This window comes from Streptomyces griseiscabiei, from assembly GCF_020010925.1.
Lineage (GTDB): Bacteria > Actinomycetota > Actinomycetes > Streptomycetales > Streptomycetaceae > Streptomyces > Streptomyces griseiscabiei.
The window spans coordinates 910,983-965,727 of sequence record NZ_JAGJBZ010000003.1 but is presented as its reverse complement, the minus strand read 5'-3'; the positions used below and the strand labels follow the sequence as shown (position 1 = coordinate 965,727).

56 protein-coding genes, 3 tRNA genes and 2 pseudogenes (2 of these 61 only partly in view) are annotated in these 54,745 nt (G+C 68.7%); 9 read left to right on the top strand and 52 right to left on the bottom strand.

The window, feature by feature from the left end; translation table 11 throughout:
* From map to J8M51_RS38165, 26 genes are all read right to left on the bottom strand, one after another.
* On the bottom strand, positions 1-393 hold the 5' portion of the coding sequence (gene map / locus J8M51_RS38290) for a type I methionyl aminopeptidase (RefSeq protein ID WP_086752871.1). The gene continues 444 nt to the left of window position 1, outside the view; the window shows 393 of its 837 coding nt (coding positions 1-393); its start codon is at positions 391-393; its stop codon lies off the left edge, out of view.
* Positions 394-506: 113 nt separating this feature from the next.
* Complete coding sequence (locus J8M51_RS38285) at positions 507-1,169, bottom strand: adenylate kinase (protein ID WP_086752869.1); 663 nt, start codon at positions 1,167-1,169, stop codon at positions 507-509.
* Positions 1,169-2,482 (bottom strand): preprotein translocase subunit SecY, encoded by a 1,314-nt coding sequence (gene secY / locus J8M51_RS38280; RefSeq protein ID WP_086752867.1) that lies wholly within the window; start codon positions 2,480-2,482, stop codon positions 1,169-1,171. The genes J8M51_RS38285 and secY overlap by 1 nt, the downstream gene beginning before the upstream one ends.
* Before the next feature lie 242 nt (positions 2,483-2,724).
* Entirely contained in the window at positions 2,725-3,180 is a 456-nt protein-coding gene (gene rplO, locus J8M51_RS38275) for a 50S ribosomal protein L15 (RefSeq protein WP_005481206.1), read from the bottom strand.
* 2 nt (positions 3,181-3,182) lie between these two features.
* Positions 3,183-3,365, bottom strand: a complete 183-nt coding sequence (gene rpmD / locus J8M51_RS38270; RefSeq protein WP_005481207.1) for a 50S ribosomal protein L30 — start codon at positions 3,363-3,365, stop codon at positions 3,183-3,185.
* Positions 3,365-3,973, bottom strand: a complete 609-nt coding sequence (gene rpsE / locus J8M51_RS38265; protein WP_013001409.1) for a 30S ribosomal protein S5 — start codon at positions 3,971-3,973, stop codon at positions 3,365-3,367. The genes rpmD and rpsE overlap by 1 nt, the downstream gene beginning before the upstream one ends.
* A gap of 39 nt (positions 3,974-4,012) precedes the next feature.
* Positions 4,013-4,396: a 50S ribosomal protein L18 gene (gene rplR, locus J8M51_RS38260; RefSeq protein ID WP_005481210.1), complete on the bottom strand. Its 384-nt coding sequence runs from the start codon at positions 4,394-4,396 to the stop codon at positions 4,013-4,015.
* 3 nt (positions 4,397-4,399) lie between these two features.
* A complete protein-coding gene (gene rplF / locus J8M51_RS38255; protein WP_086752865.1) occupies positions 4,400-4,939 on the bottom strand; it encodes a 50S ribosomal protein L6 in 540 nt (179 codons plus the stop codon).
* A gap of 25 nt (positions 4,940-4,964) precedes the next feature.
* Positions 4,965-5,363 carry a 30S ribosomal protein S8 gene (rpsH, locus tag J8M51_RS38250; protein WP_013001411.1) on the bottom strand — a complete coding sequence of 133 codons (399 nt, stop codon included), beginning with the start codon at positions 5,361-5,363 and terminating at the stop codon, positions 4,965-4,967.
* 216 nt (positions 5,364-5,579) lie between these two features.
* Positions 5,580-5,765, bottom strand: a complete 186-nt coding sequence (locus tag J8M51_RS38245) for a type Z 30S ribosomal protein S14 (protein WP_003948630.1) — start codon at positions 5,763-5,765, stop codon at positions 5,580-5,582.
* Positions 5,766-5,770: 5 nt separating this feature from the next.
* Positions 5,771-6,328 (bottom strand): 50S ribosomal protein L5, encoded by a 558-nt coding sequence (rplE, locus tag J8M51_RS38240; protein ID WP_005481216.1) that lies wholly within the window; start codon positions 6,326-6,328, stop codon positions 5,771-5,773.
* A complete protein-coding gene (rplX, locus tag J8M51_RS38235; RefSeq protein ID WP_086752863.1) occupies positions 6,328-6,651 on the bottom strand; it encodes a 50S ribosomal protein L24 in 324 nt (107 codons plus the stop codon). Before rplX ends, rplE begins: the two co-directional genes overlap by 1 nt.
* Before the next feature lie 2 nt (positions 6,652-6,653).
* Positions 6,654-7,022 carry a 50S ribosomal protein L14 gene (gene rplN, locus J8M51_RS38230; RefSeq protein ID WP_003992364.1) on the bottom strand — a complete coding sequence of 123 codons (369 nt, stop codon included), beginning with the start codon at positions 7,020-7,022 and terminating at the stop codon, positions 6,654-6,656.
* Positions 7,023-7,121: 99 nt separating this feature from the next.
* A complete protein-coding gene (gene rpsQ, locus J8M51_RS38225; RefSeq protein WP_086752861.1) occupies positions 7,122-7,409 on the bottom strand; it encodes a 30S ribosomal protein S17 in 288 nt (95 codons plus the stop codon).
* Positions 7,409-7,633: a 50S ribosomal protein L29 gene (gene rpmC, locus J8M51_RS38220; RefSeq protein ID WP_086752859.1), complete on the bottom strand. Its 225-nt coding sequence runs from the start codon at positions 7,631-7,633 to the stop codon at positions 7,409-7,411. Before rpmC ends, rpsQ begins: the two co-directional genes overlap by 1 nt.
* Positions 7,633-8,052, bottom strand: a complete 420-nt coding sequence (gene rplP, locus J8M51_RS38215; protein WP_004927269.1) for a 50S ribosomal protein L16 — start codon at positions 8,050-8,052, stop codon at positions 7,633-7,635. Before rplP ends, rpmC begins: the two co-directional genes overlap by 1 nt.
* A 5-nt stretch (positions 8,053-8,057) precedes the next feature.
* Positions 8,058-8,891 carry a 30S ribosomal protein S3 gene (gene rpsC, locus J8M51_RS38210; protein ID WP_005481221.1) on the bottom strand — a complete coding sequence of 278 codons (834 nt, stop codon included), beginning with the start codon at positions 8,889-8,891 and terminating at the stop codon, positions 8,058-8,060.
* Positions 8,891-9,238: a 50S ribosomal protein L22 gene (gene rplV / locus J8M51_RS38205; RefSeq protein ID WP_004571827.1), complete on the bottom strand. Its 348-nt coding sequence runs from the start codon at positions 9,236-9,238 to the stop codon at positions 8,891-8,893. Before rplV ends, rpsC begins: the two co-directional genes overlap by 1 nt.
* 42 nt (positions 9,239-9,280) lie before the next feature.
* Positions 9,281-9,562, bottom strand: a complete 282-nt coding sequence (gene rpsS, locus J8M51_RS38200) for a 30S ribosomal protein S19 (protein WP_013001415.1) — start codon at positions 9,560-9,562, stop codon at positions 9,281-9,283.
* Positions 9,563-9,574: 12 nt separating this feature from the next.
* Complete coding sequence (gene rplB, locus J8M51_RS38195) at positions 9,575-10,411, bottom strand: 50S ribosomal protein L2 (protein WP_060883629.1); 837 nt, start codon at positions 10,409-10,411, stop codon at positions 9,575-9,577.
* A 38-nt stretch (positions 10,412-10,449) separates the two neighbouring features.
* On the bottom strand, positions 10,450-10,869 hold the full coding sequence (rplW, locus tag J8M51_RS38190) for a 50S ribosomal protein L23 (RefSeq protein WP_086752857.1): 420 nt from the start codon (positions 10,867-10,869) through the stop codon (positions 10,450-10,452).
* A complete protein-coding gene (gene rplD / locus J8M51_RS38185) occupies positions 10,869-11,528 on the bottom strand; it encodes a 50S ribosomal protein L4 (protein WP_086752855.1) in 660 nt (219 codons plus the stop codon). Before rplD ends, rplW begins: the two co-directional genes overlap by 1 nt.
* A 7-nt stretch (positions 11,529-11,535) precedes the next feature.
* Positions 11,536-12,180, bottom strand: coding sequence for a 50S ribosomal protein L3 (gene rplC / locus J8M51_RS38180; RefSeq protein WP_020118531.1), 645 nt, complete (start codon positions 12,178-12,180; stop codon positions 11,536-11,538).
* A 17-nt stretch (positions 12,181-12,197) separates the two neighbouring features.
* The gene (rpsJ, locus tag J8M51_RS38175; protein WP_003948644.1) at positions 12,198-12,506 is read right to left on the bottom strand and encodes a 30S ribosomal protein S10; all 309 of its coding nucleotides are present in this window, start codon (positions 12,504-12,506) and stop codon (positions 12,198-12,200) included.
* A gap of 410 nt (positions 12,507-12,916) precedes the next feature.
* Positions 12,917-13,156, bottom strand: a complete 240-nt coding sequence (locus J8M51_RS38170; protein ID WP_143673084.1) for a hypothetical protein — start codon at positions 13,154-13,156, stop codon at positions 12,917-12,919.
* Between the two features lie 40 nt (positions 13,157-13,196).
* The gene (locus J8M51_RS38165) at positions 13,197-13,925 is read right to left on the bottom strand and encodes a YoaK family protein (protein ID WP_086752851.1); all 729 of its coding nucleotides are present in this window, start codon (positions 13,923-13,925) and stop codon (positions 13,197-13,199) included.
* A 104-nt stretch (positions 13,926-14,029) separates the two neighbouring features.
* Here J8M51_RS38165 and J8M51_RS38160 point away from each other — a divergent pair, with 104 nt between their 5' ends.
* Positions 14,030-15,703: an RNA ligase family protein gene (locus J8M51_RS38160; RefSeq protein ID WP_086752848.1), complete on the top strand. Its 1,674-nt coding sequence runs from the start codon at positions 14,030-14,032 to the stop codon at positions 15,701-15,703.
* Positions 15,704-15,722: 19 nt separating this feature from the next.
* Positions 15,723-18,503 (top strand): poly(A) polymerase, encoded by a 2,781-nt coding sequence (locus tag J8M51_RS38155; RefSeq protein WP_267299859.1) that lies wholly within the window; start codon positions 15,723-15,725, stop codon positions 18,501-18,503.
* Between the two features lie 17 nt (positions 18,504-18,520).
* Here the strand turns inward: J8M51_RS38155 and J8M51_RS38150 are convergent, their stop codons facing one another.
* Complete coding sequence (locus J8M51_RS38150; RefSeq protein WP_216589670.1) at positions 18,521-19,348, bottom strand: hypothetical protein; 828 nt, start codon at positions 19,346-19,348, stop codon at positions 18,521-18,523.
* A gap of 145 nt (positions 19,349-19,493) precedes the next feature.
* Here J8M51_RS38150 and J8M51_RS38145 point away from each other — a divergent pair, with 145 nt between their 5' ends.
* A complete protein-coding gene (locus J8M51_RS38145) occupies positions 19,494-21,518 on the top strand; it encodes an ATP-binding protein (RefSeq protein ID WP_086761502.1) in 2,025 nt (674 codons plus the stop codon).
* Here the strand turns inward: J8M51_RS38145 and J8M51_RS38140 are convergent.
* Positions 21,458-21,643 (bottom strand): annotated as a pseudogene (locus tag J8M51_RS38140) (hypothetical protein); the annotation flags it as partial. The gene J8M51_RS38145 and the pseudogene J8M51_RS38140 sit on opposite strands and share 61 nt — an antisense overlap.
* Here J8M51_RS38140 and J8M51_RS38135 point away from each other — a divergent pair.
* The 3 genes and pseudogenes from J8M51_RS38135 to J8M51_RS38125 all read left to right on the top strand — a co-directional run.
* A pseudogene (locus J8M51_RS38135) lies at positions 21,633-21,926 on the top strand (ATP-binding protein); the annotation flags it as partial. The pseudogenes J8M51_RS38140 and J8M51_RS38135 overlap by 11 nt on opposite strands.
* 203 nt (positions 21,927-22,129) lie before the next feature.
* Entirely contained in the window at positions 22,130-23,023 is an 894-nt protein-coding gene (locus J8M51_RS38130) for a helix-turn-helix domain-containing protein (protein ID WP_267299858.1), read from the top strand.
* A 117-nt stretch (positions 23,024-23,140) separates the two neighbouring features.
* Entirely contained in the window at positions 23,141-23,872 is a 732-nt protein-coding gene (locus J8M51_RS38125) for a hypothetical protein (RefSeq protein WP_267299857.1), read from the top strand.
* Positions 23,873-23,898: 26 nt separating this feature from the next.
* On the opposite strand, the gene J8M51_RS38120 is transcribed toward J8M51_RS38125, so the two are convergent.
* The 18 genes from J8M51_RS38120 to J8M51_RS38035 form a co-directional block, all read right to left on the bottom strand.
* Entirely contained in the window at positions 23,899-24,951 is a 1,053-nt protein-coding gene (locus J8M51_RS38120; RefSeq protein ID WP_267299856.1) for an endo-1,4-beta-xylanase, read from the bottom strand.
* A gap of 50 nt (positions 24,952-25,001) precedes the next feature.
* Positions 25,002-28,157 carry a glycosyl hydrolase 115 family protein gene (locus tag J8M51_RS38115; protein ID WP_398857699.1) on the bottom strand — a complete coding sequence of 1,052 codons (3,156 nt, stop codon included), beginning with the start codon at positions 28,155-28,157 and terminating at the stop codon, positions 25,002-25,004.
* 133 nt (positions 28,158-28,290) lie between these two features.
* Positions 28,291-28,884 carry a hypothetical protein gene (locus tag J8M51_RS38110; RefSeq protein ID WP_216589287.1) on the bottom strand — a complete coding sequence of 198 codons (594 nt, stop codon included), beginning with the start codon at positions 28,882-28,884 and terminating at the stop codon, positions 28,291-28,293.
* Complete coding sequence (locus tag J8M51_RS38105; RefSeq protein ID WP_086755354.1) at positions 28,881-29,435, bottom strand: RNA polymerase sigma factor; 555 nt, start codon at positions 29,433-29,435, stop codon at positions 28,881-28,883. The genes J8M51_RS38110 and J8M51_RS38105 overlap by 4 nt, the downstream gene beginning before the upstream one ends.
* Positions 29,436-29,668: 233 nt before the next feature.
* Positions 29,669-30,862, bottom strand: a complete 1,194-nt coding sequence (gene tuf, locus J8M51_RS38100) for an elongation factor Tu (RefSeq protein ID WP_086755353.1) — start codon at positions 30,860-30,862, stop codon at positions 29,669-29,671.
* Positions 30,863-31,044: 182 nt separating this feature from the next.
* Positions 31,045-33,174 carry an elongation factor G gene (gene fusA / locus J8M51_RS38095; RefSeq protein WP_013001431.1) on the bottom strand — a complete coding sequence of 710 codons (2,130 nt, stop codon included), beginning with the start codon at positions 33,172-33,174 and terminating at the stop codon, positions 31,045-31,047.
* 39 nt (positions 33,175-33,213) lie between these two features.
* Complete coding sequence (gene rpsG, locus J8M51_RS38090) at positions 33,214-33,684, bottom strand: 30S ribosomal protein S7 (RefSeq protein WP_005481264.1); 471 nt, start codon at positions 33,682-33,684, stop codon at positions 33,214-33,216.
* A gap of 2 nt (positions 33,685-33,686) precedes the next feature.
* Positions 33,687-34,058, bottom strand: a complete 372-nt coding sequence (gene rpsL / locus J8M51_RS38085; RefSeq protein WP_003948652.1) for a 30S ribosomal protein S12 — start codon at positions 34,056-34,058, stop codon at positions 33,687-33,689.
* A 439-nt stretch (positions 34,059-34,497) separates the two neighbouring features.
* Positions 34,498-34,983: a DUF1707 and DUF4190 domain-containing protein gene (locus J8M51_RS38080; protein ID WP_086755356.1), complete on the bottom strand. Its 486-nt coding sequence runs from the start codon at positions 34,981-34,983 to the stop codon at positions 34,498-34,500.
* A gap of 223 nt (positions 34,984-35,206) precedes the next feature.
* Entirely contained in the window at positions 35,207-39,106 is a 3,900-nt protein-coding gene (locus J8M51_RS38075; protein WP_086755352.1) for a DNA-directed RNA polymerase subunit beta', read from the bottom strand.
* 97 nt (positions 39,107-39,203) lie between these two features.
* Positions 39,204-42,689, bottom strand: coding sequence for a DNA-directed RNA polymerase subunit beta (gene rpoB, locus J8M51_RS38070; protein WP_086755351.1), 3,486 nt, complete (start codon positions 42,687-42,689; stop codon positions 39,204-39,206).
* Between the two features lie 637 nt (positions 42,690-43,326).
* On the bottom strand, positions 43,327-43,710 hold the full coding sequence (gene rplL, locus J8M51_RS38065) for a 50S ribosomal protein L7/L12 (RefSeq protein ID WP_086755350.1): 384 nt from the start codon (positions 43,708-43,710) through the stop codon (positions 43,327-43,329).
* 119 nt (positions 43,711-43,829) lie between these two features.
* Positions 43,830-44,360: a 50S ribosomal protein L10 gene (gene rplJ, locus J8M51_RS38060; protein WP_086755349.1), complete on the bottom strand. Its 531-nt coding sequence runs from the start codon at positions 44,358-44,360 to the stop codon at positions 43,830-43,832.
* Positions 44,361-45,295: 935 nt separating this feature from the next.
* The gene (gene rplA / locus J8M51_RS38055) at positions 45,296-46,021 is read right to left on the bottom strand and encodes a 50S ribosomal protein L1 (protein WP_059079076.1); all 726 of its coding nucleotides are present in this window, start codon (positions 46,019-46,021) and stop codon (positions 45,296-45,298) included.
* Between the two features lie 99 nt (positions 46,022-46,120).
* On the bottom strand, positions 46,121-46,555 hold the full coding sequence (gene rplK, locus J8M51_RS38050) for a 50S ribosomal protein L11 (protein WP_033528316.1): 435 nt from the start codon (positions 46,553-46,555) through the stop codon (positions 46,121-46,123).
* 175 nt (positions 46,556-46,730) lie between these two features.
* A complete protein-coding gene (gene nusG / locus J8M51_RS38045) occupies positions 46,731-47,594 on the bottom strand; it encodes a transcription termination/antitermination protein NusG (protein WP_086755348.1) in 864 nt (287 codons plus the stop codon).
* Between the two features lie 78 nt (positions 47,595-47,672).
* Positions 47,673-47,960, bottom strand: coding sequence for a preprotein translocase subunit SecE (gene secE / locus J8M51_RS38040; protein ID WP_086755347.1), 288 nt, complete (start codon positions 47,958-47,960; stop codon positions 47,673-47,675).
* Between the two features lie 114 nt (positions 47,961-48,074).
* Positions 48,075-48,147 (bottom strand) — tRNA-Trp (locus tag J8M51_RS38035).
* 263 nt (positions 48,148-48,410) lie between these two features.
* On the opposite strand from J8M51_RS38035, the gene J8M51_RS38030 reads away from it, so the two are divergent.
* Both J8M51_RS38030 and J8M51_RS38025 read left to right on the top strand, forming a co-directional pair.
* Positions 48,411-49,637, top strand: a complete 1,227-nt coding sequence (locus J8M51_RS38030; protein WP_179203059.1) for a pyridoxal phosphate-dependent aminotransferase — start codon at positions 48,411-48,413, stop codon at positions 49,635-49,637.
* Between the two features lie 135 nt (positions 49,638-49,772).
* On the top strand, positions 49,773-50,813 hold the full coding sequence (locus J8M51_RS38025; protein ID WP_086755345.1) for an adenosine deaminase: 1,041 nt from the start codon (positions 49,773-49,775) through the stop codon (positions 50,811-50,813).
* On the opposite strand, the gene J8M51_RS38020 is transcribed toward J8M51_RS38025, so the two are convergent.
* From J8M51_RS38020 to J8M51_RS37995, 6 genes are all read right to left on the bottom strand, one after another.
* The gene (locus J8M51_RS38020) at positions 50,810-51,922 is read right to left on the bottom strand and encodes a UDP-N-acetylmuramate dehydrogenase (protein WP_264761016.1); all 1,113 of its coding nucleotides are present in this window, start codon (positions 51,920-51,922) and stop codon (positions 50,810-50,812) included. The two genes, J8M51_RS38025 and J8M51_RS38020, sit on opposite strands and share 4 nt — an antisense overlap.
* Positions 51,919-52,347, bottom strand: a complete 429-nt coding sequence (locus J8M51_RS38015) for a MaoC family dehydratase (protein ID WP_086755343.1) — start codon at positions 52,345-52,347, stop codon at positions 51,919-51,921. The genes J8M51_RS38020 and J8M51_RS38015 overlap by 4 nt, the downstream gene beginning before the upstream one ends.
* Positions 52,348-52,362: 15 nt before the next feature.
* Positions 52,363-52,815, bottom strand: coding sequence for a MaoC family dehydratase N-terminal domain-containing protein (locus tag J8M51_RS38010; protein WP_086755342.1), 453 nt, complete (start codon positions 52,813-52,815; stop codon positions 52,363-52,365).
* Positions 52,816-52,940: 125 nt separating this feature from the next.
* Positions 52,941-53,105 carry a 50S ribosomal protein L33 gene (gene rpmG / locus J8M51_RS38005; protein ID WP_006347275.1) on the bottom strand — a complete coding sequence of 55 codons (165 nt, stop codon included), beginning with the start codon at positions 53,103-53,105 and terminating at the stop codon, positions 52,941-52,943.
* Positions 53,106-53,196: 91 nt separating this feature from the next.
* Positions 53,197-53,269: transfer RNA gene (locus J8M51_RS38000), tRNA-Met, on the bottom strand.
* Positions 53,270-53,314: 45 nt separating this feature from the next.
* A tRNA-Thr gene (locus J8M51_RS37995) sits at positions 53,315-53,387 on the bottom strand.
* 294 nt (positions 53,388-53,681) lie between these two features.
* On the opposite strand from J8M51_RS37995, the gene J8M51_RS37990 reads away from it, so the two are divergent.
* Positions 53,682-54,745 carry the 5' portion of an amidohydrolase family protein gene (locus J8M51_RS37990; RefSeq protein WP_267299855.1) on the top strand. The gene runs 205 nt beyond the window's last position, so the window shows 1,064 of its 1,269 coding nt (coding positions 1-1,064); it begins with the start codon at positions 53,682-53,684; the stop codon falls past the right edge of the window.

Sequence of the window (54,745 nt, the reverse complement as noted above, 5' to 3'; positions counted from 1 at the left end):
GGACTCCTCGGTCACCCGGGAGAGCTCGATCAGCTCCGGGGCGTGACCGGAACCCACGAAGGCGGTGTAGGCGGCGTCCCCGTGCCAGCCGTCGACGATCGCGCCGCAGTCGATCGAGATGATGTCGCCGTCCTTCAGGACGACCTCGTCGCTCGGGATGCCGTGCACGACGACCTCGTTCACCGACGTGCAGATCGTCGCCGGGAAGCCGCCGTACCCGAGGAAGTTCGACTTCGCCCCGTGCTCCGCGAGCACCTTGCGGGCGACCTCGTCGAGGTCCTTCGTGGAGGCGCCCGGCACGGCGGCCTCCCGGGTGGCCGCGTGGATCGCGGCGACGACCAGCCCCGCCTCGCGCATCTTGGCGATCTGCTCGGGGCTCTTGATCTGCACCATGGGGGCCTGCGCTCTCCGTCTTCCGTGACTGCGTACCGATGAAAACTGCCTACACAACAGTACGGCCGCGGCACCCTTCCCGGGCACCGCGGCCTATGTACCGACCGACGACCTTACTGGCCGCCGTCCTCGCGCTTGAGCGCCTCCATGGCGCGCGTGGTGACTTCCTCCACCGGGCCGAGCGCCGAGATCGTCACCACGAGGCCCTGGGCCTTGTAGTAGTCGATGATCGGCTCGGTCTGGGTGTGGTAGACCTCCAGGCGCTTGCGGACGGTCTCCTCGGAGTCGTCGTCACGCTGGTACAGCTCGCCGCCGCAGACGTCGCAGACGCCTTCCTGCTTCGGCTTCTTGTACGTGACGTGGAAGACGTGGGCGGAGTCGTTGCGGCAGATGCGCCGGCCGGCGATCCGCTTGACGACCTCCTCCTCGGGGACCTCCAGGTCCAGCACCGCGTCCAGGTTCATGGACTCTTCCTGGAGCGTCACGTCCAGCGCCTCGGCCTGCGAGACGTTGCGCGGGAAGCCGTCGAGCAGGAAGCCGTGCTCGGCGTCCGGCTGCTCCATGCGGTCCTTGGCCATCGCGATGGTGACCTCGTCCGGCACCAGCTCGCCCTTGTCCATGTAGGACTTCGCGAGTTTGCCGAGCTCCGTCTGCTTGCTGATGTTGGCCCGGAACAGGTCGCCCGTGGAGATGTGCGGGATCGACAGGTTCTGGGCGAGGAACGCGGCCTGCGTTCCCTTACCGGCACCAGGCGGCCCGACGAGGACGATACGCATCAGCGGAGGAACCCTTCGTAATTGCGCTGCTGGAGCTGGCTCTCGATCTGCTTCACCGTCTCCAGACCCACACCCACGATGATCAGGATGCTGGTACCGCCGAACGGGAAGTTCTGGTTTGCCCCGAGCGGCGCCAACGCCATTGTCGGCACGAGAGCGATCAGACCCAAGTACAGCGAACCCGGCCAGGTGATCCGGTTGAGTACGTAACTCAGGTACTCAGCGGTCGGTCGGCCAGCCCGGATGCCCGGGATGAAGCCACCATACTTCTTCATGTTGTCCGCGACTTCCTCGGGGTTGAACGAGATGGCCACGTAGAAGAAGGCGAAGAAGATGATGAGGAAGAAGTAGATCGTGATGTGCGCCGGAGCTGCGGTGTCCGCGAGATTCTTCTGGACCCAAGTCGCCCAGCCCGCCGTGGAGTTCGAGAACTGCACGATGAGCGCCGGAATATAGAGCAGCGACGAGGCGAAAATCACAGGGATGATGCCCGCCTGGTTGACCTTCAACGGAATGTAGGTCGATGTACCGCCGTAGGAACGGCGGCCGATCATGCGCTTCGCGTACTGGACCGGGACACGGCGCTGGGCCTGCTCGACGAAGACGACGAGCGCGACCATGACGAGGCCGACGGCGATGACGATGCCGAACTCGATCCAGCCGCCCGCCAGGTCGCCCTGCTCCTTGATGGCCCACAGGGCGGACGGGAAGGTGGCGGCGATCGAGATGAACATCAGGATCGACATGCCGTTGCCGATGCCGCGGTCGGTGATCAGCTCACCGAGCCACATGACGACGGCCGTACCGGCGGTCATGGTGATCACCATGACCATGGTGGTGAAGATCGAAGGGTCGGGTACGATCCCGCTGGCCTGCGCACAGCCGCTGAACAGCGAGCCACTGCGGGCGGTGGCGACGAGGCCGGTGCCCTGGAGGACCGCCAGGGCCACCGTCAGATAACGCGTGTACTGCGTGATCTTCGCGGTACCGGCCTGCCCCTCCTTCTTCAGGGCTTCCAGACGCGGGATCACCACGGTCAGCAGCTGCAGAATGATGCTCGCCGTGATGTACGGCATGATGCCGAGCGCGAAGATCGTGATCTGCAGCAGCGCGCCACCGCTGAACATGTTCACCAGACCGAACAGACCCGAGTTGGTCTGGGCCTGGTCGATGCAGAACTGGACGGCGCGGTAGTCGACACCCGGGATCGGGATGTGCGTGCCGATCCGGTAGATCACGATGATGCCGAGCGTGAAGAGCAGCTTCTTGCGCAGGTCGGGCGTCTTGAACGCCCGGGCGAACGCGGTGAGCACGGTGCCTCCTGCGACCCCCGCGCTACTGCGTCAAGGGTGACTGTTTTGAGATTCTGATGAGGACGACTTACGTAACGTTTAACTGCCGCGGCGAGTGCCCGGTGAGGGGTCCCCTGTGAAAACGCACAGTGCAGGCCACCTTACCGGCGGGACCGCCTCCCTAGGAACGACCAACCGGGGATACCCCATTTGTGGGGTATCCCCGGTCGGGATCGCTCAAGTCATCGAGACGCCTGTTGTGTTCAGACGAGCTCGGTGACGGTACCGCCGGCGGCGGTGATCTTCTCCTTGGCGGAGCCGGAGACGGCGTCGACCGTCACCTGCAGCGCCACGGAGATCTCGCCCTGTCCGAGGACCTTGACGAGGCTGTTCTTGCGGACGGCACCCTTGTCGACCAGGTCGGCAACGGTGACCTCCCCACCCTCGGGGTAGAGGGCGGCGAGCTTGTCCAGGTTCACGACCTGGAACTCCGTCTTGAACGGGTTCTTGAAGCCCTTCAGCTTCGGGAGACGCATGTGGAGGGGCATCTGGCCACCCTCGAAGCGCTCCGGAACCTGGTAACGGGCCTTCGTGCCCTTGGTACCACGACCGGCCGTCTTACCCTTCGACGCCTCACCACGACCGACACGGGTCTTGGCGGTCTTGGCGCCGGGGGCGGGACGGAGGTTGTGGATCTTGAGCGGGTTGTTCTCCGCCATGATCAGTCGACCTCCTCGACCGTCACGAGGTGGCGGACGGTGTGCACCATGCCGCGGAACTCGGGGCGGTCCTCCTTGACGACCTGCGTGTTGATGCCCTTGAGACCAAGGGAACGCAGGGTGTCACGGTGGTTCTGCTTGCTGCCGATGTACGACTTCGTCTGCGTGATCTTGAGCTGTGCCATCACGCAGCACCGGCCCCGGCACGCGCACGCAGCAGGGCCGCGGGAGCGACGTCCTCGAGGGGCAGACCGCGGCGGGCCGCGATCTCCTCGGGACGCTGCAGACCCTTCAGGGCCTCCACGGTCGCGTGCACGATGTTGATCGCGTTCGACGAACCGAGCGACTTCGACAGGATGTCGTGCACACCGGCGCACTCGAGCACGGCACGCACCGGGCCACCGGCGATGACGCCGGTACCGGGGGAAGCAGGCTTGAGCAGGACGACGCCCGCGGCCTTCTCGCCCGTGATCGGGTGCGGGATGGTGCCCTGGATACGGGGGACCTTGAAGAAGTGCTTCTTGGCCTCCTCAACACCCTTGGCGATGGCGGCCGGCACCTCCTTGGCCTTGCCGTAACCGACACCCACGGTGCCGTCACCGTCGCCCACTACGACGAGCGCAGTGAAGCTGAAGCGACGACCACCCTTCACAACCTTGGCGACGCGGTTGATCGCGACAACGCGCTCAACGTACGCGGTCTTCTCGGCGGCAGCTGCGCCGCCGTCACGGCCCTTCCGGTCCCGCCGCTCGCCGCCACCGGCACCGCCACCGCGGCGCTGGGGTCCAGCCATTGGATTTACCTCTCTCTTTCCGCTAGCTACGCAGCGAGCTCAGAACTTGAGCCCGGCCTCGCGGGCGGCGTCGGCCAGGGCCGCGATGCGACCCGCATACCGGTTACCACCTCGGTCGAACACAACGGCCTCGACACCGGCGGCCTTGGCACGCTCGGCGACCAGGGCGCCGACCTTGCCGGCCTGCGCCGACTTGTCCTCGGACGCACCGCGGATCGACGAGTCCAGGGTGGACGCCGACGCAAGGGTGTGACCCTTGAGGTCGTCGATCACCTGGGCCACGATGTGGCGGTTCGAGCGGGTCACGACCAGGCGGGGACGCTCAGCCGTACCGTTGACCTTCTTACGGATCCGGATGTGGCGCCGCTTGATGGCTGCACGCTTGTAAGCGTCGCCCTTAGCGATCTTCGTACCGTATGCCATGGCTTACTTACCCGCCTTTCCGACCTTGCGGCGGATGACTTCGCCCTCGTACTTGACGCCCTTGGCCTTGTACGGGTCGGGCTTGCGCAGCTTGCGGATGTTGGCCGCAACCTCGCCGACCTTCTGCTTGTCGATGCCCTCGACCGAGAACCGGGTGGGGTTCTCCACCTTGAAGGTGATGCCCTCGGGCGCCTCGACGGTGATCGGGTGGCTGTAGCCGAGCGCGAACTCGAGGTTCGAACCCTTGGCCTGCACTCGGTAACCGACACCGCTGATTTCGAGCTTCTTCACGTAACCCGTGGTCACGCCGGTGATCATGTTCGCCACCAGCGTGCGGGACAGGCCGTGCAGGGCCTTGTTCTGACGCTCGTCGTTGGGGCGGGTGACGTTGAGAACGCCGTCCTCACCCTTGGCGATGTCGATCGGCGAAGCGACGGTGTGGGTCAGCGAGCCCTTGGGGCCCTTGACCGAGACCGTACGGCCGTCGATGGTGACGTCCACGCCGGCGGGAACCGTGATGGGGAGCTTGCCAATACGCGACATAGCTTTTTCCTCCGATTCCTTTCCGCTACCAGACGTAGGCGAGAACTTCTCCGCCTACGCCCTTCTTGCCGGCCTGCTTGTCGGTGAGGAGCCCGTGCGACGTGGAGATGATCGCCACGCCGAGGCCGCCCAGCACCTTGGGCAGGGAGGTGGACTTCGCGTAAACCCGGAGACCGGGCTTGGAGATCCGCTTGATGCCCGCGATGGAGCGCTCACGGTTGGGGCCGAACTTCAGCTCCAGGACGAGGTTCTTGCCGACCTCGGCGTCCTCGACCTTCCAGCCCGTGATGAAGCCCTCCTGCTGGAGGATCTCCGCGATGTGAGACTTGATCTTCGATGCCGGCATCGTCACGGAGTCGTGGTATGCCGAGTTCGCGTTCCGCAGACGCGTAAGCATGTCTGCGATCGGATCAGTCATGGTCATGAATTGGCCTTCGGCCTCTCTCGCCGGGGTTTCCTGTATGCGCCATCCCTCTCCCCACTCGGTGGCGGGACGGGTGCGGTGCGGGGACCTACGGCGTAGTAAGTCGTATCGGGCGACCGTCAGGCGCCCAACCCTCCAAGCCTAAGCCATGGAAGGGAGGGCGCCTGACACGCCCAGTGCTTACCGAGAGCTTCGGGAATCCCTGAAAAGCAGGGACTACCAGGAGCTCTTGGTCACGCCCGGCAGCTCGCCACGGTGAGCCATCTCACGGAGGCACACGCGGCACAGGCCGAACTTGCGGTACACGGAGTGGGGACGGCCGCAGCGCTGGCAGCGCGTGTAGCCACGCACGCCGAACTTGGGCTTGCGAGCAGCCTTCGCGATCAGAGCCTTCTTCGCCATCTCGCTCACGCCTCCTTGAAGGGGAAGCCGAGGTGACGAAGGAGGGCGCGGCCCTCAGCGTCGTTGGTCGCCGTGGTCACCACGGTGATGTCCATACCCCGGGTACGGTCGATCTTGTCCTGGTCGATCTCGTGGAACATGACCTGCTCGGTGAGACCGAAGGTGTAGTTGCCACGGCCGTCGAACTGCTTGGGGGACAGACCACGGAAGTCGCGGATGCGCGGGAGCGCGAGCGACAGGGTGCGGTCCAGGAACTCCCACATGCGGTCGCCACGGAGCGTGACGTGGGCACCGATCGGCTGGCCCTCACGCAGCTTGAACTGCGCGATGGACTTGCGGGCCTTGGTGACGGCCGGCTTCTGCCCGGTGATCGTGGTGAGGTCGCGGATGGCGCCCTCGATCAGCTTGGAGTCGCGGGCGGCGTCGCCCACACCCATGTTGACCACGATCTTGACGAGGCCCGGGGTCTGCATGACGTTCTCGTAGGAGAACTCTTCCTGCAGCTTGCCCGCGATCTCCTCGCGGTACTTCGTCTTGAGACGCGGAGTGGTGGTGGTAGCCATCAGATGTCCTCACCCGTCCGCTTGGCAACGCGAACCTTGTTGCCCTCGTCGTCGAAGCGGTAACCGACACGCGTGACGACCTTCTTGCCGTCCTTCTCCACGACCAGCTGGACGTTGGAGACGTGGATCGACGCCTCGACCGTGACGATGCCGCCGGCCTGCGAACCCTTGGCGGTGGGGCCGGCCTTGGTGTGCTTCTTGACCCGGTTGACACCCTCGACCAGGACGCGGTCCTCGCGGGGGAAGGCCGCGATGACCTTGCCCTGCTTGCCCTTGTCCTTACCGGTGATGACCTGGACCAGGTCGCCCTTCTTGATCTTCATGCTTACAGCACCTCCGGCGCGAGCGAGATGATCTTCATGAACTTCTTCTCGCGCAGCTCCCGGCCGACCGGGCCGAAGATACGGGTGCCACGAGGGTCGCCGTCGTTCTTGAGAATGACAGCGGCGTTCTCGTCGAAGCGGATGTACGAGCCGTCCGGACGGCGGCGCTCCTTGACGGTGCGAACGATGACCGCCTTGATGACGTCACCCTTCTTCACGTTGCCGCCGGGGATCGCGTCCTTGACGGTGGCGACGATGACGTCACCGATGCCCGCGTAGCGGCGACCGGAGCCACCGAGCACACGGATGCAAAGGATCTCCTTCGCACCAGTGTTGTCGGCGACACGCAGTCGCGACTCCTGCTGGATCACGTCTATCTCCTGATTGTCTGCCGGTTCCCGGCAGGGGCCTCAGTCACGAGGACCCCTGCCGAGCCTGGCGGAACTGACCTGCGGGGTTGGCCGCAGGAATTACTTGGCCTTCTCGAGGATCTCGACGACACGCCAGTGCTTCGTGGCGGACAGCGGCCGGGTCTCCATGAGGAGGACACGGTCGCCGACGCCGGCGGCGTTCTGCTCGTCGTGCGCCTTGAGCTTGCTCGTGCTGCGGATGACCTTGCCGTACAGGGCGTGCTTCTTGCGGTCCTCGACAGCGACGACGACGGTCTTGTCCATCTTGTCGCTGACGACGATGCCCTCACGGGTCTTGCGGAATCCGCGCGACTCGGTGTTCGTCTCAGTCACATTGCTCTCGCTCATCAGGCGCTCTCCACCGTCTCGATGCCCAGCTCGCGCTCACGCATCAGGGTGTAGATCCGCGCGATGTCCTTGCGGACGGCCTTGAGCCGACCGTGGTTCTCGAGCTGACCGGTCGCCGCCTGGAAGCGGAGGTTGAACAGCTCTTCCTTGGCTTCGCGGAGCTTGCCCAGAAGCTCCTCGTCACCCAGTTCGCGCAGCTCGGACGCCTTGGTACCGGCCGACATCACGCTTCACCTGCCTCGCGCTTGACGATCCGGCACTTCATCGGCAGCTTGTGGGCTGCGCGAGTCAGGGCCTCACGGGCGATCTTCTCGTTGGGGTAGGACAGCTCGAACATGACCCGGCCCGGGTGCACGTTCGCGATCCACCACTCCGGCGAACCCTTACCGGAACCCATGCGGGTCTCGGCAGGCTTCTTCGTGAGCGGGCGGTCCGGGTAGATGTTGATCCAGACCTTGCCACCACGCTTGATGTGGCGGGTCATGGCGATACGGGCCGCCTCGATCTGGCGGTTGGTCACGTACGCCGGCGTGAGGGCCTGAATGCCGTACTCGCCGAACGCGACCGTCGTACCGCCCTTGGCCTGGCCACGGCGCTTCGGGTGGTGCTGCTTGCGGTGCTTGACCCTACGGGGGATCAGCATGTCCCTCAGGCCTCCGTTCCGGTGCTCTCAGCCGGAGCGGCGGCGGCGGGAGCCTCGGCCTTGGGGGCCTCGGCGCCGGCAGCCTGCTGCGGCTTACGACCGCGACCGCCACGCTCGCCACCGCGGCCACCACGGCCGGCGGGGCGGTCAGCGCCGCCACGGGCCGGGCGGTTGCCGGCGCGGGCAGCGGCGTTCTCGGCGCGGACCTCGGCGATGTTCTTGACGTCGCCCTTGTAGATCCAGACCTTCACACCGATGCGGCCGAAGGTCGTCTTGGCCTCGAAGAAGCCGTAGTCCACGTTCGCGCGGAGCGTGTGCAGGGGCACACGGCCCTCGCGGTAGAACTCCGAGCGGGACATCTCGGCGCCACCGAGGCGGCCACCGCACTGGATCTTGATGCCCTTGGCGCCGGCCTTCATCGTGCCCTGCATGCTCTTACGCATGGCGCGACGGAAGGAGACGCGGGAGGACAGCTGCTCGGCGACGGCCTGGGCCACCAGCTGAGCGTCCGTCTCCGGGCTCTTGACCTCGAGGATGTTCAGCTGGACCTGCTTGCCGGTCAGCTTCTCGAGGTCGCCGCGGATACGGTCGGCCTCGGCGCCGCGGCGGCCGATGACGATGCCCGGACGCGCGGTGTGGATGTCGACGCGGACGCGGTCACGGGTGCGCTCGATCTCCACCTTCGAGATGCCGGCGCGCTCCATGCCGGACGTCATCATCCGACGGATGGCGACGTCTTCCTTGACGTAGTCCTTGTACAGCTTGTCGGCGTACCAACGCGACTTGAAGTCGGTCGTGACACCGAGCCGGAACCCATGCGGGTTTACCTTCTGGCCCATTACCGGGTTCCTTCCTTGCTGCTGACGACCACGGTGATGTGGCTGGTCCGCTTGCGGATCCGGTAGGCACGGCCCTGGGCACGCGGACGGAACCGCTTCAGGGTCGGGCCCTCGTCCACGTACGCCTCGCTGATGACCAGCGAAGAGGCGTCCGTGTGGTCGTAGTTGTGTGCGGCGTTGGCAATGGCGCTGTCCAGCACCTTGCCGACCGGCACGCTCGCGGCCTGCGGGGCGAAACGCAGGACCGCCTGAGCCTCCGTGGCGTCCATGCCACGGATGAGGTCCACCACGCGGCGGGCCTTCATGGGCGTGACGCGGATGTACCGCGCCTGGGCCCTGGCTTCCATGGTTGTCCTTCCAGTGTCTGTCATGGTCGATTCCACCCCGCGTTAGCGGCGCTTCGACTTCCGGTCGTCCTTGACGTGACCCCGGAAGGTGCGCGTCGGCGAGAACTCGCCGAGCTTGTGGCCGACCATCGACTCGGTGACGAACACCGGAATGTGGGTCTTGCCGTTGTGCACCGCGATCGTGTGGCCGAGCATGGCCGGGATGATCATCGAGCGACGGGACCAGGTCTTGATGACGTTCTTGGTGCCGGCTTCGTTCTGTACGTCCACCTTCTTGATGAGGTGTCCGTCGACGAAGGGCCCCTTCTTGAGACTGCGCGGCATCTAAACCCGCTCCTAGCGCTTCTTGTTCGTCTTGCGGCGGCGGACGATGTACTTGCTCGAAGCCTTCTTCGGCGAGCGAGTACGACCCTCCTTCTGACCCCAGGGGCTGACCGGGTGGCGACCACCGGAGGTCTTGCCCTCACCACCACCGTGGGGGTGGTCAACCGGGTTCATCGCCACACCGCGAACGGTCGGGCGGACGCCCAGCCAGCGCTTGCGGCCGGCCTTGCCCCAGTTGATGTTGCTCTGCTCGGCGTTGCCGACCTCGCCGACGGTGGCGCGGCAGCGCACGTCGACCAGGCGGATCTCACCGGACGGCATGCGGAGGTGGGCGTAGGCGCCCTCCTTCGCGAGCAGCTGCACGGAGGTACCGGCGGAGCGGGCGAACTTGGCGCCGCCACCGGGACGGAGCTCGATCGCGTGGATCGTGGTACCGACCGGGATGTTGCGGAGCGCCAGGTTGTTGCCCGGCTTGATGTCGGCCCCGGGACCGTTCTCGACGCGGTCGCCCTGCGACAGGTTGCGGGGGGCGAGGATGTAGCGCTTCTCGCCGTCCGCGTAGTGCAGCAGCGCGATGCGCGCGGTGCGGTTGGGGTCGTACTCGATGTGCGCGACCTTCGCCGGCACGCCGTCCTTGTCGTGCCGACGGAAGTCGATGACACGGTAGGCGCGCTTGTGTCCGCCACCCTGGTGACGAACGGTCACACGACCGGCGTTGTTACGGCCGCCCTTGCTGTGCAGGGGGCGGACCAGCGACTTCTCCGGCGTGGACCGCGTGATCTCGACGAAGTCGGCGACGCTGGAGCCGCGACGGCCCGGCGTAGTCGGCTTGTACTTGCGGATTCCCATTTCTCAGTCCTCGTCCGATATCGGACGATCCGACCCGCTTAAGCGGTCGGACCGCCGAAGATGTCGATACGGTCGCCCTCGGCAAGGGTCACGATCGCGCGCTTGCTGCCCGCACGCTGACCGAAACCGGTCTTCGTGCGCTTGCGCTTGCCCTGGCGGTTGAGCGTGTTCACGCCGGTGACCTTGACCGAGAAGACCGCCTGGACGGCCTGCTTGATCTGGGTCTTGTTGGCGTTGGGGGCCACGATGAACGTGTACTTGCCCTCGTCGAGGAGCGCGTAGCTCTTCTCCGACACGACCGGCTTCAGCAGCACGTCACGGTGGTCCGTGAACGCCTTGCTGGGCGCGGTGACGACGGTGTTCTTGCCCTCGGTGGCGTGGCGCTTCGCCTTGGCGACGCGAGCGACCTTGGCGGCCTTGGCCGCCTTGGAGGCGATAGAGGGGTGACGGATAGCCATCAGACCTCAGTCCCTTCGGTGTCGTTGGCCTTGTTCGGGCCGGACACGAAGGACTCCAGGGCACCCTGGGTGAAGACCACATCGTCGGAGACGATCACGTCGTACGTGTTCAGCTGGCCCGGCTCCAGGATGTGCACCTGGGGCAGGTTGCGGGCGGAGAGCCACGCGGCCTCGTCGGCGCGCTCGACGACCAGGAGCAGGTTCTTGCGCTCCGAGATCTTGCCGAACAGCGACTTGGCGGCCTTCGTGGAGGGGTTCTCGCCCTCGATCACGCCGGAGACGACGTGGATGCGGTTGTGGCGGGCCCGGTCGGTGAGGGCGTGGCGCAGGGCCGCGGCCTTCATCTTCTTGGGCGTCCGCTGCGAGTAGTCACGCGGCTGCGGGCCGTGGACGACGCCACCACCGGCGAACTGCGGCGCGCGGGTCGAGCCCTGACGGGCGCGGCCGGTGCCCTTCTGGCGGTACGGCTTCTTGCCGCCACCACGGACCTCGCCACGGGTCTTCGTCTTGTGCGTGCCCTGACGGGCAGCCGCGTTCTGCGCGACGACGACCTGGTGGATCAGCGGGATGCTGACCTTCTCCACGCCGAAGATCTCCGCGGGGAGTTCGACGCTTCCGGTCTTCTCGCCGGCAGGCGAAAGGATGTCAACAGTGCTCATCGGTACCTCAGGCCCCCTTGGCCGCGGTGCGGACCAGGACGAGGCCGCCGTTCGGACCGGGAACCGCGCCCTTGATGAGCAGCAGACCCTTCTCCGCGTCAACGGCGTGGACGGTCAGGTTCTGGGTGGTGACCCGCTCGTTGCCCATGCGACCCGCCATGCGGAGGCCCTTGAACACACGGCCCGGGGTGGCGCAGCCACCGATGGAGCCGGGAGAGCGGTGCTTGCGCTGGGTGCCGTGACCGGCGCCGAGGCCCTTGAAGTTGTGACGCTTCATGACACCGGCGAAGCCCTTGCCCTTGCTCTTGCCGGTCACGTCCACCTTGACGCCGGCCTCGAAGACCTCGGCGGAGATCTCCTGGCCCAGCGTGTACTCGGAGGCGTCCGCGGTGCGGATCTCGACGAGGTGACGGCGGGGGGTGACGTCGGCCTTGGCGAAGTGACCCTTGAGGGGCTTGTTCACCTTGCGCGGGTCGATCTCGCCGAAGGCGATCTGGACCGACTCGTAGCCGTCGACATCGTTCGTACGGACCTGGGTCACGACGTTGGGGCTGGCCTTGACGACGGTGACCGGAACAACACGGTTGTTCTCGTCCCACACCTGCGTCATGCCGAGCTTCTCGCCCAGGATTCCCTTGATCTGCTTAGCCATTCTCAGATCACCGATCCCTAGAGCTTGATCTCGATGTCGACACCGGCCGGAAGGTCGAGTCGCATCAGAGAGTCAACGGTCTTGGGCGTCGGGTCGAGGATGTCGATCAGGCGCTTGTGCGTGCGCATCTCGAAGTGCTCGCGCGAGTCCTTGTACTTGTGCGGCGACTTGATGACGCAGTACACGTTCTTCTCAGTGGGCAGCGGCACCGGGCCCGCGACCGACGCACCAGTGCGGGTCACCGTCTCGACGATCTTCTTCGCCGAGGAGTCGATGACCTCGTGGTCGTAGGCCTTGAGCCGGATGCGGATCTTCTGTCCCGCCATGGCTACTCAGTAGTCCTTTGTCTCGTTTAACGCTCTGGAACCCGGTGTTCCGTTCACCCGCCCCTCCGACCCACGCGGTCGGGCGTGTCGCGCTTCCGCTGACACAGATGCCCCTTGTTCGAGCATCCCCTGTCCGGGAAACACGGCCCCACCTTCAGCCGCGGGCCGGGGGCAGAAGCCCACCGGGTGCCTGGCCGGCGCCGCACTGACACTTCCCGAAAGATTCCCGTACGTCCGCTCCAGCGCTGCCGTAAGGCAGTTGGGGCGACGAGTACTGTGGGACTCGCTTCCGGTCCTCCCGGCGGGAGGCGCGCAGCATCAACACTCGACCGAGCAACCCCGCTAGTCTGCCATACGGCCCACCGGCTCCGCCAATCGAGCCGGAGAGATTACCCCGAGAGTGACGGACGTCAAACCCGGGTGCCGTCGACACGGTCCGGGGCGTCGTCCGGGGCGTCCGCCGCGCGATCGGGATATATGAGGCGGGCCGCCAGGCCGATCGCCCCCAAGGACGTCAGCGCCAGCACGGTCCGCATCCACCGCATCCCCCCGGTCCAGTCCTGGGGTACGCCGAGGGCCGCCCAGAGGGCGCCGCTGATTCCGGCGAGTACGAGAACGGCGCCGATGAGGCGGCTCACTGGAAGACTCATGCGTCCATGATCCACAGCGACTTCGCGGGGGCGCCCCGATTCAGCCGGACTCCGACGGCTCCGGCGCACGCCCCCGCCGCATCGCCCAGTAGCCCGCGCCCAGGGCGAGGACCAGCGCGGCGGGGATCAGCAGGACCAGCGCCGGATGCACTTCTACTCGCAGCAGCAGCCACGCGCCCAGCAGGCCGCCGCCGAACATCGCGGCGACCGAGGCGAGACGGCGGCCCTCGTTCCTGGCGCCCGCCCCGACGTGGCTGTCGGGGTGCGGCGGCAGACCGCTGAGGAGCGCGGTCAGGGCGCGGGTGGAGACCGTGGTGGGGACGTCCGCGACCCGCGCCCGCAGGGTGGTGACGTTGCGGACACCCATGGCCACGGCAACCAGGGCGACGACGGTGTAGTGGGGGTCCTGCGCCGGACCGCCCGTCACATCGAGGCCGGTGCGCCAGGCGACCAGTCCACCCAGTCCCAGCAGCACGGCCTCGACGACCAGCGCGGGCCCGAACCAGCGTCGGCCGTGCGCGTCCACACCGGACTCGAACCGGGAACCGAGCACCGCGCCGACCACGAACCCGGCGAACGAGACGCCCGAGGCGGCCGGGGACAGCCCGGCGGCACCGGTGAGCGCGAAGGAGAGGAAGAGCAGGTTCCCGGTCTGCACGGCCGTGAACACCGGTCCGAGCACGAGAAAGCTGACGGCCTCGATCATGCCGGTCGTCACCGTGAGCGCCACCATGGCCGATGTGAGCCCGACGCCCGCACTGGGCTTCATACCCGGACCCTAGGGCCCGCATAATCCGCTCGCCCGCCCACGAGCCGCGCTCCTACGCTGATCAGGTAAGTCGGCCGGCACGGGGGAACCGGGGAACATCCATCATGCGCACGCACTATCCACGGACCCGGCATCTGCCCTGGTCCCCCGGCGCCACCGCCGACGATCTGCGGGTCGCCGACCTGTCCGGGCTGCGCGGCCACGAGGTCGTGGTGACGGAGAAGCTCGACGGCGAGAACACGACGCTGTACCGCGACGGCGTGCACGCCCGCTCACTCGACTCCGCTCACCACCCCTCCCGTACCTGGGTCAAGGCGCTCCAGGCCCGGATCGGCCACGCCGTCCCGGCGGGCTGGCGGGTGTGCGGCGAGAACATGTTCGCCCGGCATTCGCTCGCCTACGACGACCTGGACAGCTGGTTCTACGGCTTCTCGGTGTGGGACGGGGACGGGCGCTGCCTGGACTGGGACCGGACGGTGGCCTTCCTGCACGGCCTCGGGGTGCCCGTGCCGCGCGTGCTGTGGCGGGGCGTGTTCGACGAGCGGGCGCTGCGCGCGCTGCGGCTGGACCTCGGACGGCAGGAGGGGTACGTCGTCCGGGTCGTGGACGGCTTCGGCGCGGAGGAGTTCGGCGCGCGGGTCGCGAAGTGGGTGCGGGCCGGGCACGTACGGACGGACACGCACTGGATGCACGCGGCGGTCGTGGAGAACGGACTGGGCGCGCGGGCGCCGCTGTGGGCCGTGCGCTCCGGCGCGCCCGCCGACGCGGAGGCGCTGGCGGAGGCGGTGGGGCTGCCCGGGGAGGGGGACCAGGAGGCCGCCGCCCGCTTCGAACCGGCGGAGGCGACCGGGGACGACCGGCTCGCCGGCGTCCTGGCCGCCGTGCTGAACCGCCAGGGAGGGGGCGGCCGGCGGGCCCGGGTCGCGGCGCGGCTCGCCGGGGTCGTGGGCATGCCGCTCGCGCGCCGGGTCGCGGACCTGGTGGGGCTGCACCCCGCGCTGCACCGGCCGTATCCCGACGAGGACCGCCGCACCGGCCTGGCCCGGCTGTCCCTGGCCGCCGGCCTCGGGCCGCTGCACGCGGTCGCGCGGGCCACGGCGGTGACGGACGAGGCGCGGGAGCAGGTGGAGTGGTCGGCGCTGCACGCGGAAGAGGTGGCGCCCCTGGACGAGGCCGCCCTGCGGGACGCGTTCGCCGGGCTGCCGCCCGAGGCGGCTCTGCGCTGCCGGGCCGAGGCGCGGGAGGCGTACGCGCGGGGGCGCGTCGGCGATGTCGAGGGAGCCGTCGCCGCGACCTGGCGATGGCGGTCGGGGGCCTTCCCGGGGCTGGTCCAGCTGGTCGGGCCGGCGGGCAGCGGCAAGAGCACGTTCGCGAGAGCTCTCGGGGGCGTCGACACGTACATATCGCTGGACGATCTGCGCGAGGCGCGCGGCGCGCGCGCCGATCAGCGCGCCAACGCGGACGTCCTGCGCGCCGGGCTCGACCGGCTGGACGAGGCACTGGCCGGCGGCGGGACGACGGTGTGGGACGCCACCTCGCTCACCCATCAGCAGCGCTCGCTGGTGCACACGGTCGCGCACCGCCGCGACGCGCTGATCACGCACGCCGTGGTGCTGGTCGACGAGGACGAACTCGTACGACGCGACACCCGGCGCCGGCATCCGGTGCCGCCCGGGGTGCTCACCGGCCAGCTGCGCCGCTTCGCCCCGCCCTATCCGGGCGACGCGCACCGCACCTGGTACGTCGGGGCGAGCGGGACCATAGAGGACGAGATCTGAGAAAGAGGTCTGAGGAACCGTGCGGACGAGCGAGGAGATCTATCACCGGGTGCGCTGGGACGCGCGCTTCGACCCGGCCCGTTTCGTGCTCGGCGTGCTGCAGCGCAACGCCGCGCCCAAGCGGGTCCCGCTGCCCGCGTTCGTGCCCGGCGGGGAGATCCCGTGGCACCGGGTGCTGTTCTTCGAGGCGGACGGCGAGGTGGTCTGGGACCGGGCCACGGGTGTGGACCGGATGGACGCGACGGACGCGGGGCGCGTACGGGAGGCGCGGCTGCTCCGGGCGCCGTTCTTCACGGCGCGCACACCGCACGCGTGGGACGGCGAGCGCTGGGCGCCCGCGACCGGCTCACCGCGAGAGGCTGCCGCCTCCTCCGTCCGGGTGCTGACCTGGAACACCCTCTGGGACCGCTACGACGCCGATCTCATCGACACCGCCCGGCGCAGACCGCTGCTGCTGCGGGCCCTGCGGGACGCGGACGCGGACGTGATCGCGTTGCAGGAGGTCGAGGCGGAGCTGTTGGCCCTGCTGCTGCGCGAGCCCTGGCTGCGGGAGGGCTGGACCCTGGGCACGGCCCCGTCCGGGCGGGACGTGGCGGAGTGCGGGCTGCTGTTGCTGAGCCGGCTGCCGGTGCGCGAGGCCGCGTTCCACGCGCTGGGCCCGCACAAGGCGGTGACGGCCGTGGTGGTGGAGACGGGCGCGCACCCCCTGGTCGTGGCGGCGACGCATCTGAGCAGCGACCACTCGGCCGACGGCGCCGGTCGCCGTACCGCCGAACTGGCCCGTCTCGCCGAGGGGTTGGCGGGCCTGGACGCCGATCTGCTGCTCCTCGGCGACTTCAACGACGGCGGCGACACCCCGCAGTCGGCCCTGGGCATGCGGGACGCGTGGAGCGAGACGCACGGCCGGGCGGACACGACACCGACCTTCGACCCGACCGCCAACCCGCTGGCCGCGGTCTCGTCGCTGTCCGGACGGGCGTCCCGGCTGGACCGGGTCCTGCTGCGCGGCGCGGGCCTGGGGGTGCGCTCGGCCGAGCTGTACGGGGACACGCCCACGGCGGAGGGGCTGTTCGTCTCGGACCACTACGGGGTCCGGGCGGAGGTGGCGCCCGAGGCCCCGCACAGCGGCCTCGCCCGTCTCGACCTCCGGCCGACGGCCCGCACGGCGCTGGCGTGGCTGCCTCCCGAGGAGCTGTGGCCGCCGCTCCAGGAGATCCGCCGGAGGAACGACCCGCAGATCCACCGCTGGCCCCCGCATGTGAACGTCCTCTTCGGCTTCGTACCGGAACACGCCTTCGAGGAGGCGGCCTCGGTCCTCGCGACGGCCACGACCTCGCCGTTCGACGCCCGGCTGGAGGGCGTGCACTGGTTCGGGCACCGGGACGACGCGACGGTGTGGCTGGACCCGGCGGCGGCGGGCGCGGAGCCCTGGGCCGAGCTGCACAGCACCCTCGTACGCCACTTCCCGCGCTGCCGGGGGCGCCAGGAGGGCTTCACCCCGCATCTGAGCCTGGGCCGCACCACCGACCCGAACGCCCTGGCCGCAGCGTGTGCGACCCGGCTCACCCCCCTGTCGGCCGGGGTCGGCGAGCTGGCGCTGCTGTCGCGGCGCGGGGACGAGCCGATGCGGGTGCGGGCGACGGTGAGCCTGGGGACGGGAGAGGTGCGCTGGCGGGAGGAGCCGACGCCGACCCCGTACCGGGACGAGGCCGCCGGCTCCGCCGTGGCCGACCGGGTCACCCGCCTCCTCACCGACGCGTTCCCCTCCGGTGTCGTGCATGTGGTCGGCTCCCGGCGCATGGGCTGCGCGCTGCCCGGCGCGGATCTGGACCTGGTGGCGGCGCTGCCGGGCAGGGCCGAACTGGCGACTGTGGAAGGGAAGTTGAAGGAGTCGATCCGGGCGACCGCCGAGGTGCGGGAGGTGGTCGGGGCACGCGTACCCGGTCTGCGGCTGCGGCTCGACGGGCTGGCGGTGGATCTGGCGGTCGTGGCCACGGGTTCCATGGACCCGGCGGAGGCGGTGGCGCGACGGACCGAGCTGGGCGAGGCGGCGGCGATCGCGCTCAGCGCGGTGAGCGACGCGGAGGCGGTACTCGCCTCGGCGGGCGCCCACGGTCCGGCCTTCGCCGGGCTGGCCAGGCAGGTCAAGGCATGGGCGAGGGCGCGGGGCCTGGACTCGGCACCGTTCGGCGGGCTGCCGGGCCTGGCGTGGTCGGTGCTGGCGGCCCGCACCGCGCGCGAGGCCGGCGAGCGGTCACCCGCCGATCTCCTCCGGCACTTCTTCGCGACCTGGGCGGCGTGGGACTGGCGCGAGCCGGTGGGTGCGGTCGAGCGGTGCGCGCTCCCCCTCATGATCGCGACCCCCTCGGCCCCGGTCCGTCCCTGCACGGACCAGGTCACGGCGGGCATGCGCGATCTGATCACCCAAGAGCTGTTCCGGGCCTGGGAGTCGCTGGAGGAGGGCAGCCCCCTGTCCGCCCTCCTCACCCCTCCCCCGCTCCACCGCCGCCACGCCGCGTGGGCGGTCGTGACGGTGGAGGGGGGCCGGGGCGGGAGCACGGACGAGGGCCGGGTACGGGGCAGGATGCGGGCCCTGATCACGGACCTCGCCGACCTCGCCCCCGACTGCCACGCCTGGCCCCGCCCCTTCACCACGGCCCCCGCCCGTTACGCGATCGGCCTGGGCCACTCCCCGCCGACCGCCGACGAGTTGGCCGCCGTGGCGGACCGCCGGCTACGCGGCTTGGCGGGGGTCACACTGACGCGGGCGGAGGGCGGCGAGGTGCCGACCCTGTCCTGAGGGGTCTCTTGAGGGGGTCAGCGCACGTCGACGTAGGCCGCCGGGCTGGTGGCGGTGTCGGTCGTGGTGTTGCCGTAGTACACCCAGCGGTAGAAGCCGTCGGCGGAGGCGTTCACCGTGGTCTTCAGGGCACCGGTGGAGCTGGTGGTGACCTTCTTGACCGTCTTGAACGAGGTGGCGTCCGAGGCGCGGTACTGGAGGCTGACCGTACGGCCGCTGTAGCCGCCGTACTTCTTGGTGCTCCAGTTCGCCCGGGTCAGCTTGCCCGTGACGGTGATCTTCTTGCCCTTGGTGACCGTCTCCGGCGTGGCCCCGACGGTGGCCCTGGCCGCGCGCTTGAGCTGCACGGTCTTGGACCGGGTCTCGTACTCCTCGGTCTTGAGACCGCCGCCGGACTTCCACAGGCGCAGCGCGACAGCGGTCTTCCAGGTGGTCGCCGCCGCGTTGGTGTCGACCTGCTTCCGGCTCCAGTGCGGGTCGATGTGGAACTCGCCCTCGCAGCGGGCATGCTTGGCGTCGATCTCGAAACAGGTGTAGATACCCGGCCCGATGTAGCCGTCGCCGGTGTCGACGGCCTTGCTCCTGCTACCCCGGTAGATGAAGGGGTGCGCGGTGTAACCGGAGGGCTTCGCGGTGCTCTGCCCGGACGGCAGGGCGATGTTGAAGGAGATCGGCGGCGCCACTTCCTTCGTCGTGCCGACCACGATCGGCTTGCCCTTGTTGATGACGATGTCCGACACGGTGATACCGGTGTCCGCCGCCTGAGCCGCCGGCGCGTTCAGCACCGAGAGCCCGAGCGCCCCCACGAGCGTGGCCGCCGCGACGGTTCGTCTGCCTGACTTCATTTACACCTCTTCGAATGGATGTCCATACGGGAGGCGGCAGAGTACCAAGAGTGATCTCGCGGCGATTCCCCACGTCAAACCCACCGGAGGGGGCAGACTTTGCTCTCGTTCAGGGGCGTGTGACAGAACCGGAGAAACCCACATCATGGTGAAGGTGCGGCTGGAGACCAGCCGGGAGCACGTCGCCGAGCTGGCGCGGCTGCGCGATCCGATCGGCGCGGTCGAGGAGCTGATCTGGAACGCCGTCGACGCCGACGCCGGGCACGTCGTCGTCACGCTGGAGCGCAACGACCTGGGCGGCGTGGACCGGGTCCGCGTCCAGGACGACGGCAGCGGGATGTCGGCCGAGCACTGCGAGGAGTACTTCCGGCCGATCGGCGCCTCCTGGAAGAAGCGTGCGCAGGGCAGCCCGGTCAAGAAGCGCGCTCTGCACGGCAAGAACGGACGCGGCCGGGTGCGCGCCTTCGCACTCGGCACCCAGGTGCGCTGGACCAGCGTCAGCGACGCGCCAGGGGGCCGGCAGCAGCTGGTGATAGAGGCGGACCGGCGCTCGATGGACGAGTTCGACATCGGCGACCCGGAACCCGCCGACGACCCCATCGGCACGCTGTTCGAGGCGTTCGGCGGGGACGAGCAGCTGAGTGTCCTGGCCGACGAACGCGCCAGGTCATCGCTCACCACGGCGTTCGCCACGTACCTGGAGAAGTACCCGGACGTACGCATCGAGTACGACGGCCAGGACCTCGACCCGGCCGCCGAGCAGGCGCACATGTGCGACTACGTGCTTCCCTCCCCCGTCGGCTGGGACGGCGACCCCGCGAAGCTGAAGGTCGTCGAGTGGCGCAGGCCGGTCACCCGCGCGCTCTTCCTGTGCGACGGCGAAGGCATGTCGCGAGCGCAGCTCAAGCCTGGCATCCAGGCCCCGGGCTTCGAGTTCACGGCGCATCTCAGCTGGTCCGGCTTCGACGAGGTCGACTCCGAGGATCTCGCCTTCACCGACTGGGCGTCGCACGGGCCGCTGGCCGAAGTGCTCACGACGGCCCGTGACCAGCTCAAGGCCCACTTCCGCGCCCGCGTGGACGAACGGCGGCGGGAACAGGTCGCCGAATGGCGCCGGGAAGGCATCTACCCGTACGCGGGGCAGCCCGCCGGCGCACGCGAACGCACCGAACGCGAGACGTTCGACGCGGTGGCCACGACCGTCTTCCGCCACCTGCCCAAATCCACCGGCACGCGCAGGACCACGTTCGCCCTGCTCCGGTCCGTGCTCGCGCACGAGCCCTCGGACGTGCTGCGGATCGCCGAGGAACTGTTCAGCCTCTCCAAGCAGGAACGGGAACAACTCAACCGGCTCCTCGACCGCACTCCCCTTTCAGCTCTGGTCAAGGCCTCGACGGCCGCGACCAGTCGGCTGGACTTCCTGGCGGCTCTGGAACACCTCGTCTTCGACCCCGAGGCCAAGAACCGCGTCAAGGAGCGCACCGAACTCCACCGAATCCTGGAGAACGAGTGCTGGGTCTTCGGCGAGGAGTACGGCCTGCATGTGAGCGATCGAAGTCTCACCGAGGTGCTGCGACAGCACTGCCACCTGCTGGGCCGCGAGGAACCGACGGGCCCTGCGGTGCTCCGGCCGGACGGACGCCAGGCCATCGTCGACCTCATGCTGTCGCGAGCCTCCCGTCACCGCCATGACGAGCGGCACCATCTGGTGGTCGAACTCAAACGCCCTCGCCTCACCCTGGGACTGGGCGAGTTCGAGCAGCTCAGCAGCTACGCACAGGCCGTCCGGAAGGACGACCGGTTCCGTGACACCCGTACGACGTGGGACTTCTGGCTGGTCGGCAACGACATGACGGACACGCTCCGCGAGCTGTCCCACCAGCCCCACAATCCCCCCGGCTGCGCCCTCAACCAGCCGACGTACCGGATCTGGGTACGCACCTGGGGCGAACTCGTCCAGGACTGCGAGACCCGGCTCCGCTTCTACGGCCAACAACTGGAGTACCAGTCCTCCACCGAACACGCCATGGACTACCTGGTCCGCAACCACGGCGACGCGGTGGCGGAGCTGGTCGCCGACGCGACGGTTCCCCCACCTCGCCGGGACGGTCAGCCCCCGGCCGCGTACGCCACGAAGTCCGCCCAGGCGGACGACGTCAGCGTGAGCTGAGGGGGCGACTCCCGGGGCGAGCACGCCTGAGCCCGGACGGTGCCGTACCGCAGCTCAAGGACGCGCAGTTGTTGGGGATCATGGGTCGCCCGACCGTTGAACGCACCGTCGGAGCGGCTGACAGACCGCGACTTCGACCTCACGTTCTACGTGGTCGGCCGCACCCTCCGTATCGAGGTCACGGACACCCGCGCCGAACGACTCCCCCGCGCCCAACACCCCGCCCCCGGCGCGGAGTCCGAGTCAGGCCGGGGGCTGCTCGTCGTCGCGGCCCTCGCCGACCGCTGGGGGACCACTCCCGGGCGCCCGCCGCGCAAGACCGTCTGGGCCGAGATCGGCCTCCCACCGGCACCCGGAAATTCGCGCTCCGGTGCCACGGGCTGTCACCACCAAAGAACTCATGGGTGAAAGAACCCCACCAAACCCCACCCCTCCTCCCGCTCAGCGGTCGCCTCACCCTCGCGGGTGAACATCGCCCGCTTGGCTGGATTCGGGAGCGGTCACCTGCCCTACGCTCGGCGAGCACAACAACCGCAGACATACGACGGCCCCCGCCGGGACGGCAATCCCAGTGCGAGGGCCTGACCACCCAGGAAGAGAACAGCTTCCCGATGGATACGCAGCACCCTAGCGCGCCCGCGCGCGCCCACGCCCGGCCTCCGGCCAACAACCACCCGGACCGGCCTCACTCGGGCGGCGGTGGTCTGCTCCACGACCACACCCGCCACACCGCCCGCTTCACGGTGATCGGCAACCACCTCGCCCAGCACCCGAAGCTGTCCCTCGTCGCGATCGGGCTCGCCGCGCACATCCAGTCGCTCCCCAAGGGCGCCCGCGTCGACATCAAGACGCTCGCCGGCCGCTTCCAGGAGGGCACGACCCGTATCGCCGCCGCCCTGCGGGAGCTGGAGGCCCACGGCTACCTCCGCCGCGAACGCGCGCGCGTCCCCGGCGGCCGGATCATCACCCGCACGATCTCCTGCAACCAGCCCGGCCGGGGCAAGGGCCACACGGAGAGCGAGCCCGTACGCCCGGCGCACGCGCCCCGGAAGGACCCCAGGCAAAAGGCGCCCCGCAAGCCCCTTCCCGCCGTCCCCCACCCCGCCTGCCCCTCCCCCGCCCTTCTGCGGACCGCCACCGAGCTCCTCGCCGACCTGCGCCGCACGGACCCCCGCCTGCTGCTCTCGGCCTGCGACACCGCGCACCTCGCCCCGGGCGTGGCCGCCTGGCTGGAGCGCGACATCGCCGCCACCGCCGTACGCCACGCCCTGACCGGCGATCTCCCGAACGAGCCCCTGCACCGCCCGGCCGCCCTGCTGGCCCACCGGCTCACGGACCGGCTGCCGCCCCCGCCGCCGTTCCGGGCCCCGGCGTCCCCGCCACCCGTCCACTACGAGATGACCAACTGCGACGGCTGCGACCGCGGCTTCCGGGGCCCGAGGGGGAGCCGCTGCCGCGACTGCGAGAAGGCGGCGGAGCCCAGCTTCCGAGCGGCAGACCGGTAGGCGCTGCCAGATGCCGCTAGGCATTGCGTCGATCTGACGATATGATCTCGTCGAGATGACGATATCGGTCGACGACCACCGACGCCCACCGATGCGCTGCCGACGAGAGGCACTCCGATGACCCCCGTACGCACAAGACGCCCGGCCACCACCACCGTCCGCCTCCTCCCCCAGGACCCCCAGTGGCTGCATGACTTCTACATGACCAACGACCTCCTCCTCGCCCCGTACCACGCGGCCTGGGCCGCCCGGGAGAACGGCGTGGGCGAGCACATCGCACCCGCCTACCCGCCGGGGCTGGAGAACCTGACCGGCCTGGACGCGCCGAAGGCGCTCGACGCCTGGGGCGACATTCACCGCGCGTTCCCACCCGCGCTGCGCAGCCGCCGTTCGATCAAGGACGCCACCGCGGACCCCACCCGCCGCAGCGCACTGCACGCCCCGGACGGCACCCCGCTCGTCCCGCTCCACCCCGTCACCGTGGCCGAGGACGACCTGCGCGCCCTCAAGCGCGTCCGACGCGCCCTGCGCGCCGGAGCGAAGGCCAACCCCTCGCTCCTCGTCACCCACCACCCCGACGGCTCGGCGGACATCGAGAGCGTGGCGAGCCCCGGCGAATACGTCGGCACGGTCGACCGGACCGTCGCGGTCCTCACCCTCGCCCCCGACGAGGACGTCGAGACCCTCGCCGCCGCCCTCGCCCCCGACCGCTTCGCCGAGGGCGCCCGGCACATCACCCTCTCCACCGACGAGTACACGGCCTACACCCGCTTCGCCGACCGCCTCGCCACCGCGGCCATGACCGGCCAGTTCATCGGCGACCGGGCCCTGTTCAGAAGCCGCTACTGACGTCCGTCCCGCCGCCCGTCCTACCGTCAGTCCCCCCGCCCCTCCGCCAGCCCGTCCCGCAACGCCCCGTACGCCGCCTTCCGCCCGTACTCCTCGTCCAGCGGCGTGGCCGCGCCCTGTCCGACGAACACCCCCGGCACCCACGAGTACCGGTCCGTGAACCCCCACACCGTGAACGACGTGCAGCTCCGCGCCCCCAGACAGGCATCGAGCAGCCTCCGGAAGTACGACGCCTGGGTCGCCAGCTTGTCGGGGTCGGCCGGCAGGATCATCCGCACGTCCACCTCCGTGAACGCCGTCCGCATCCCCAGCGCCTCGAACCGGGCGAGGTTCTCCGCGACCTGCCCCGGGAAGCCGTACTGGATCGCGAGGTGTCCCTGAGCGCCGAAGCCCTGCACCGGCACGCCCCGCGCACGCAACCGCTTCGCCAGTTCGTAGTACGCCGTGGACTTCGCGTTGACGCCCTCCACGTTGTAGTCGTTGAGGAAGAGCTTCGCCTTCGGGTCGGCCGCGTGCGCCCAGCGGAAGGCGTCCGCGATGTACGACGGGCCCAGCTCACGCAGCCAGATCGAGTTCCGCAGGCTGCCGTCCTCCTCGAAGACCTCGTTCACCACGTCCCACTGCTGGATCCTCCCCTTGTACCGCTTCACCTCGGTGGTGATGTGCTTGCGGAGGATTCCGCGCAGCTCCGCCGAGCCGATCGAGCCGTCCTCGACCCCGGCCGTCAGCCACCCCGGCAGCTGGCTGTGCCAGACCAGGGTGTGGCCGCGCACCACCTGGCCGTGGGCGCGGGCGTGACGGACCAGGTCGTCGGCCGCCTCCCAGTCGTAGACCCCACGCCGCGGCTCGACCGACTCCCACTTCATGACGTTCTCGGCGGTCACCGAGTCGAACTCACGGTCCACGGTTCTGCGATACGTCCGGTCCTCGGCCAGCGCGCTCATGTCCACGGCCGTGCCGATGCGTACGTCCGCCCGGTCGGCCAGCACCCGCAGGGGCGGCGGAGTACGGGCCGCCGCCGGTTCCACGGCCACCGCCGTGGACAGCAGCGCCCCGGCGACCAGCGCGAGCACAGGCATGCGAAAGCGGTTCACGTTCCCCATCTGTGGTCCTCTCTCAGATCCGGTCTTCAGACCCTGCGGCTCTCCAACGGCCCCAGATACGTCGGCGTCAGCCCGCCCATGTCGACCACCAGCCGCTGCAGCACCACCGTCGGGTCGACCATCCAGAACGTCAGCCGGTGCGTCCCGGGCCCGGACACCGTGTGCCGGGTCGCCGTCACGTTCACGTTGTCCGAGGTGTTGCGGGCCCACTGCTTGTTCATGAGCCCGTCGTCGGCCCCGGTGACGGCATGGATGTCGACCACCCGTGGCTCCCCGTCGCCGAAGGACACCGCGTACCGCAGCCCGCCCGTCGCGAGCGCCGGGTTCCGGGGCGAGACGTACGCCCAGACCGTCACCTCGTCCACCGCCGACAGGACACCCACCTCGTACTCCAGGCGCGGGCCCGTCCCGCCCCCGGCCCCGCCCGGCGTCTGCCGCGCCGCCGTCACCGGCCACGGCGTGACCCCCGCCCCCGTACGCCCGATCCGCTCGATCCGGCGCCAGCGCACGCGCCCGTCGCGCGACCCCACCGCTCGCGTGTGGTGCTCCGCGTCGATCGCCACGTACCCGCCCGCCTCGACGAACCCCCGCAGCCCGCGCGTCTCCCGCACCGACGGCTTCTCCGCGACGGCCCGCACGGTGACCGAGGCCCCGGCCCCGGTCACCGTCAACGCACCCGAGACCCGCCCCGACCCCGTGACACCCCCCGCCGGCACCCGCCCCCAGTCCACCCGGACCCCCACCCGCACCTGCTCCTCGACCCGCCCGCGCGACCGCTCCACCACCAGCCACGGCACCGACGACTCGATCCGGTACGGGAAGGGCGTACGCCCCCGGTTGAAGATCTCCACATACTGCCGGGGCCGGGTCTGGTAGGGGCTGAACACCGGCAGCACGGCCTCCTCAGCCGAGTCCGGCCACCACTGCCCGGAGTCCTCGGAACCGTCGACCGCCACCCCCAGCCCCGCCGCCTCCGGCACCTCGATCCGCCGCACCTTGGGGAAGATCTCGTCCGGGAGGGCCACGTTGTCCTTCTCCGGCTGCTGCCATCCGGCGTTGGGGCCGTAGCGCTCCACATCGCCGTACCCGATGTGCGGCTGGGTCTGGAAACCCCGCCATTTCCCGCCCGCCACCTGGGAGTTGAAGCGGTCGGCCAGCGCGAAGTCCCGACGGAGGCCCGCCTCGGCCTCCGCCGCCCGGCCGTTCGTCGCCGCCCGGCCCTGCCGCGCGTACAGCAGGTTCTCGAACTCGGCCGCGCGCAGCCCGTAGAGGTTCGCCGTCGCCGCCACCGCGTACCCGACCAGCTCGAACCACGCGTCCTGAACGGCGGCGGGCAGCCGCCTGCCCACCCGCTCGGCCCGCTTCGCCAGCGCCCGCCACTCCTCCGTGACCCGCTCCAGCTCGCGGTGGCCGAAGTGGAAGGGCGTCTGCCGGTCGTCGTAGACGATCGCGCGCTCGCCCGTCCCCGCGCCGTCCACCGTGATCCGCCGGTTCAGCAGCTCCGGCTTGCGGCGGGCCTGCAACTGCCCGTACGCGCTCAGCACCTCGGCGATCTCCCCGGCGACGGCCTCCCCGAAGTTCTGCCGGGCGAACCCGCGCTCCCACTCCCCCAGCTCCTCCAGACCCCAACGCCCCGGGTTCCAGGCGTAGTTCAGAAAGAACTCGGTCGGCAGCTCGTTCCCCTTCAGATCGCCGACGTTCACCACCCACAGCCCGTGGTTGCCATAGGCGTCGGCCTCGTGCAGCTGCTCCCACAGATTGGCCAGGTTCGCCGTGTCGACCCACTTGTAGTTGCGCCCGACCCCGACGTAGTCGAAGTGGTAGTACAACCCGTAACCCCCAGGCCGTACGGGCTCCCCCGGGTCCGGATGCTTACGGATGTTCCCCCAGTTGTCGTCCGTGAGGACCACCGTGACATCGTCCGGCGCCCGCAGCCCGCGGTCCCAGTACCGCTGGACCTCCTTGTAGAGCGTCCACACCTGCGGGGTCTGGGACGCGGGCCGCCCCGTCTCCTCCTCGATGATCCGCCGCTGCGCCGCGATGATCTCCTGCATCAGCTCGATGCCGTCGCCGTCGGGGAGGCTCGTGTCGCCGTTCCCCCGCATCCCGAGCGTGACGACACCCTCGAAGTCCTGCTCCACCATCCGCCGGACGCCGTCCCGCCAGTAGGCCCGGATCGCCTCGGCGTTCCGGCGGTACGACCACTCCCCGGTGCCCCCGTAGGGGTCCCGCCCGGGGGTCACGACGTTCCCGGCCGCGTCCCTGACCGCCGGTACGGCATGGCGGTTCCACTCCTCGATCCCCCGCATCATGGGCGCCTCATGAGACGTGCCCATGACAATCCCGTACTCCTTGGCGCGCGCGTGGTTCTCGGGGTCGTCCTCGGCGAAGGCCCGCCCCCACACCGCCGGCCAGACGTAGTTCCCCTTCAGCCGCAGCAGGGCCTCGAAGACCTTCGCCCAGAAGTCCGCGGTGAAGCCCCCGGGATGCCCGGGGGCCTTGCCGGGCCCGAAGTACGCCGGCGCCCACGTCCCGAGCGCCGGGTTCTCGTCGTTGATGAAGATCCCCCGGTACTTCACGGCCGGCGTCCCCTGGCTGAAGCGGCCGGGGCGCACGTACACCGCCTTCCGCCGGACCGGCGGCACATCGTCCCACCAGTACCAGGGCGAGACACCGAGGCCGTACGAGACGTCGTACGCCCCGAAGATCGTGCCGCGCGGATCGCTGCCCGCGACCACGAAGGCCCGCTCCACCCCGGGCATCGGCCGCTCGACCACCGTCTGCAACGAGGTCTCCCACTTCCCCCGCACCCCGCCGACGTCCAGCTTCCCTGCGGCGATCAGCCCGTCGATCAGCGGACTGAGCCCGATGGTCCCCACCAGGACCACCTCCCGCGCGACCTCACTCCCCGGCCGCACCCCCGTCACCCGCGCGATGTCCTCCCGCAGGTCCCCCGCGACCCGTACGACTCCGGGGTGATCCTCGGGGTCGACCACCACCGGGACCCCGACCAGAGCGAACCCACGCGCGACGGGCGCGAAGGAGAGGTACGCCCCCGGGTCCGTCACCCCCGGGGCCCCACCGTCCCCCTCCGCCCACGCGCCCCCGACCCCCATCGACAGCACCGGCACAGCACCGATCCCCGCTCCGAGCACACCCCTACGGCTGACGTACCCAGACATGCCACACCCCTCGATCCCCTATTTGGTCAGCGGCATGACAAATGGTGAAGGGAGGGGGACGAGGGGACAACGGGTCGTCAGCGTCGAATAGTTTCGAAGACGAACAGCCTCGAAGACGGGAAGGCCCGCCCGGTCAGTCCTCCCCCACAAGCCCTTCGAAGGGCACTTCTTTGCAGGGCTCGATCCGTCCCTCGACCACGTACATGCTCCAGGCAGGGCTGACGTCGTCCTTCACCCTCTCCGGCTCCTCGAAGGCCAGGGTGTCCCCAGGGTGCAGGGTGTACGTCAAGGGTTCACTCCAGACGCCCTTCTTCACGTCGTAGCTCCTCGTGCGCGGCGGCGGCAGCTCACCGCGCGGCTGCTCACAGACGTAGCCGCTCCTGGGCTTGTCGACACTGACGAAGATGCCCTCCGCACGCAGCCGCTCGGTCAGCTCCGTCTTGTCGTCCCAGCCCAGGGCGATCTCATCGAAGGTGAGGGTGACACTGCCGTCCTTGTGCCGCTCCATGGCGTACGCCCGCGCCCCTCCTGTCGACGACGGCAGCGCCACCACCACCCCCGCCGCCGCGACACACGCCGCGAGGGCGACCAGCGCACGCCGGGTCGTGATCGCGCGGCGCCGAAGCACGGGCTCGGGCTCGGCCCGCTCCTCCGCCCGCAGCGCGATCTCCCGCTGGAGTTCGCCCAGCAGCCGGTCCTCGAAGGTCCGCGTCGTCCTCGTGCTCATGCCTCTCCCCCTGCGTATGTGAGTGCCGCCGCCTGTTCGCCGCTCCCCACGGCGGCCGAGCGCAGCGCCCGCCTCGCCCGGTGGAGCCGTACGCGTGCCGTGACCTTGCGTATCCCCAGTGCCGTGGCGGCCTCGGTCACGCTCAGCTGATCCACGGCGACGAGTTCGATCACGGCCCGCTCGCCCTCGGGGAGCCCGTCCAGCGCGGCCAGCGCCCGCCGCCCGGCCCCCTCCGCGTCGAGCTTCTCCTCCAGCCGGTCGATGTCGTCGGCCTCCAGCAGCCGCCGGCCGGCGATCCGCCCGCCGAGCGCGCTCTGCCGGGCACTGCGCCGCGACTCCGCCGCCACCACGTTGCGCGCGATGCCGAACAGCCAGGCCGTCTCACTGCCCAGCTCGGGCCGGTACGCGCGGGCCGAGTCGATCACCGCGAGGAAGGTCTCGGCGGTGAGATCGGCGACGGTGTGCGGATCGGTGACCCGCCGGGCCATGAAGCGGGTGACGGTGTCGACATGGCGGCGGTAGAAGACCTCGAAGGCCACCGGGTCGTACATCTCCCCCGGTGGACCGCCCCGGTTTCTGCTCTCGGATGCCAAGGGTGAACCTCCCGTTGTCCGTCCTGCCTGCGCTCCTGCTGTCACTACTACTTGGGACCGGGAGCGAAAAGCGTTACGAGACGGCCCCGGTGGGCCCGCCGGGAACGACGAAGAGGCCCGTACGACCGAAGTCGTACGGGCCCCTTCAGGAGCTCAGCTGATGCTGGAGCTACCAGGTCAGACCGCCAAGACTACTTGGTGATCTTGGTGACCTGGCCGGCGCCGACGGTCCGGCCACCCTCACGGATGGCGAACTTCAGGCCCTCCTCCATGGCGATGGGCTGGATGAGCTCCACCTTCATCTCGGTGTTGTCACCCGGCATCACCATCTCGGTGCCCTCGGGGAGGGTCACAACGCCCGTCACGTCCGTCGTACGGAAGTAGAACTGCGGACGGTAGTTGTTGAAGAACGGCGTGTGGCGGCCACCCTCGTCCTTGGACAGGATGTAGGCCTGGGCCTCGAACTCGGTGTGCGGCGTGACCGAACCGGGCTTGATGATGACCTGGCCGCGCTCGACGTCCTCGCGCTTGATGCCACGGAGGAGCAGACCGACGTTCTCACCGGCCTGGCCCTCGTCGAGCAGCTTGCGGAACATCTCGATGCCGGTGACCGTGGTGGTGGTCTTGTCCTGCTTGATACCGACGATGTCGACGGTCTCGTTGACCTTGAGGATGCCACGCTCGATACGACCGGTGACGACGGTGCCACGACCGGTGATCGTGAAGACGTCCTCGATCGGCATCAGGAACGGCTTGTCGACGTCACGCTCGGGCTGCGGGATGTTCTCGTCGACGGCCTTCATCAGGTCGAGGACGGACTGGCCCCACTCCTTGTCACCCTCAAGGGCCTTGAGCGCCGAGACCTTGACGACCGGCAGGTCGTCGCCCGGGAACTCGTACTCGGAGAGCAGCTCACGGACCTCGAGCTCGACGAGCTCCAGGATCTCCTCGTCGTCCACCATGTCGGCCTTGTTCAGGGCGACGACGATGTACGGAACGCCGACCTGGCGGGCCAGGAGCACGTGCTCCTTGGTCTGCGGCATCGGGCCGTCGGTGGCGGCGACGACGAGGATGGCGCCGTCCATCTGCGCCGCACCCGTGATCATGTTCTTGATGTAGTCCGCGTGACCGGGGCAGTCGACGTGGGCGTAGTGACGGGTCTCCGTCTGGTACTCGACGTGCGCGATCGAGATCGTGATACCGCGCTGGCGCTCCTCGGGAGCCTTGTCGATCTGGTCGAACGCCGAGGCCTCGTTCAGGTCCGGGAACGCGTCGTGCAGCACCTTGGTAATGGCGGCCGTGAGGGTCGTCTTACCGTGGTCGATGTGACCGATGGTGCCGATGTTGACGTGCGGCTTAGTCCGCTCGAACTTCGCCTTCGCCACTGGGGTCCTCCTGTGGAGTGGTTCTGAACGCCTTGCTTCATCGGCGCCAGGTGATCTTTGCTGGAAAGTCCGGGTCCCGGGGCAAACAACCGTGTTTGCGGCTGTTTGCCCCACGAGGCTCCGGAGTCAAGCCTAAAGCGTGTGTACGCGGTGCGTTGAACGCGGTGGTTCAGCGCTGTGCGTTACTCGCCCTTGGCCTTCGCGATGATCTCCTCGGCGACGTTCCGCGGAACCTCGGCGTAGGAGTCGAACTGCATCGAGTAGCTTGCGCGACCCGAGGTCTTGCTGCGGAGGTCTCCGACGTAGCCGAACATCTCCGAAAGAGGCACGAGGCCCTTCACGACGCGGGCGCCGCTGCGCTCCTCCATGGCCTGGATCTGGCCACGGCGGGAGTTGAGGTCGCCGATGACGTCGCCCATGGACTCCTCGGGCGTGGTGACCTCGACGGCCATCATCGGCTCAAGAAGAACGGGAGAAGCCTTGCGCGCGGCCTCCTTGAAGGCCTGCGAACCGGCGATCTTGAACGCCAGCTCGGAGGAGTCGACCTCGTGGTAGCCACCGTCGATGAGCGTGACGCGGACGCCCGTCATCTCGTAGCCCGCGAGGATGCCGAACTGCATGGCCTCCTGCGCACCGGCGTCCACCGACGGGATGTACTCCCGCGGGATACGGCCACCGGTGACCTTGTTGACGAACTCGTACGCCGGCCCGTCGGACTCGGTGATCGGCTCGATCGCGATCTGCACCTTGGCGAACTGACCGGTACCACCGGTCTGCTTCTTGTGGGTGTAGTCCACGCGCTCGACGGCCTTGCGGATCGTCTCACGGTACGCGACCTGAGGCTTGCCGACGTTGGCCTCGACCTTGAACTCACGGCGCATACGGTCGACCAGCACCTCGAGGTGCAGCTCGCCCATACCACCGATGATGGTCTGGCCGGTCTCCTCGTCCGAGTGGACCTGGAAGGAGGGGTCCTCCTCCGCGAGACGCTGGATGGCGACACCCAGCTTCTCCTGGTCACCCTTGGACTTGGGCTCGATGGCGACCTGGATGACCGGCGCCGGGAAGTCCATGGACTCCAGGATCACCGGCTGCTTGTCGTCGCACAGCGTCTCACCGGTCGTGGTCTGCTTCAGACCCATGACGGCGATGATGTCGCCGGCGCCCACCGACTCGATCTCCTCACGCTTGTTCGCGTGCATACGGTAGATCTTGCCGATGCGCTCCTTCTTGCCCTTGACGGAGTTCAGCACGGCGGTGCCGGACTCCAGGCGGCCCGAGTAGACCCGGACGAAGGTGAGCTTGCCGAGGTGCGGGTCGCTCATGATCTTGAACGCCAGCGCGGACAGCGGCTCCTCGTCGGAGGGCTTGCGCTTGACGACGACCTCGGGGTCCTTGACGTCGTGACCCTCGATGGCCTCGACGTCGAGCGGGGTCGGCAGGTAGCGCACGACCGCGTCGAGCAGGGGCTGGACGCCCTTGTTCTTGAACGCGGTGCCACAGAACACCGGGGTGACCGTGACGCCGTCGGACTTGCCGGACGCGATGGTGATGCGACGGATCGCGGCGTACAGCTGCTCCTCGGTGGGCTCCTGGCCCTCCAGGAACAGCTCCATGATCTCGTCGTCGTTCTCCGCGACGGTCTCGACCAGGCGACCGCGGTACTCCTCGGCGGCCTCGGCGTGCGTGGCCGGGATGTCGACGACGTCGTACATCTCGCCCTTGGCCGCTTCGGCGGACCACACGAGCGCCTTCATGCGGACCAGGTCCACAACGCCCTTGAAGTCCATCTCGGCACCGATCGGCAGCTGCATGATGATCGGGACGGCGCCGAGGCGGTCCTTGATCATGTCCACGCAGCGGTGGAACTCCGCGCCGGTCCGGTCGAGCTTGTTGACGAAGCAGATACGCGGCACGCCGTAACGGTCGGCCTGACGCCACACCGTCTCGGACTGCGGCTCGACACCCGCGACACCGTCGAACACGGTGACGGCACCGTCGAGGACGCGGAGCGAACGCTCCACCTCGACCGTGAAGTCCACGTGACCCGGGGTGTCGATGATGTTGATCGTGTAGTCGTTGTCCTCGAGCGGCCAGTGACAGGTGGTGGCAGCAGAGGTGATCGTGATGCCACGCTCCTGCTCCTGCTCCATCCAGTCCATGGTGGCGGCGCCGTCGTGGACCTCACCGATCTTGTAGCTGACGCCGGTGTAGAAGAGGATCCGCTCGGTGGTGGTCGTCTTGCCCGCGTCGATGTGGGCCATGATCCCGATGTTGCGGACCCTGGCCAGGTCAAGTGAAGTGGTAGCCATAAGGCTTCAGTCTTCTCTCGGTCTCGATGTGGGTTGCGACTACCAGCGGTAGTGCGCGAAGGCCTTGTTGGACTCGGCCATCTTGTGGGTGTCCTCGCGCTTCTTCACAGCGGCACCGAGGCCGTTGGAGGCGTCGAGAAGCTCGTTGAGCAGACGCTCGGTCATGGTCTTCTCGCGACGGGCGCGGGAGTAACCGACCAGCCAGCGCAGCGCGAGCGTGTTGGCGCGACCGGGCTTGACCTCGATCGGAACCTGGTACGTCGCACCACCGACACGGCGGGACTTGACCTCGAGGGTCGGCTTGATGTTCTCCAGCGCGCGCTTCAGCGTGATGACCGGGTCATTGCTGGTCTTCTCGCGCAGGCCCTCCATGGCGCCGTACACGATGCGCTCGGCGGTGGAGCGCTTGCCGTTCAGCAGCACCTTGTTGATCAGCGACGTGACAAGAGGAGAACCGTAGACCGGGTCGATGATGACCGGGCGCTTCGGGGCGGGGCCCTTACGAGGCATTCTTACTTCTCCTTCTTGGCGCCGTAGCGGCTGCGGGCCTGCTTGCGGTTCTTGACACCCTGGGTGTCGAGCGAACCGCGGATGATCTTGTAGCGAACACCGGGCAGGTCCTTCACACGGCCGCCGCGCACGAGCACGATGGAGTGCTCCTGCAGGTTGTGTCCCTCACCCGGAATGTAAGCAGTGACCTCGATCCCGCTGGTCAGACGCACACGCGCGACCTTACGCAGGGCCGAGTTCGGCTTCTTCGGGGTGGTCGTGAACACACGCGTGCAGACGCCGCGACGCTGGGGCGAACCCTCGAGTGCGGGCGTCTTGTTCTTCTCGACCTTGTCCTGCCGGCCCTTCCGGACCAGCTGCTGGATCGTAGGCACTACTTCTCCGGTTTCTGTGTGCCGAATGGTGAAGCTAACCTGGAACATTCGCCGACCCACGCGGTCGGGTGTGTCGAAACTGCTGACTCCCGCCGCAAGGCAGAAAGGGCGCAGAGTACGGCGGCCGCTTACGGCTCCCCCTGTGCGGTTGAAGGCACGCACGAGAGCCAGGGCACACCCCAGGCACAAGGTCTGAGCGTACCTACCTCATTCGCTACGGTCAAAACAAATGGGCGGGCGGGGGTTTGGACACGGGGCGCCCGCACGGCGGGAGTGCGCAACAACACAGCCGCACGCCCCTACGAACTCCCCGGCGCCGCCCGCTCCTTCAGCCGCGCGGGGAACCCCGCGAGAAGCGCCGCCGGAGCCGCGCCCGCCGCCGCACGATCACTCCCGGGCCCTCCCGGGCCACGGGGCCCCCCGGGCCGCCTGCGGGCCGTCAGACGCCGCTCGACGACACCTCCAGCAGCATGATGAGGGCGAGGAAGGCGGCCCAGCCGGCCACGGAGAGCCAGCCGAGGATGATCCCGGCCAGGGCGAAGCCGTCGCCGCCCTCGCCCGTGCGCTTGATCTCGGAGCGGGCGGTGTGGCCGAGGATGACCGCCGGAATGCCGGTGAGCCCCATCGTCATGGTCGTGAGGACCCCGCACACCATGGCGCCCACGGCCTTGCCGTTGGTGACCGGCGGCGGCAGCGGGGCCGGCATGAACGTCCTGGGCACCGGGGCGCCCGTCATCGCGGTCGGCTGCATCCCCATGGGGCCCTGCGGCAGATCGGCGACGAGCAGGGACAGCTCCCCCACGGTGCGCGCCTGATAGGCGCGCTCCACACGCCGCTCGTACTCGTCCTGCGGCATGCGGCCCTCACTGAAGCCGGCCTTGAGGACATCGACGGCACGCTCACGGTCGGCATGGGCGGCGAGCATCGAGGGGCTGCTGCCCTGCGCCTGCTGCTGCCAAGGGATCGGCTGCCACGACGGGTTCGACACGAGAAACACTCCCCCGGACTGGTTGTTCCTCCATGATGCTCCAACGCGCAACTCACAGCACCGGTTCCCGCACCGGTTGTGTTGCGGTTCTGCTACCGCCTGACACGCCGAAGGGCGGTCACCCCGCGCGAAGCGAGGTGACCGCCCTTCGGAACCACTCTTACTGGTTGTACGGACCGTAGTCGTAGTCCTCCAGCGGGACGGCCTGGCCGGAGCCCGTGCCGAACGGCGAGTAGTCGATGTCGTCGTAGCCGACGGCCGAGTACATCGCGGCCTTGGCCTCCTCGGTGGGCTCCACCCGGATGTTGCGGTAGCGGGACAGACCCGTACCGGCCGGGATGAGCTTACCGATGATGACGTTCTCCTTGAGGCCGATGAGCGAGTCGGACTTGGCGTTGATCGCCGCGTCCGTCAGCACTCGGGTCGTCTCCTGGAAGGAGGCGGCCGACAGCCAGGATTCCGTCGCCAGCGAGGCCTTGGTGATACCCATCAGCTGCGGACGACCGGAGGCCGGGTGACCGCCCTCCTGGACCACACGACGGTTCTCGGTCTCGAACTTCGAGCGCTCGACCAGCTCACCGGGCAGCAGCTCGGCGTCGCCGGACTCGATGATCGTCACCCGGCGCAGCATCTGCCGGATGATGATCTCGATGTGCTTGTCGTGGATCGACACACCCTGCGAGTTGTAGACCTTCTGGACCTCGCCGACCAGGTGGACCTGGACGGCACGCTGACCCAGGATGCGCAGCACGTCGTGCGGGTTGGTGGCACCCACGGTGAGCTTCTGGCCCACCTCGACGTGCTCGCCCTCGCTCACCAGCAGACGGGCGCGCTTCGAGATCGGGAACGCCGTCTCGTCGCTGCCGTCGTCCGGCGTGATGACGATCTTCTTGGTCTTCTCCGTCTCCTCGATGCGGACGCGACCGGCCGCCTCGGAGATCGGCGCGACACCCTTGGGCGTACGGGCCTCGAAGAGCTCGACGACACGCGGCAGACCCTGCGTGATGTCGTCACCGGCCACACCACCGGTGTGGAAGGTACGCATCGTCAGCTGGGTACCGGGCTCACCGATGGACTGGGCGGCGATGATGCCGACCGCCTCACCGATGTCGACCAGCTTGCCGGTGGCCAGGGAGCGGCCGTAGCACATGGCACACGTGCCGACCTTGGACTCACAGGTCAGGATCGAGCGGGTCTTGACCTCCTCGACACCGTGGTGCACGAGCTGGTCGATGAGCACGTCGCCCAGGTCCACGTTGGCCGGCGCGATCACCTTGCCGTCGATGACGACGTCCTCGGCGAGCATGCGGGCGTAGACGCTGGTCTCGACGTCCTCGGCCTTGCGCAGGATGCCGGTCTCGTCCTTGGACGCGATCCGCAGCTTCAGACCGCGCTCGGTGCCGCAGTCCTCCTCGCGGATGATGACGTCCTGCGAGACGTCCACCAGACGACGGGTCAGGTAACCCGAGTCGGCGGTACGCAGGGCGGTGTCCGCCAGACCCTTACGGGCACCGTGCGTGGAGATGAAGTACTCCAGCACGGACAGACCCTCACGGAAGGACGCCTTGATGGGACGCGGGATCGTCTCGTTCTTGGCGTTCGACACCAGACCACGCATACCGGCGATCTGACGCATCTGCATCATGTTTCCGCGGGCACCCGAGTCGACCATCATGAAGATGGGGTTCGTCTTCGGGAAGTTCGCGTTCATCGCCTCGGCGACCTCGTTGGTCGCCTTGGTCCAGATCGCGATGAGCTCCTGCGTGCGCTCTTCCTTGGTGATCAGACCGCGCTCGTACTGCTTCTGGACCTTCTCGTCCTGCGCCTCGTACCCGCGGACGATCTCCTTCTTCGCCTCGGGAACGACGACGTCGGAGATGGCCACGGTGACACCGGAACGGGTCGCCCAGAAGAAGCCGGCCGCCTTCAGGTTGTCGAGCGTCGCCGCCACGATGACCTTGGGGTAGCGCTCGGCCAGGTCGTTGACGATCTCGGAGAGCTGCTTCTTGCCCACCGAGTAGTCGACGAACGGGTAGTCCTCGGGCAGCAGCTCGTTGAAGAGCGCGCGGCCCAGCGTGGTCTTCAGCCGGAAGCTGTCACCCTGCTGCCACTCGGGCTCGCCCTCCTCGCGCGCCGGGGGCATCCAGCCGCGCGGCGGGATGGTGCCCACCGGGAAGCGGATGTCCACCTGGGACTGGAGCGCCAGCTCGTCGGCGTCGAACGCCATGATCGCCTCGGCCGTGGAGGCGAACGAACGCCCCTCGCCCTTGGTGTCACGCAGTTCACCGTCGGTGGTGAGGAAGAACAGACCGAGGACCATGTCCTGGGTCGGCATCGTCACCGGACGGCCGTCGGCGGGCTTGAGGATGTTGTTCGAGGACAGCATCAGGATGCGGGCCTCGGCCTGCGCCTCCGCGGAGAGCGGCAGGTGGACGGCCATCTGGTCACCGTCGAAGTCCGCGTTGAACGCGGTGCAGACGAGCGGGTGGATCTGGATGGCCTTGCCCTCGACCAGCTGCGGCTCGAAGGCCTGGATGCCGAGGCGGTGCAGGGTGGGCGCACGGTTCAGCAGCACCGGGTGCTCGGCGATGACCTCTTCGAGGACGTCGTACACGACGGTGCGGCCGCGCTCCACCATGCGCTTGGCGCTCTTGATGTTCTGCGCGTGGTTGAGGTCCACGAGCCGCTTCATGACGAACGGCTTGAAGAGCTCCAGGGCCATGGCCTTCGGCAGACCGCACTGGTGCAGCTTCAGCTGCGGACCGACGACGATCACGGAACGCGCGGAGTAGTCCACACGCTTGCCGAGCAGGTTCTGACGGAATCGACCCTGCTTGCCCTTCAGCATGTCGCTGAGGGACTTCAGGGGGCGGTTGCCGGGACCGGTGACGGGGCGACCACGACGACCGTTGTCGAAGAGGGCGTCCACGGCCTCCTGGAGCATGCGCTTCTCGTTGTTCACGATGATCTCGGGCGCGCCGAGGTCGAGAAGCCGCTTCAGTCGGTTGTTCCGGTTGATCACACGGCGGTACAGGTCGTTCAGGTCGGAGGTCGCGAAGCGGCCACCGTCCAGCTGCACCATCGGGCGGAGGTCCGGCGGGATGACCGGCACGCAGTCGAGCACCATGCCCTTGGGGCTGTTGCTGGTCTGCAGGAACGCGGAGACGACCTTGAGGCGCTTGAGCGCACGGGTCTTCTTCTGGCCCTTGCCGGTACGGATGATCTCGCGGAGGCGCTCGGCCTCCTCGTCGAGGTCGAAGGACTCCAGGCGCTTCTGCAGCGCCGCGGCACCCATCGAGCCGTCGAAGTACGTGCCGAAGCGGTCACGCAGCTCGCGGTAGAGGAGCTCGTCGCCCTCCAGGTCCTGGACCTTGAGGTTCTTGAACCGGGTCCACACCTCGTCGAGACGGTCGATCTCGCGCTGCGTACGGTCGCGCAGCTGCTTCATCTCGCGCTCGGCGCCCTCGCGCACCTTGCGGCGCACATCGGCCTTGGCGCCCTCGGCCTCCAGCTCGGCCAGGTCGGTCTCGAGCTTCTTGGCGCGGGCCTCCAGGTCGGCGTCCCGGCGGTTCTCGATCTGCTGACGCTCGACGGAGACGTGGGCCTCCAGCGAGGGCAGATCGCGGGTGCGGCGCTCCTCGTCGACGTACGTGATCATGTACGCCGCGAAGTAGATGACCTTCTCCAGGTCCTTCGGGGCGAGGTCGAGCAGGTAGCCCAGCCGCGACGGAACGCCCTTGAAGTACCAGATGTGGGTGACGGGAGCGGCCAGCTCGATGTGGCCCATCCGCTCACGGCGCACCTTGGCGCGAGTGACCTCGACGCCACAGCGCTCACAGATGATGCCCTTGAAGCGGACACGCTTGTACTTGCCGCAGTAGCACTCCCAGTCCCGGGTCGGACCGAAGATCTTCTCGCAGAAGAGTCCGTCCTTTTCGGGCTTGAGCGTGCGGTAGTTGATCGTCTCGGGCTTCTTGACCTCGCCGTGGCTCCACTGACGGATGTCGTCAGCGGTGGCCAGACCGATCCGGAGCTCGTCGAAGAAGTTGACGTCGAGCACTATGCGTCAATCCCTCTCAGGGTTGTAAGTCATGGGGTCTGATACGGGGGTCCTGGGGCCGGACGGGCTCAGAAGGCTGAGCCCGTCCGAACTCCCGTCAGACCTCTTCGACGCTGCTCGGCTCGCGCCGGGACAGGTCGATGCCAAGCTCCTCCGCAGCGCGGAAGACGTCCTCGTCGGTGTCGCGCATCTCGATGGACATGCCGTCCGAGGACAGCACCTCCACGTTGAGGCACAGGGACTGCATCTCCTTGATGAGCACCTTGAAGGACTCGGGGATGCCGGGCTCGGGGATGTTCTCGCCCTTGACGATGGCCTCGTAGACCTTCACGCGGCCGGTCACGTCGTCGGACTTGATGGTCAGCAGCTCCTGGAGGGCGTACGCGGCGCCGTAAGCCTCCAGCGCCCACACCTCCATCTCACCGAAGCGCTGGCCACCGAACTGGGCCTTACCACCCAGCGGCTGCTGGGTGATCATCGAGTACGGGCCGGTCGACCGGGCGTGCAGCTTGTCGTCGACCAGGTGGTGCAGCTTGAGGATGTACATGTACCCGATCGAGATCGGGTCCGGGAACGGCTCACCGGAGCGGCCGTCGAACAGCCTCGCCTTACCGGTCGGCTGCACCATGCGCTCGCCGTCGCGGTTCGGGATGGTGTGCTGGAGCAGACCGGCGAGCTCGTCCTCGCGGGCACCGTCGAAGACCGGGGTCGCGACGTTGGTGCCGGGGGCGACCGAGTCGGCGCCGATGACCTGCAGCCGCTTCGCCCAGTCCTCACCGAGGCCGGAGACGTCCCAGCCGCGGCTGGCGAGCCAGCCGAGGTGGATCTCCAGGACCTGTCCCGGGTTCATTCGGGACGGCACACCGAGCGGGTTGAGGATGATGTCGACCGGGGTGCCGTCCTCCAGGAACGGCATGTCCTCGATCGGCAGGATCTTCGAGATGACGCCCTTGTTGCCGTGACGGCCGGCGAGCTTGTCACCATCCGTGATCTTGCGCTTCTGGGCGACATACACACGGACCAGCTGGTTGACGCCGGGCGGCAGCTCGTCGCCCTCCTCGCGGTCGAAGACGCGGACGCCGATGACCTTGCCGATCTCGCCGTGCGGGACCTTCAGCGAGGTGTCACGGACCTCACGGGCCTTCTCACCGAAGATCGCGCGCAGCAGGCGCTCCTCGGGCGTCAGCTCGGTCTCACCCTTGGGCGTGACCTTGCCGACGAGGATGTCGCCGGCGACGACCTCGGCACCGATACGGATGATGCCGCGCTCGTCGAGGTCGGCGAGGACCTCCTCGGAGACGTTCGGGATGTCCCGGGTGATCTCCTCGGGGCCGAGCTTGGTGTCACGGGCGTCGACCTCGTGCTCCTCGATGTGGATCGAGGAGAGGACGTCGTCCTGCACGAGGCGCTGCGACAGGATGATCGCGTCCTCGTAGTTGTGACCCTCCCACGGCATGAAGGCCACGAGCAGGTTCTTGCCGAGGGCCATCTCGCCGTTCTCGGTGGCCGGACCGTCGGCCAGGACCTGGCCCTCGATGATCCGGTCGCCCTCGTTGACGATGACCTTCTGGTTGACCGAGGTGCCCTGGTTGGAGCGGGCGAACTTGGCCAGGCGGTACGTGATGTACGTGCCGTCGTCGTTGGTGGTGGTGATGTAGTCGGCGGAGACCTCCTGGACCACACCCGCCTTCTCGGCCTTGACCACGTCGCCGGCGTCGACGGCGGAGCGGTACTCCATGCCGGTGCCGACGAGCGGGGACTCGCTCTTGATGAGCGGCACGGCCTGACGCATCATGTTCGCGCCCATGAGGGCACGGTTGGCGTCGTCGTGCTCCAGGAAGGGGATCATCGCGGTCGCGACCGACACCATCTGGCGCGGCGAGACGTCCATGTAGTCGACGTCGTCACCGGGGACGTAGTCGACCTCGCCGCCACGGCGGCGGACCAGGACGCGGTTCTCGGTGAAGCGCATGCCGTCGTCGAGCGTGGCGTTGGCCTGCGCGATGACGAACCGGTCCTCTTCGTCGGCCGTCAGGTAGTCGACCTCGTCGGTGACGACACCGTCGGTGACCCGGCGGTACGGCGTCTCCACGAAACCGAACGCGTTGACGCGCCCGTAGGAGGCGAGCGAGCCGATCAGACCGATGTTCGGGCCTTCGGGCGTCTCGATCGGGCACATACGGCCGTAGTGCGAGGGGTGCACGTCACGGACCTCGAAGCCGGCCCGCTCACGGGAGAGACCACCGGGACCAAGAGCCGACAGACGGCGCTTGTGGGTGAGACCCGACAGCGGGTTGTTCTGGTCCATGAACTGCGACAGCTGGCTGGTGCCGAAGAACTCCTTGATGGAGGCGACGACCGGCCGGATGTTGATCAGGGTCTGGGGCGTGATCGCCTCGACGTCCTGGGTCGTCATGCGCTCGCGGACGACACGCTCCATACGCGCCAGACCCGTACGGACCTGGTTCTGGATGAGCTCGCCGACGCTGCGCAGACGACGGTTGCCGAAGTGGTCGATGTCGTCGGTCTCGACGACGATCGTCTGGCCGTTGTCCGCGGCCGTCTCGGTCTCGCCCGCGTGCAGCTTCACCAGGTACTTGATCGTCGAGATGACGTCCTCGACGGTCAGGACGCCCGCGTCGAGCGGAGCCTCCGCACCCAGCTTCTTGTTGACCTTGTAGCGGCCGACCTTCGCGAGGTCGTAGCGCTTGGGGTTGAAGTACAGGTTCTCGAGAAGCGTCTGCGCGGCCTCACGCGTGGGGGGCTCGCCCGGACGCAGCTTGCGGTAGATGTCGAGCAGCGCGTCGTCCTGCCCCTGGGTGTGGTCCTTCTCCAGGGTGGCGCGCATGGACTCGTACTCGCCGAACTCCTCCAGGATCTGCTCGGTGGTCCAGCCGAGTGCCTTGAGGAGGACGGTCACGGACTGCTTGCGCTTGCGGTCGATACGCACACCGACCATGTCGCGCTTGTCGATCTCCATCTCCAGCCAGGCACCCCGGGACGGGATGATCTTGGCGGAGAAGATGTCCTTGTCGGACGTCTTGTCGATGGAGGAGTCGAAGTAGACACCGGGCGAGCGGACCAGCTGCGACACGACGACACGCTCGGTGCCGTTGATCACGAAGGTGCCCTTGTGGGTCATGAGCGGGAAGTCGCCCATGAAGACCGTCTGGGACTTGATCTCACCGGTCTCGTTGTTGGTGAACTCGGCCGTGACGAAGAGCGGGGCCGCGTACGTGAAGTCGCGGTCCTTGCACTCGTCGATGCTGTTCTTCGGCGGCTCGAAGCGGTGGTCGCGGAAGGTCAGCGACATCGACCCGGAGAAGTCCTCGATCGGGGAGATCTCCTCGAAGATCTCCTCCAGACCGGACTTGGTGGGGACGTCCTGTCCGTTCTCCAGAGCCTCCTCGACCCGACTCTGCCAAGCGGTGTTGCCGAGCAGCCAGTCGAAGCTCTCGGTCTGCAGCGCGAGCAGGTTGGGAACCTCGAGGGGCTCCTTGATCTTTGCAAAGGAGATGCGCAGCGGGGCGGTGCTGGCGCCGTTGTTCGTATTCGCGGTCGAGGCGTTGCGCGAGGCGGCCAAGAGGGGGTCCTTCCGAGGGCTCGGACTCACTACGCGCGTACCGGCCCCTCTCCTGCGCAAAGAGAGCAGGCTGTTCCTGATCTGACCGAAAGGCCAGGTCGGGAATGGTCTGTTCGTCGATGCTCAAGTGAGGGCATGCCCCTGGTGACGGGCAGGGGACAGCTAACAGGCAGCGCAAAGGGTCAGTGTAGCCACTTGGCACACTGATGTCCAGTGCGGGTTTTTTGAGACCCTCGTTGTTCTCGACACCTACGCAAGCCCACGCCCTCAATGCACGTTGATACTGCCCTCTTCGCCGTCGATCCATGCCTCGGAGTTCGGATCGGTGTGACGACGCGTCCTGAGAATTGCGCGCTGCGTGCAGTTCGTCAAGGCCCCTCATGCCCGATCCGGCTGCCGCGATCGTCACTCGCGGCTCGTCACCTGGGGCGTTCGGAGGCACGACGAAGATCACCATACTCGTCGCCACCGACAGTGCAAGGCAGCCGTCGCTCGACGTCCCGGAACGCCGAAAGGCGACCACCCAGTTGGGTGATCGCCCTTCGGTACGTTCGCGTTACAGCCTCGAACAGATTTTTGACACGCGTCTCAGAACTGTCCGGACCGACTCGCGGGGTGCCGGCGGACCGGCGAGGTGTTACTTGACCTCGACGGAGGCGCCGGCGGCCTTGAGGGACTCGGCGGCCTTCTCCGCGGCCTCCTTGGCGACCTTCTCGAGAACGGGCTTCGGGGCGCCGTCCACGAGGTCCTTGGCCTCCTTCAGGCCCAGCGAGGTCAGCTCACGCACGACCTTGATGACCTGGATCTTCTTGTCACCGGCGCCGGTGAGGACGACGTCGAACTCGTCCTGCTCCTCGACGGCCTCGGCAGCGGCGGCCGGGCCGGCGGGGCCGGCAACGGCGACGGCCGCGGCGGCGGTGACGTCGAACTTCTCCTCGAACGCCTTCACGAACTCGGAGAGCTGGATGAGGGTCATGCCCTCGAACTCGGCGAGCAGTTCGTCCTGGGTGAGAGCCACGATGGCTTCCTTCCACTAATTCGGCAGGTGCCGGATGTACATGTCTGGCGGGCGTACGACGGCCCGCTACGACCGCTTTCGGAGGCGGACTGCCTCAGGCGGCGGTCATTTCGCGAGCCGAGTTACTCGGCACCGCCCTGCTCTTCTTGCTTGGCACGGAGCGCGTCCACGGTGCGGACGAGCTTCGAGGGAAGCGCCTGGAAGAGCTGCGCAGCCTGGGACTGCTTGCCCTTGAAGGCACCCGCCAGCTTGGAGAGCAGAACCTCGCGGGACTCGAGGTCCGCGAGCTTCTTGATCTCGTCGGCGGACAGCGCCTTGCCGTCAAGGACACCGCCCTTGATGACGAGGTTCGGGTTGTCCTTGGCGAAGTCACGAAGACCCTTCGCCGACGTCACCGGGTCACCGGTGATGAAGGCGACCGCCGTCGGACCGTTGAACAGGTCGTCGAGCGTCGAGATCCCGGCCTCGTTGGCCGCAATCTTGGTCAGCGTGTTCTTCACCACGGCGTACTGGGCGTTCTCACCGAGCGAACGACGCAGCGTCTTGAGCTGCGCCACGGTGAGACCCCGGTACTCGGTCAGCACGGCGGCGTTCGAGCTACGGAACTGCTCCGTGAGCTCGGCCACCGCGGCAGCCTTGTCGGGCCTTGCCATAGAGCGTCGGCCTCCTTCCGGGTGATGAGGACCGCTCAGAAGGGGCTGGGGAAAACGAAACGCCCCGGCGCAGGCGCTCGGGGCGTGGCTCGACCGGACGAATCCCGTACGACGACGGAACCGGACCAGGAGCAACTTCCACAGTCACCTGCGCGGGTCGTCCGCAGTTTCAGCGGATCCTTCGGCCACCGCGCCCTCTCACGAGCACACGGCAACGACCAGCGGTCTTTGGCTTCTCGGGAAGAGTACGGGACCCCGTCCCCGTCAAGCAAATCCGCCCCCGGGGGCCACCGCTCGGCCCGGCCCTCGTCGTCGACCCACAGCTCCACGGTGAGCGTCTCCTCGATGCCCGGCACCATGAACTGGTCCGGGCCGGCCGTCCGCAGCTCCCGGGTCGCCCTGTCCCGGGCGGCCGTCCGGGCGGCCCGCGGACTCCTCGTGGTGACCGTGCCCCGGTACCGACCTCGCCGACCTTCTCCGCACCGGCGAGGAGCGTGGACTGCGCGAGCGGGCTCGCCTCCAGCGGAGCGGGCAGGACACGGTAGGTGTTGTTCTCCGCGGCGCCGCGTCCCCCTCGGCGTAGATCACCCCGTCGGCGAACCGCACCCCCACGGCCTTGTCCGCGCCCAGGCCCCACCCGGTCAGCTCCATGCGCATCGCGGTCGGCCGCGAGGTCATCGCGGCCTCGGCGGGCGTGGAGGGCGTGGCGGGCTTCGCCCCGGCCTTCGCGGGCGTCTCGGCTTCCCCGCGGCCTCCGCTCCCGCCTGCGTGCCGCAGGCGGCCCTACCGCCCGGCAGCGCGGCCACGACGGCGATGCCGACCGCTTGCGCCTTCTCGGCTCCCGCACGAAACGAGACGAGCCCCGCGGCCTCGAAAGGCTGCGGGGCTCGTCCCAGGGTGTGCGACCGCGACGCGGCTGCCGGTGAGCGTCAGGCTCAGACGGCGGCCGGGTCCTCCTCGACGAGGAGGTTGCGGGTGCGGTTGGAGTCGACCGGAATGCCGGGGCCGATCGTGGTGCTGATCGCGGCCTTCTTGATGTAGCGGCCCTTGGCGGCCGACGGCTTCAGACGGAGGATCTCCTCCAGCGCCGCGCCGTAGTTCTCCACCAGCTTGGTGTCGTCGAACGACGTCTTGCCGATGATGAAGTGCAGGTTCGAGTGCTTGTCGACGCGGAACTCGATCTTGCCGCCCTTGATGTCGTTGACGGCCTTCACGACGTCCGGGGTCACGGTGCCGGTCTTGGGGTTCGGCATGAGACCACGGGGACCGAGCACGCGGCCGAGGCGGCCGACCTTGCCCATGAGGTCCGGGGTGGCGACGACGGCGTCGAAGTCCAGACGGCCCTTCGCCACCTCGTCGATCAGTTCGTCGGAGCCGACGATGTCGGCGCCGGCGGCGGTCGCGGCCTCGGCACGGTCACCGGTCGCGAAGACCAGGACCCGGGCGGTCTTACCGGTGCCGTGCGGGAGGTTCACGGTGCCACGGACCATCTGGTCGGCCTTGCGCGGGTCGACACCCAGACGGAAGGCGACCTCGACGGTGCCGTCGAACTTGGACGTGGAGGTCTCCTTGGCGAGACGGACGGCCTCGAGCGGGGCGTAGAGCTTGTCCCGGTCGACCTTGGCGTCCGCAGCGCGGAGAGCCTTGCTGCGCTTGCTCACAACTGCTCCTGTGTGTTCTGAAAGGAGTCGTGGTGTACGGGCCGAGCAGGCCCTACCACGTGCGGCTCCGTGAGCCGCATGGTTCTACGAAGGTGGGGTTCAGCCCTCGACCGTGACGCCCATGGAACGCGCGGTACCGGCGATGATCTTCGCGGCGGCGTCCAGGTCGTTGGCGTTGAGGTCGGGCATCTTCGTCGTGGCGATCTCGCGGACCTGCGCCTCGGTGATCTTGGCGACCTTGGTCTTGTGCGGCTCGCCGGAGCCCTTCTCGATACCCGCGGCCTTGAGGATCATCTTGGCGGCCGGGGGCGTCTTGGTGACGAAGGTGAAGGAGCGGTCCTCGTAGACCGTGATCTCCACCGGGATGACCCAACCGCGCTGCGACTCGGTCGCGGCGTTGTAGGCCTTGCAGAACTCCATGATGTTGACGCCGTGCTGACCGAGCGCGGGGCCGACCGGCGGAGCCGGGTTGGCCGCGCCGGCCTGGATCTGGAGCTTGATGAGCCCCGTGACCTTCTTCTTCTTGGGAGGCATTACTCTCCGGGTCCTTTCGATTCGAGTGCGCCCTCATCCGGTTCGCGGCCAGATGAAGGCATACCGCACAACGATAGCGGGTATAGATGCGCGGCCAAAAACCGAGCAGGTCAGACAAGCTGCGGAGAGCTTGCCTGACCTGGTCGGAAGCGTTGGTTGCGCCGCTGCGAAGAACTCAGTTCTTCTGGATCTGGTCGAACGACAGCTCGACCGGAGTCTCGCGGCCGAAGATCTCCACGAGACCCTTGACCTTCTTGGAGTCCGCGTTGATCTCGTTGATCGTCGCCTGCAGCGTGGCGAACGGACCGTCCGTGACGGTGACCGAGTCGCCGACCTCGAAGTCCAGCACCTGGACCTCGACCTTGCGGGCGGGCGCGGGCTTGCCCTCGGCCTCGGCTGCCTCACGGGCGGCCTTCTCCTCGGCCTCCGGCGCGAGCATCTTGACGATCTCGTCCAGGGTCAGCGGGTACGGGTCGTAGGCGTTGCCCACGAAGCCGGTGACGCCGGGGGTGTTGCGGACGACGCCCCAGGACTCGTTCGTCAGGTCCATGCGGACGAGAACGTATCCGGGAAGCTTGTTCTGGCGGATCGTCTTGCGCTCGCCGTTCTTGATCTGCGCGACCTCTTCCTGCGGCACCTCGGCCTGGAAGATGAAGTCCTCGACGTTCAGCGAGACGGCACGCTGTTCGAGGTTGGTCTTCACACGGTTCTCGTAACCGGCGTACGTGTGGATGACGTACCACTCGCCGGGCAGGGCCCGCAGTTCCTCACGCAGCGCCTCGACGGGGTCGACCGGCTCGGTCTCCTCCTCGACGGCCTCTTCGGCGTCCTCGTCCTCGGAGTCGTCGGTGTCCTCGTCGTCGTCCTCGACGTGCACGGCCTCTTCCTCGGCCGGCTCCCCCGCCTCGGCCTCGGCAGCCTCGAACTCGTCGACGCCGTCCTCGGAGTCCGCGCCCTCGACGATGTCGAGCTCGTCATCCACGGACTCGGCACCTTCACCGCGAGGCTCCATGGCGTCCTTCAGGTTCGGGTCAGACACGTGGTTGCTTCTTCCTGGATCATGGGGGTGGAACATGCGAAAAGGGGCGCCAGGTCAACGGCGCCCTTCGCTCTCGGCTCAGCCGAAGACGTACTTGGCGGCCTTGTCGAGGCCGAAGTCGATCAGTGTGACAAGACCGATCATGATGACGACAAAGACGATGACCACCGAGGTGTACGTCGTCAGCTGGGAGCGGGTGGGCCAGACGACCTTCCGCAGCTCCGCGACGATCTGGCGATAGAAGAGCGCAAGACGCTTCAGCGGGCCCTTCTTGGCACGCTTGCCGCCCTTACGGGTCTTCTTCTTGTCCTCGGGCACCTCGTCCTGGGCATCAGGCGTGTCGATGGAGCCCACGGCGTCCGTCATTCATCCTCACCTGATTCCGGTCCGGGTCGTGGCCGTGCCGCGCCCGGTCTGAGCCGCACGGCGGAACATTGCTGTACGTACATGCGCACACATCCTGGCGTGAGGAGTGTGTAGCAGGGCCGGAGGGACTTGAACCCCCAACCGCTGGTTTTGGAGACCAGTGCTCTACCAATTGAGCTACGACCCTTTGCGGTTCTCCCCCAACGTACCGCATCCGACCGGGTGCTCGGTGTGCACCTGACGGGCGCGGCCGGTGAAGGCCAACGAGGAGAGAGCATACGTGGTCCGAGGCCTGCCGTCGAACAGAAAGCGTCCGTAGGGGCGTTGTCCGTCGAAGATCGACCGTTTCCGGTCCCGGACACAAACGGTTCTTCCGACGCTGTTCAGTCTGTTGCCCAGTCTGTGAAACCCGCGTGCCCGGCGCGTTTCGTGTCTGAAACGATGGGGTCCATGAGCGCTGCAACCCCTCCCACCGAGCGCCGGGTCTCCGCGCGCATCGGCGCGATCTCCGAGTCCGCCACCCTCGCCGTGGACGCCAAGGCCAAGGCCCTCAAGGCCGCCGGGCGTCCGGTGATCGGCTTCGGCGCCGGCGAGCCCGACTTCCCGACCCCGGACTACATCGTCGAGGCGGCCGTCGAGGCCTGCAAGAACCCGAAGTACCACCGCTACACGCCGGCCGGCGGTCTGCCCGAGCTGAAGGCCGCGATCGCCGCGAAGACCCTGCGCGACTCCGGCTACGAGGTCGACCCGTCGCAGGTCCTCGTCACCAACGGCGGCAAGCAGGCCATCTACGAGGCCTTCGCCGCGATCCTCGACCCGGGCGACGAGGTGATCGTCCCCGCGCCGTACTGGACGACGTACCCGGAGTCGATCCGTCTCGCCGGCGGTGTCCCGGTCGAGGTCGTCGCCGACGAGACCACGGGCTACCGGGTCTCCGTCGAGCAGCTGGAGGCGGCCCGCACCGAGAACACGAAGGTGCTCCTGTTCGTCTCCCCCTCCAACCCGACCGGCGCGGTCTACACGCGCGCGCAGATCGAGGAGATCGGCCGCTGGGCCGCCGAGAAGGGCCTGTGGGTCCTGACCGACGAGATCTACGAGCACCTGGTCTACGGCGACGCGGAGTTCCACTCGCTGCCGGTGGTCGTGCCCGAGCTGGCCGACCGGACGATCGTGGTCAACGGCGTCGCGAAGACGTACGCGATGACGGGCTGGCGGGTGGGCTGGGTCATCGGTCCGAAGGACGTGGTGAAGGCCGCGACGAACCTGCAGTCGCACGCGACCTCCAATGTGTCGAACGTGGCGCAGGTGGCGGCGCTGGCCGCCGTCTCCGGTGACCTCACGGCCGTCGCCGAGATGCGCGAGGCCTTCGACCGCCGCCGCAAGACGATCGTGCGGATGCTCAACGAGATCGAGGGCGTGTACTGCCCCGAGCCCGAGGGCGCCTTCTACGCGTACCCCTCGGTCAAGGCTCTGGTCGGCAAGGAGATCCGCGGCAAGCGCCCCCAGGACACGGTCGAGCTGGCCGCGCTGATCCTGGAGGAGGCCGAGGTCGCGGTCGTCCCCGGTGAGGCCTTCGGCACCCCCGGCTATCTGCGTCTGTCGTACGCCCTGGGTGACGAGGACCTCGTCGAGGGCGTCTCCCGCATCCAGAAGCTGCTGGCGGAGGCGCAGGACTGAGGTCCTGGACACCTTCCGCGCTGACGGGCTCGGCCCACTCGAATCGAGTGGGCCGAGCCCGTTGCTTTGTGCGAGCAAGACCACGTTCGGAGATTTTGGTACCGGGACGGCACGGACGTACGGCAGGATCGGGCGATGGAGCGTGTACGTGATCTCTCTGAACTGCCCAAGGCCCATCTGCATCTGCACTTCACCGGGTCGATGCGGCCCACGACCGTGCTGGAACTGGCCGACAAGTACGGGGTGCGGCTGCCCGAGGCGCTCACCGAGGCGCTGACCAGCGGGGAGCCGCCGAGGCTGCGGGCGACGGACGAGCGGGGGTGGTTCCGCTTCCAGCGGCTGTACGACGCGGCGCGCTCGTGCGTCAGAGGTCCCGAGGACATCCAGCGGCTGGTGCGGGAGGCCGCGGAGGAGGACGTACGGGACGGCTCGGGCTGGCTGGAGATCCAGGTGGACCCGACGTCGTACGCGCCCCGGCTGGGCGGGCTGATCCCGGCGCTGGAGGTCATCCTGGACGCGGTGGACACGACCGCGCGGGAGACCGGGCTCGGGATGCGGGTGCTGGTGGCCGCGAACCGGATGAAGCACCCGCTGGACGCGCGCACGCTGGCCCGGCTGGCGGTGCGGTACGCGGACCGGGGCGTGGTCGGTTTCGGGCTCTCCAACGACGAACGCCGGGGCATGGCACGGGACTTCGACCGGGCCTTCGCGATCGCCCGCGAGGGGGGTCTGCTGTCGGCGCCGCACGGCGGTGAGCTGACCGGTCCGTCGTCGGTGCGTGACTGCCTGGACGATCTGCACGCCTCCCGGATCGGGCACGGGGTGCGCGCGGCGGAGGACCCGCGGCTGCTGAAGCGGCTCGCGGACCGGGGGATCACCTGCGAGGTGTGCCCGGCCTCGAACGTGGCCCTGGGCGTCTACGAGAAACCCCAGGACGTCCCCCTGCGCACTCTGTTCGAGGCCGGGGTGCCGATGGCGCTGGGCGCGGACGACCCGCTGCTGTTCGGCTCGCGTCTCGCGGCCCAGTACGAGATCGCCCGGCACCACCACGGCTTCACGGACGCCGAACTGGCGGAGCTGGCCCGGCAGTCGATCCGCGCGTCGGCGGCCCCGGAGAAGGAGCGGACGAAGCTGCTGGCCGGGGTGGACGACTGGCTCGCCAGTCCGGCGGGTTAGAGGCTGACGCCGACCGTCACCGGCTCGTTGACCAGGGTGATGCCGAAGGCGTCCCGGACCCCGGTCACGACCTCGCGGGCCAGGGTGAGCAGGTCCTCGGTGGTGGCGGCGCCCCGGTTGGTGAGGGCCAGGGTGTGCTTGGTGGAGATCCGGGCGGGGCCGGTGCCGTACCCCTTGGTGAAGCCCGCCTTGTCGATCAGCCAGGCCGCGGAGGTCTTGGTGTGGCCGTCGCCCGCGGCGTACGCGGGCGGGGCGGCGTCGGCGCCGAGCCGGGTCCGCACGCGCGCGTGGAAGGCGGCGAACTCCTCGTCCGTGAGGATCGGGTTGGTGAAGAACGAGCCGGCGGACCAGGTGTCGTGGTCCTCGGGGTCGAGCACCATGCCCTTCCCGGCGCGCAGCTTGAGCACGGTCTCGCGGGCGTCGGCGAGGGGGACCCTGTCGCCGGGTTCGACGCCGAGCGTGCGGGCGGTCTCGGCGTACTTGACCGGCCCCGACAGCCCGCCCGCGTCCTCCAGTTCGAAGCGGACGCGCAGGACGACATAGCGCTCGGGCTCGTCCTTGAAGCGGCTGTGGCGGTACGAGAAGGCGCACTCGGTGTTCGGGACGGTGACCGTCTCACGGGTGCGGCGGTCGTAGACGACGACCTCGGTGATGGTGGAGGCGACCTCCTGGCCGTACGCCCCGACGTTCTGGATCGGGGTGGCGCCCGCGGAGCCGGGGATGCCGGCCAGGCACTCGATCCCGGCGAGCCCGGCCTCGACGGTCCGGGCGACGGCGTCGGTCCACACCTCGCCGGCGGCCAGCTCCAGCCGGGTCCCGTCGAGCGTGAAGCCCTTGGTGGCGACGACCAGCGCGGTCCCGGCGAAGCCCTGGTCGCCGATGACGAGGTTCGAGCCGCCTCCGATGAGCAGCAGCGGCGTACCGCTGTCGTCGGCCTCGCGGACGGCGGCGATCACCTCGTCGTCGGTGGTCGCGGTGATCAGCCGCCGCGCGGGCCCGCCCAGCCGGAAGGTGGTCAGCGGGGCGAGGGGGGCGTCGTGGAGTTCCTGCACGGGCTCAAGAGTACGAGACCCCCGCGCCCGGGAGGGGCGCGGGACCGGGGCCGTCAGGCCAGGCGGACGACCGCGCGGGACATGCCGAGGACCTTCAGGCCGGCGCTCATGGCCGTGAGGTCGACGCGGACGGTGCGGTCGTCGAGCTTGGCGCCGACCTTGGCGCTGACCTCGATGGTGGCGCCCTTGTCGTCGTCGGGGACGACCACGGGCTTGGTGAAGCGGACGCCGTACTCGACGACCGCGCCCGGGTCGCCGGTCCAGTCGGTGACGACCCGGATCGCCTCGGCCATGGTGAACATGCCGTGGGCGATGACGTCCGGGAGGCCGACCTCCTTGGCGAACCGCTCGTTCCAGTGGATCGGGTTGAAGTCGCCGGAGGCGCCCGCGTAGCGGACGAGGTCGGCGCGGGTCACGCCGAAGCTCCGGGCGGGCAGTTCGGTGCCGACCTCGACGTCGTCGTAGGAGATCTTCGCGGTCATCGGTTCCTCACGTCCTCACGCCGTCTCGGCCGCGCGGGCCACGAGCTTGGTCCAGGCGGTCACGACGTGCTCGCCGGTCTCGTCGTGGACATCGCCGCGGATGTCCAGGATGTCGTTGCCCGCCAGGGACTTGATCGCCTCGATGGTCGAGGTGACCGTGAGCCGGTCGCCGGCGCGGACGGGGCGCTTGTGGGCGAACTTCTGGTCGCCGTGCACCACGCGGCTGTAGTCGAGGCCCAGCTGCGGGTCCTGGACGACCTCGCCGGCCGCCTTGAACGTGATGGAGAACACGAAGGTCGGCGGGGCGATCACATCGGCGTACCCGAGCGCCTTCGCGGCCTCCGGGTCGGTGTACGCGGGGTTGGTGTCCCCCACGGCCTCCGCGAACTCGCGGATCTTCTCCCGGCCGACCTCGTACGGGTCGGTGGGCGGGTAGGTACGCCCCACGAAGGACTGGTCGAGCGCCATGGGCCCGGCACCTCCTGGTTGCTGCGGATACGGCGGTACCGACCGGCTACCGCCTGGTACCGGTCGGTGTAACGACGCGAGGCCGCCCCCGATCTCTCGGGGACGGCCTCGCGTACGAGCCTGATTTATCGCGTTTCGCGGTGCGCGGTGTGCGCCTTGCAACGCGGGCAGTGCTTCTTCATCTCCAGTCGGTCCGGGTTGTTACGCCGGTTCTTCTTGGTGATGTAGTTCCGCTCCTTGCACTCCACGCAGGCCAGCGTGATCTTCGGGCGGACGTCGGTGGCAGCCACGTGAGTGCTCCTTGACGAACGGATGGGACAGGGTTTAACGCATAGAAGAGTAGCCGATCGAAGGACCGACCCCGCAATCGGCTACTGTCAGTAGCGGTGACCGGACTTGAACCGGTGACACAGCGATTATGAGCCGCTTGCTCTACCGACTGAGCTACACCGCTTTGATGCGAGCGGTCCCGTCTTGCGACGGGAACCTTTCACACCAGAGCCCCAATACGGAATCGAACCGTAGACCTTCTCCTTACCATGGAGACGCTCTGCCGACTGAGCTATTGGGGCGAGCGATGAAGACATTACACGGCCCACCGCCGTTCGCCCAAATCCGTTTCCGTGCCTTCGTCCACGGGCCGTCCGGGGATCATCCGGGGATCATCCGGCGGGCCTCCGGGGGCCCTGGTCCGCCCTGTTTTCCGAGGTCCCGCGGGTCCCAGGGGCACCATCGTTCCCGGTCCTCCCGGTGGTCCGCCGAGAGATGAACCACACCGGTACGACTATTGCGCTCCTCCGCTACGGGGGCGGACGGCACGCCTAGGCTCGACTCACTCTGCGTGATCTTGTAGCCCCAGGAGCGCGATGCCCGACAGCCGCCCGCAGCCGTCCCCCTCCTCCTCCGGCCCACCCTCGGGCCCCGGCGGAGCCGGCGCCCTGCTGCTGTGCGGGGCGCGGCTGACCGACGGCCGGGTGGTGGACGTTCGGCTGGGCGGCGGCCGGATCGAGGCGGTCGGTACGGCGGGCAGTCTGGGCGTGGGGCCCGCCGCGTCCGGAGCTCCCGCCACCCGGGTCGACCTCGGCGGCCATCTGCTGCTGCCGGCACCCGTCGAGCCGCACGCCCACGGTGACACGGCCCTGTCGGCCGATGCCGAGGGCCCGGTGTCGTACGACGGCCGGGACGTCCGGCGGCGGGCCACCGAGGCGGCGTTGCTCCAGCTCGGGCACGGTGCGACGGCGGTGCGCTCACACGTCCACGTGGGCGATGTGCAGGGCCTGGAGGCGCTGGCGGCGGTGCTCGCGGCGCGGCGGGCGCTGGACGGGCTCGTGGAGCTGACGACGGTGGCGATGCCCCGGGTGCTGACCGGGGTCGCCGGGGCGGACGGGCTCGCGATCCTGCGGGACGCGGTGAAGATGGGCGCCTCGGTGATCGGCGGCTGCCCCGACCTGGACCCGGACCCCACCGGGTATGTGGAGGCGGTCCTGGAGATCGCCTCCGAGTACGGCTGCCCGGTCGACCTGCACACCGACGGCGACGACCCGGCCCGGCTCGCCCGGCTGGCGGCCATGGCGGGCGGGCTGCGGCCCGGCGTCACCCTCGGCCCGTGCGGCGGTCTCGCCCGGCTGCCCGCCCCGGTCGGCTCCCGCGCCGCCGACCAGCTCGCGGCGGCCGGGGTGACCGTCGTCTGTCTCCCCCAGGGCGGCTGCGGCGCGGTGGACGGCCGGGGCACGGCGCCCGTACGGCTGCTGCGCGCGGCCGGCGTGCGCGTGGCGGCGGGCAGCGGGGCGCTGCGGGACGTGTCGAACCCCGTGGGCCGCGGGGACCCGCTGGAGGCGGCCTTCCTGCTGGCGTCCCGGTACGGGCTGCGGCCCGAGGACGCCTACAACGCCGTCAGCGGGGCGGCGCGGGCCGCGCTCGGGCTGCCGGA

What these genes read in the sequence shown, in the direction of transcription:
- J8M51_RS38285 (WP_086752869.1), bottom strand. Translation starts at nt 1,169, where the DNA reads ATGCGTATCGTCCTCGTCGGGCCGCCTGGTGCCGGTAAGGGAACGCAG.
- rplO (WP_005481206.1), bottom strand. Translation starts at nt 3,180, where the DNA reads ATGGCGGAGAACAACCCGCTCAAGATCCACAACCTCCGTCCCGCCCCC.
- rpmD (WP_005481207.1), bottom strand. Translation starts at nt 3,365, where the DNA reads ATGGCACAGCTCAAGATCACGCAGACGAAGTCGTACATCGGCAGCAAG.
- rpsE (WP_013001409.1), bottom strand. Translation starts at nt 3,973, where the DNA reads ATGGCTGGACCCCAGCGCCGCGGTGGCGGTGCCGGTGGCGGCGAGCGG.
- rplR (WP_005481210.1), bottom strand. Translation starts at nt 4,396, where the DNA reads ATGGCATACGGTACGAAGATCGCTAAGGGCGACGCTTACAAGCGTGCA.
- rplF (WP_086752865.1), bottom strand. Translation starts at nt 4,939, where the DNA reads ATGTCGCGTATTGGCAAGCTCCCCATCACGGTTCCCGCCGGCGTGGAC.
- rpsH (WP_013001411.1), bottom strand. Translation starts at nt 5,363, where the DNA reads ATGACCATGACTGATCCGATCGCAGACATGCTTACGCGTCTGCGGAAC.
- J8M51_RS38245 (WP_003948630.1), bottom strand. Translation starts at nt 5,765, where the DNA reads ATGGCGAAGAAGGCTCTGATCGCGAAGGCTGCTCGCAAGCCCAAGTTC.
- rplE (WP_005481216.1), bottom strand. Translation starts at nt 6,328, where the DNA reads ATGGCTACCACCACCACTCCGCGTCTCAAGACGAAGTACCGCGAGGAG.
- rplX (WP_086752863.1), bottom strand. Translation starts at nt 6,651, where the DNA reads ATGAAGATCAAGAAGGGCGACCTGGTCCAGGTCATCACCGGTAAGGAC.
- rpsQ (WP_086752861.1), bottom strand. Translation starts at nt 7,409, where the DNA reads ATGAGCGAGAGCAATGTGACTGAGACGAACACCGAGTCGCGCGGATTC.
- rpmC (WP_086752859.1), bottom strand. Translation starts at nt 7,633, where the DNA reads ATGTCGGCCGGTACCAAGGCGTCCGAGCTGCGCGAACTGGGTGACGAG.
- rplP (WP_004927269.1), bottom strand. Translation starts at nt 8,052, where the DNA reads ATGCTGATCCCCCGTAGGGTCAAGCACCGCAAGCAGCACCACCCGAAG.
- rpsC (WP_005481221.1), bottom strand. Translation starts at nt 8,891, where the DNA reads ATGGGCCAGAAGGTAAACCCGCATGGGTTCCGGCTCGGTGTCACGACC.
- rplV (WP_004571827.1), bottom strand. Translation starts at nt 9,238, where the DNA reads ATGGAAGCCAGGGCCCAGGCGCGGTACATCCGCGTCACGCCCATGAAG.
- rpsS (WP_013001415.1), bottom strand. Translation starts at nt 9,562, where the DNA reads ATGCCGCGCAGTCTCAAGAAGGGGCCCTTCGTCGACGGACACCTCATC.
- rplB (WP_060883629.1), bottom strand. Translation starts at nt 10,411, where the DNA reads ATGGGAATCCGCAAGTACAAGCCGACTACGCCGGGCCGTCGCGGCTCC.
- rplW (WP_086752857.1), bottom strand. Translation starts at nt 10,869, where the DNA reads ATGGCTATCCGTCACCCCTCTATCGCCTCCAAGGCGGCCAAGGCCGCC.
- rplD (WP_086752855.1), bottom strand. Translation starts at nt 11,528, where the DNA reads ATGAGCACTGTTGACATCCTTTCGCCTGCCGGCGAGAAGACCGGAAGC.
- rplC (WP_020118531.1), bottom strand. Translation starts at nt 12,180, where the DNA reads ATGGCTAAGCAGATCAAGGGAATCCTGGGCGAGAAGCTCGGCATGACG.
- rpsJ (WP_003948644.1), bottom strand. Translation starts at nt 12,506, where the DNA reads ATGGCGGGACAGAAGATCCGCATCCGGCTCAAGGCCTACGACCACGAG.
- J8M51_RS38170 (WP_143673084.1), bottom strand. Translation starts at nt 13,156, where the DNA reads ATGAGTCTTCCAGTGAGCCGCCTCATCGGCGCCGTTCTCGTACTCGCC.
- J8M51_RS38165 (WP_086752851.1), bottom strand. Translation starts at nt 13,925, where the DNA reads ATGAAGCCCAGTGCGGGCGTCGGGCTCACATCGGCCATGGTGGCGCTC.
- J8M51_RS38160 (WP_086752848.1), top strand. Translation starts at nt 14,030, where the DNA reads ATGCGCACGCACTATCCACGGACCCGGCATCTGCCCTGGTCCCCCGGC.
- J8M51_RS38150 (WP_216589670.1), bottom strand. Translation starts at nt 19,348, where the DNA reads ATGAAGTCAGGCAGACGAACCGTCGCGGCGGCCACGCTCGTGGGGGCG.
- J8M51_RS38145 (WP_086761502.1), top strand. Translation starts at nt 19,494, where the DNA reads ATGGTGAAGGTGCGGCTGGAGACCAGCCGGGAGCACGTCGCCGAGCTG.
- J8M51_RS38130 (WP_267299858.1), top strand. Translation starts at nt 22,130, where the DNA reads ATGGATACGCAGCACCCTAGCGCGCCCGCGCGCGCCCACGCCCGGCCT.
- J8M51_RS38125 (WP_267299857.1), top strand. Translation starts at nt 23,141, where the DNA reads ATGACCCCCGTACGCACAAGACGCCCGGCCACCACCACCGTCCGCCTC.
- J8M51_RS38120 (WP_267299856.1), bottom strand. Translation starts at nt 24,951, where the DNA reads ATGCCTGTGCTCGCGCTGGTCGCCGGGGCGCTGCTGTCCACGGCGGTG.
- J8M51_RS38115 (WP_398857699.1), bottom strand. Translation starts at nt 28,157, where the DNA reads ATGTCTGGGTACGTCAGCCGTAGGGGTGTGCTCGGAGCGGGGATCGGT.
- J8M51_RS38110 (WP_216589287.1), bottom strand. Translation starts at nt 28,884, where the DNA reads ATGAGCACGAGGACGACGCGGACCTTCGAGGACCGGCTGCTGGGCGAA.
- J8M51_RS38105 (WP_086755354.1), bottom strand. Translation starts at nt 29,435, where the DNA reads ATGTACGACCCGGTGGCCTTCGAGGTCTTCTACCGCCGCCATGTCGAC.
- fusA (WP_013001431.1), bottom strand. Translation starts at nt 33,174, where the DNA reads ATGGCTACCACTTCACTTGACCTGGCCAGGGTCCGCAACATCGGGATC.
- rpsG (WP_005481264.1), bottom strand. Translation starts at nt 33,684, where the DNA reads ATGCCTCGTAAGGGCCCCGCCCCGAAGCGCCCGGTCATCATCGACCCG.
- J8M51_RS38080 (WP_086755356.1), bottom strand. Translation starts at nt 34,983, where the DNA reads ATGCTCGCCGCCCATGCCGACCGTGAGCGTGCCGTCGATGTCCTCAAG.
- rplJ (WP_086755349.1), bottom strand. Translation starts at nt 44,360, where the DNA reads ATGGCAAGGCCCGACAAGGCTGCCGCGGTGGCCGAGCTCACGGAGCAG.
- rplK (WP_033528316.1), bottom strand. Translation starts at nt 46,555, where the DNA reads ATGCCTCCCAAGAAGAAGAAGGTCACGGGGCTCATCAAGCTCCAGATC.
- secE (WP_086755347.1), bottom strand. Translation starts at nt 47,960, where the DNA reads ATGACGGACGCCGTGGGCTCCATCGACACGCCTGATGCCCAGGACGAG.
- J8M51_RS38030 (WP_179203059.1), top strand. Translation starts at nt 48,411, where the DNA reads ATGAGCGCTGCAACCCCTCCCACCGAGCGCCGGGTCTCCGCGCGCATC.
- J8M51_RS38025 (WP_086755345.1), top strand. Translation starts at nt 49,773, where the DNA reads ATGGAGCGTGTACGTGATCTCTCTGAACTGCCCAAGGCCCATCTGCAT.
- J8M51_RS38015 (WP_086755343.1), bottom strand. Translation starts at nt 52,347, where the DNA reads ATGACCGCGAAGATCTCCTACGACGACGTCGAGGTCGGCACCGAACTG.
- J8M51_RS38010 (WP_086755342.1), bottom strand. Translation starts at nt 52,815, where the DNA reads ATGGCGCTCGACCAGTCCTTCGTGGGGCGTACCTACCCGCCCACCGAC.